This window comes from Butyrivibrio sp. VCD2006, from assembly GCF_000423925.1.
Classification (GTDB): Bacteria; Bacillota; Clostridia; order Lachnospirales; family Lachnospiraceae; genus Butyrivibrio.
Map to the genome: position 1 here is coordinate 106348 of NZ_KE384106.1, position 57671 is coordinate 164018.

The window sequence follows — 57671 nt, forward strand, 5'->3', positions numbered from 1 at the left end:
ACAGTAAGTGAAACAATCAACGCCCTGCCTGCGGCAGCAGATGTAAAGACAAGCGACAAGGCCGCCATCGAAGCGGCGAGAACAGCTTATAATGCCCTGACCAACGATCAGAAGGCGAAGGTGTCTGCTGATACTCTTAAGAAGCTGACGGATGCTGAGACTGCCCTGGCAGAGCTTCAGAAGGATGCGGGTGATATTCAGCAGAATGATGGTGATGTACAGCAGAATCCGGACGGAACAAAGTCTGTTACAAAAGAGGATAATAAAGAAAACACGATCACTGTTACACATTATGACAAGCAGGATAAGCCCATCGAGCAGTTTGTATATCAGAAGGCAAAGGGGACCAGCATTGACCTTAAAATAGTAAACAGCAATAATATTAAGAAAATTGTTGTTCCTGCTACAGTCAAGTCTGGTGGCAAGACCTATAAGGTTACCAGAGTCCGCAAAGGCTTCATGAAGAACTGCAAGAAAGCGAAGGAAGTTGTTTTTGGCAAGAACGTCAATAGAATAGACAACAAGGCCATGCAGGGTGGCAGCAATGTTAAGAATGTCACGATAAAGGGTAAACTGAAGAAGCTTGGTAAAAATGCCTTAAAGGGGATGAACAAAAATGGCACCATCAAGATAAAAACAAATCAAAAGACATTTGAGAAAAACAATAAGCTTCTTCAGAAAACAAATCTTCCAAAGAATGTGAAGATAAAATGGGTAAAGAATAAGAAGTAAATCGAATTGAGCAACCACAAATTAGATAAACAGCTGATTTGTGGTTGCTGCTTTTTATCAGTTACGACTTTAATTTTTGATCTCTTGGGGGACGGGGTTAAAGGATCATTATTCTGTGTTATTTGGCCCTACAACCTCGTCCCCAATGGATAATTGACTTTTTATAATAGTATAGATACACTATAACTAAATATATAGTGTATCTATACTATTTTTTTAGAGGAGATCGGACATGGGAGCAATTTATACAAAGGCTCAGAAAGAAGCTACACGAAGATACGTCAATTCTACTGATCAGATAAGGGTTCGTACTGATAAAGGGAATCTGGATTATATCAAAGGCCATGCTAAGGCCATGGGTGAGACTATGGGAGAATTCGTTAACAGGGCGATCATGGAGGCTATCTACCGTGATAGGGGAGAAATTCTTATTGAGACAGTGCACAGCGATGAGTATGACATTTCTGGAAGACTTCTTTTATCAGAAGATGATCACTACGAAATAGATTTTATTATTGAAGGTGTCCGGAGAATTAAGAAGCTGGATGAGCAGAAAGATGTGCCAAGCAGCTTCATATCTGACTATGCATGGATGTCCCTTGAAAATGAATATGAGAATGAGCTGTTAGGTGGTGAATGAAATGGCAATGTATACTTTGATGCGTAAAAATGAAGAAGTAATGTTACTTCAGATAGGTGAAGACGGAAATATCATCAAGCTGGGTAAAAAAGAGAACATAGTGCTTTTGCCTTTGCAAAACAGGACAAGCCCAAAGGATGTCATAGAATGGTGGCGTGACCGTGCAATCCCAATAAAGCAGGGTAAGATAGAGAAGATGTTAAGGGATAACGGCATTGAAACAACGGGGCTTTTCCTAACGCAAAATCTGGGACTCTACCTAACTGAAAATAACATTGCATAAAATTCCGGTTTAATGCAATTATATTGTCGTTGATTTACCGGCACCATTTTCTCCAATGAAGGCAAACAGCTCACCCTGCTTTACGAAAAAAGAGATATTATTTACGGCAGTCATTTCACCATATTTTTTCTGCAGTTTACTAACTTCTATTGCGTTTTGCATTTTGAACTCCTTTCATCGAAACCTTTCTTACGAGATAGATACTACCTCATTTCCCCCACAAAAAAAGCACAACTCAGGTGAGTTGCACTTTTCGTAAGGTGAAATACATTTTTTAGTTTCAGGACAAATCCAGACGCCCCGAAATATAGTATTTGTAATGCTTTTTCTTGCAATATTCTCTTATTTTATTGCTCAATTTTTTATCCTTGGTGTATTCCAGCAGATAGCATTTTTTATGGGCACGTTTTACAGTCTTTAAGTATTTTTTGAAATATTTCGTTTCATCGGAGTCGTTTTTCCCAAACTTATCCTTATCATAATCAATTATTTTTGAAAAAACCGTCTCCTGATTTACACCATCAAGAATCCCGTTAAGGTTGCCATTTTTCTCGTAATATTCTGTGATGAAGGTATCTCCTCCATTGATTATGACTTTTCCCTTTTTGCTAAGACCTTTGAGAATATTTTCCACACCGGCATATATGTTTTCAGTATGATACAGATAATAAACATCGATATTATCTACAAAAAAACCATCTACTCCGGTTTCATCTATCTCCGTAGAAAGCTCATTCAGGATAAAATTCTGCCATTTCTCCGTTGAGACATCGACCCATTTTTCATCAGGCCAATTATCATACACACCAAGTGTTATATCTTCGAATCTGCTGTAATAATCCCGATAATTCTCTATAGCTCCGACATTGATATAGCTGTAGACTTTATGTCCCTTTTTCTTTAGCTTCTTAATATCTTTTGATGAAAAGCCATTCTGAACATCGAGGACAATTGTCTTATAATCCCCAAACTTTTTCATGGCACTCTTTCCGGCATTTACCGATAGAAAAACGCCGTAATCGTAAGCAAATTTATTCCCGGCACAAACATTCATGCTAAACACTCCCATAAAAAAGCATACGCACAATGTCAGCACCAGAACCCTTCGGCTTAAGTTTCTTTTAGCCACACTTATTAAATTCCCCATGATAAACCTTTTCATTCTCCTCACATATATTATTATTTGCCCGTAATTATTTTACAAAGCATAATCTGAAATGTACATAAGCTATTCATTAAAACTCTGAAATCTTCAGCAAGAAATGCATCTATAAACCTCAAATTCGAGATTGGAAAAAACAGCAACTTTCCTGCGGATCTTTCTGCTCTAAAATACCCAGTAATTGCTGCCATAACTTGAGCTCCGTGCCCTTTCTATTGGTTTTTCGTAACGATACATGACATCACCTCCTTAACATAAATACGTTATTACTATAACATTATCGGCATATCTCGATAGTCAACGAAGGGATGCATCGGCTTTTTACAGCTTTAGCTTTAATAGTTCGGCTTTTTACAAATGTTGCTTTATAGCTTCGGCTTTTTACAATTTTTAGCTTGATTTTTTAAAGCTAAGCGCTTATTTCTGTAAAAAGTACAAAAAAAGAAAGCCCATGTTTCAAGGCTTTCTAGTAATTTCCATTTTACACAGTTAGGTTAATCTGACAACAAGGCCCATCAAATCGGTTATATTTTATCATTTGTAAAATATGGCGCTTCCGCCAAAAGGAGGTATTTTAAAAAAGTCATATTAGAAATGCTGATTATCTAACATTTTAGTTCGGTCAGATTCCATTATCTCATCCATCTTTTCGTTAGTTACATAAGAAATAACTGTTATAATTTCCTCAGCCTGGGATTTGTAATCCAGTGGACATCCGGAAAGATAAACATTTGAATATTCATCTAAAGAATACAGAATATCAAGCATCTTATCAGATTTATCAGTGTCCCATGAAAGGTAGACTTTGTAAAGACCTGACATCGTGCCTTTCCTTTCGTGAGGTTCTACAAAATCTTCAATTATAGTAGTATGCCCCTCTGAATTCGTAAAGTATGCAATCTCCGGTTCAGAATCTTCCTCTTCTGCCTCATCTACTTTTGAAGCCCCCATAAGACTGCCAAGTGGGTTGTCATAAACAGAAAGGCTATTGGGAACTTTTCCCTTAAATTCCAGTGATTCGATCATGTTGTGTTGTAATTGGATTTCCCATATTCCGACATTATTATCAGAAATACTGTCGTTCCAGATGCCCATTTTTTCACCAAAGATCACATCCCCCGTTATCATATTGTCTGAAAGATATAGTGCATCCAGATTTTTTTTATTGAGTATCGGGTCAATGGATGTTATCTTATTTTTTCTGGCGGACAAAATTTTAAGCTCATCACATTTATCAAGGAAATCAATATTATCAATATCATTTCCATCTATCAGCAATACTTCAAGACTGCACATCCCTGTTAATGGTGTCATGTCTTTTATTCCATTATTATTTAGGAACAGGTCCTGCAATGAAATGCTACTTTTAGCAAGAGGCGATATATCCGTAATCTTATTGTCTGAAAAATCCACTCTTTCAAGATAAATACAATCCTTAACAGCCTCTATGGATTCAAGGTTGTTCCCTGATGCCGAAAGAGTTTTCAGGTTAGTCATTTGTTCTAAGCCATTAAGATTTTCCAGATTATTATCATCAGCTGCTATATAAGTGACATTTTTAAGATTTCTTAAAGGATCAAGCGAATCAACTTCACATCCGGAAATATCAATCATTCTAAGGTTTTCAAACTTATATAGTGGCGCAAGGTTATGTACTCCGGTATTTGATAGAAGTATTTTTTGAAGGTCGCTGTTTATTTCTTTCATTATTCCGCTTAGATTTGTGAATTCCTTATTGTTTGACAAATCCAGGCTTATAAGTTTATCAAGTGTGAAAAACCATACATCATTAACATTACTGTCCTTAAATCCGGAATTTTTTATTTCAAGCCATTCAACACTTGAGATGCGGCTTAGCCAGTTATAATTATCAATGCCTTTGCAGTCAATTACGTGAAAACTCTTAATACCATATTTTAATCGAGAAAGCTCATTTTCACTATTATCGCTGAAATCACAATTTTCAAACGAAAGAAGCTGTAGCTTTTTAAATCTAGCGAGTTTTCTTGTATCGGAAGTTGTGAGGGTTGTATCCTTTATAGTAAGATGTTCCTCATCAGTGCTATACCTGACTCCGGCTATGGTAATATGAGTAAGATTTAAGCCAAGAATATAGCATAATATTCCCACTAATAAAATACTGCAGGCAATAGCAGCAAATTTTTTAATATTGAGCTTTTTGGTTTTTACGGTCTTAAAACTACCCAAAGCTTTACTGGAAAAATTTAAGCGTTTCTTTTGCCTATTAGTGCTGTCCGTAGTATTTCTTGATTCCGTTTTCTCATCAGGTAAGTTTTCTTCGGCTTCAATTTGGCAGGGCTTAATCAGTTCTGACTGGTAAAGCTTTGAATAGAATTCTTCATCTTTTAGCAGATATTTATTCAGGAACTGAACACTTGAAAGCTGCATCTCAGTTCCGGGAGACATATTAGTCTCTTCCAGTATCACCGCAATGGTGGATTTTCTCTTGCTAACAGAGAAATCTATCTCACGTTTACAGTTAAATGAATCAAGATAACTATTTGAAACAAAGACAAGAAACAATTCGCATGATAGCAGATGGTTCGCTACTGTCTCCGGCCATTCCGAACCCACCTCGATACCATCGTCATACCACACCCTATACCCGTCTTTTTGGAGTCTTTTTATGACAGGCATAACCTTCTTATTGTCTTTGTGGCTATAGCTTATAAATATATAGCTTTCATTTCCTTCGTAAATACTCATAATGTTTAAGTCTCAATACTGAAACCTATACTATCCCTCTTCTTCAATAAATCATTTGATCTTAATATTTTTCACTTTACTCCATTTAGAGTAAACTTTTTCAGAACCAGATGTTTTAAATGTACGAATTCTGAAATAATACTTTGTCTTGGCTTTTAATTTCTTTATTATTTTAGAATTAGTCTTAGACTTATTAATATTAACTGTTTTTACATCAGATGCAAAGGATTTATCTGTACTATACTGAATTACATAACCATTTATATCCTTTGTCTGCTTTTTCCAGGTAAGTGTAACCTTCTTGTTTGCACTATTAATCTTTGTGAATTTTGTTGTTTTAAGACTTGAGTCTATTTTCTCTGAGTTATCAGCTGCCACTTCAGCAGAAGCTGTTGCTTCAGGTGTCTGCACAGTTGCTGACTGCTGTGCTCCAGATTCATTGCCTGCAGGTGTTGAAGGCTGCTGAGCAGGCGTTTCATTCTCTGTAGGTGTTGAAGGATCACTAGGATTCTCAGGCTCAGAAGGCTCCTCGGTTCCTGGATCATCTGACTCGTTCTCACCTGCGTCCTCATCAGGAATATTAACAAGTACAGGTTCTGAATTAGCTACCGTATTCAAATCAGTTGTAATGGTCCTTACACTTACCTCTGTCTGATCAAGCGGGAATCTGACATTATTTGTTCCCTTCATTAGTGTTTGCATCTGGTTTATTGATGATTTGTTCTTTGATTCGGTAATATGAGCAAAACCATCATTTTTCCAGCTGATTGTCCAATATGAATAACCATTTTCATGAACTATTGAAGCCTTAACTTCCTCCGGCTTAGGCATTCTTCTTGTCAAAGTTGTTGTATATTCAGTAACTGAATAGTCAGGATCGTTTTTATACTTATCTATGTCTGCATGATAGTTCTGCATATCTTTTATACCAGCAATGACATAAACATGAACTTCTCCAAGAAAATCATATCCAATAAAAGCGAACTGATTATAGTCATCAATTACTTCATTTGCATTAATTTTCCCTAATTTGTTACTTGGAAGCTGATGCTTTACACCATGTTTATCAACAACATCTCTGATAACAAAATAGTATCCTTCAGAGACGGTTTTGAAATGAAGATTTTCACCATCCAGTTTAAGCTCTGTAACCTTATGAATTTTCTCAGCAGCTCTGGAGTTTATGGATGAGCATCCAAATAAGACTATCACACACATGATTGATGTGATAAACAACAGTAGTTTCCCAAAAACTTTTTTCATTTTTTTCTTTCCCCGTATGTATGATATGCCTTTCGGCTATCCCCTCTCGAAGTGATATTATATCAGAAAAGATATTTTATAAACAAATAGAAAAACTCCCTACAAATTTGTGTAATTTGTAGGGAGTTTGACACCTAAATCATATCAAAAATAGTTGCAGACCACATCTGGTCTGTATTTTTTTGTCAAATTTTATTTTTAATATATAGTGATATATAGTGATTTGTGGTATAATATTACTATATATCAAGAATCACAAAAATAACGCCAAGAGCCTGATGTATTAAGGCTTTTGGCGTCTTTAGTTGGTATTAAAACTGTCAAAGACAGGATTTTATCAGTGAAATTACTATTAAATCACGATTAATTTTGCATTTCTTATCGTATGGTAAATCTGTTTAGCAGCTCATTGATGGATATAGCTGAATCAGATACAGAATTTGCAACATTCTCAACACCCTTTGATTCATCAGCAATCTCCTGAGCACTTACTGCCAAATTGGCTACAGTAGCTGTTATTTCTTCAGAACTAGCTGACTGTTGCTCAGATATAGCAGCAACACTTGATGCTATGTCATTTACATTTGCCATCATTCCAATCATGTTGCGCATTGTGTCTGCTGTACTATTGAGCTCCTGATTGATCTTGCTAAAGCTATCTCCAGCTTTTGAAACTGCTCCGCTACTATTGGTAATAGCCTCCATATTTGCCTGAGATTTCTCGGCAAGATCTTTAATAAGATTTGTGATCTCTGCGATAATATCGCTGATTTCTTTAGCAGCTTCCTGGCTGTTTTGAGCAAGTTTACCGATTTCATCAGCAACAACAGCAAAGCCTTTTCCGGCTTCTCCGGCTCTTGCAGCTTCAATACTTGCATTAAGTGACAGAAGGTTTGTCTGTTCAGAAATAGAATCAATCATCCCTACTATTTCAGTAATCTTATCCGCAGAATCTCCTACTGTAGAAACCACATCATTCATATCACTCATGGAAGATGTTATTACTTCCATATTCTTCTGAACATTGCTCATATCATTCTGTCCAACTTCAGCCTGATCTACAAGACTTAGCATTATCTCATTTGTCTTATTTCCATTATCGGTTAATTCTGCAACTGACTGTGCAAGCATAGTTGCATTATTAGCAAGTTCTCCTACTGCATTTGAAATATCATCCATTGTTGTCTGGATTTGTTCCATCGATTTAGACTGCTCATTAGCTCCTTCAGTCATCTTACTTGAAGCATCCTTTGAAGAGTTTGAGTCAAATTGTAGTTGTTCCGCTCTCCCCTGTATATTAGAAATTGTATCATTCATTACTTGAACATAATTTTCCATTTCTTTGCTGATAAGACCAATTTCATCACCTTTATCTTGAGGCATCTGCGTAGTAAAATCCCCTGATGAAATCTTAAGTATACTATTAGAAAGACTATTAACAGGCTTAGAAATAACTCTGCTTATTGTGATCAAAATAATAACTGTGATTATGAAAATCAATGCAATCATTGCAATCATTGCAATAATCATAAATCTGTTGGATGATGCCAAAACATCATTTACAGGAACAGAAGAAACCATATTCCAACTTGTACCCTGAATATTATAGTAGCAAACATAATATTCAATTCCGCTTAACGGATTTTTTATTTTTGTAACCGCAGTACTACCGGAATCAATATATGCTTTAACGCTAGATAGAAAAGCATTTCCTGATTCAGATATTTTTTTACCATTTAAATCCTGATTAACATAGCTGATAATGTAATCCCCGGCAAGTATCATAGAATTACCTGTTTTCATGGGAGTATATTTTGATGCTTCATTCTGAATATCACCAAGGAAAACGTCAACAGCACAAACTCCTTCCATTCCATTATAAAAACTGTTCTGTCTTACAAAAGAGACACAAAGCTGCCCGGTAGATGCATCAACATAAGGGTCAGATTCAATAAATGTCTCATGTCCTTGTGCAAGTTTATACCAATCTCTTTGTGTAGGCTTCCAGTCAGGAGCCTGTATGGTATGATTGGCAAAAACATAAGTATCATCCTCAAAACCAATGTAAATTCCTGTATTGTTAATGATTGTGTAATTTGTAGAGGGCTCAATATATTTTAGAATTGCTTCCTCATCTTCAAAAGGAACCTGTTCCATGGTATCACAATATTGACCAAATTTTGCCAACAGCATTCTGAATCCGGTTCCCATATTGTAAGCATTAGCCTGTGTTTCAGCCTGAAGATCCATAAGAGATACATCTTCAATTGTAGCTTTAGCATTGAATGATAGAATAAGAATAATTGCAACTACTCCAATGATAATCACAGGCAGTAAACACATCAATAATGTTTTTCCAATACTTTTTTTTACACTCGAATTGTTTTTTCCATTATTTCCAATAGTTGAAGCTGTTCCCATTTTTACCCTCCATTTATAAATGTATTTAGGCGTTTGCAAAACGCCGAAAGCCGCATAAATACGGCGTTTTTGCTTCATAAAAAATGAATAACCCCTCACTAGATATGGTACAATAGAATTGACGAGAAACCACTGACCAACACTAAGAAAGGAGTTATTCTGATATATATGATACCATATAAACAGCTTTCTTTGGCTGATATCTATGCAGACTGTCAGGATAAATTTGAAAATGACAAGCCCGCGTTTCTGTCTCTATTAGAAACCAATATCGACCTTGATGAAATTATTCCGCTCTCTTTTACAAAGCATTTCTATGCATCAACGGGAAGATCCCGTAAATACCCATTAAAAGCCATGCTCTAGCCTTTAATCATCCAACGCGTTTTTAGCATCCCCACAGATCAGCTTCTACTGGTGTTTCTTTCATACTCCAAGCCACTTCGTGAATTCTGTGGTTTTACCAAAGTTCCTGATGCCTCTAAAATAACCCGCTTTAAGCAAAAATGGCATTCCATGTTGTCCTAAAGATGATTCACTCCCAATGAAATCCGATGGCAAATCTTCAAGGAACAATGGTTTAGTAAGATATAAATTTGTCTGTCCCAAAATCAAACGTGTTTACAATAAATCTACTGGCAAATCTCTTCGTGAGTGTCAATGTAAAAATCCCTGCACTAATTCTCCTTGCGGCCGTATGATATATATCTATCCCGAAAAGAATCTACGTGCATATCCAGGGATACTGCGCGGTACTGAAGAATGGGATAACACCTATAAAATCAGAACCGTCGTTGAAAGAGATATCAATCACATGAAAGAGAATCTCTGTCTTGCAGGGCGTCGCACACAAAATGAAAAAACATTGCATGCTGATCTAATTCTTGCAGGTATCACTCAGCTCATCACCGTCGTTCTAGCTGACAAAATCAAACATCATGAGTATATCCGCAGTGTAAAACCGCTAATCGCGTAGGACTTACCAACTTCATTAAGCCATATGCTTATTAAAGTGCGCCAAAATTGCTAGTTCACATTTTTGCATCAAAGAATTCATGCTCTGCATGAATTCTTCTTTGTTTAAATTCAAGATTGCGAACGAGCAAAGCGAGTTTCGCAATTACCTATAAATGTATTAATAAACATTATTGTACGTAGATTCATATACAAATATATTTTACATGTATATATATAAATAATAAATTTATTAATAATTAAACTTTTGTTAAACTTGCATAAATAAACGCTTTTTTGAATCTAAATTCGTCTGTTTTTTATTGCACGGGAGTTTGACACCTAAATCATATATATCAGCGGAAATATCGATCAGCTACTCATAATCACCTATTCGCCCAAATATGCAGCTTATCAAAAGGCAATCAGGGAAGCTCAGGTACAACGTGCCGAGGCTATGATCAACAAAGGAAAGCTAAAAAAGAATCGTAAAAACCCTAATGATCCAGCCCGTTTTATATGGAAGGATGCATGTACTGAAGATGGCGAAGTTGCCGATATCCATTACTATCTTGACGAGACAAAGGTTGCCGAAGAAGCTGGATATGACGGTCTTTACGCTGTCTGTACAGATCTTATAGACGATGATGTTAAGGATATTTTGAAAGTAAGCGAGGGACGATGGCAGATCGAGGAATGCTTCAGAATCATGAAAACAGATTTCGCTGCAAGACCTGTCTATATCAGAAGAGATGACAGAATAGAAGCCCACTTCCTGATATGTTTCCTGTCATTACTTGTTTATCGTTTATTGGAAAAGCAACTTGAAAACAAATACACCTGTGAAGAAATCTTGGATAAATTGAAATCAATGAAATTTGCAGACATTAAAGGACAGGGATACATGCCAACTTACATTCGTGATAAACTTACTGATGCCCTTCATAAAGTATGCGGTTTTAGAACCGATTACGAATTCATTACTAAAGCTGATATGAGAACTATAGAAAAACAAAGCAAGCAAAGGTAATATTACTATATATCAAGAATCACAAAAATAACGCCAAGAGCCTGATGTATTAAGGCTTTTGGCGTCTTTAGTTGGTATTAAAACTGTCAAAGACAGGATTATATCAGAAAAGATATTTTATAAACAAATAGAAAAACTCCCTACAAATTTGTGTAATTTGTAGGGAGTCACTTATTAAAATCAATTGTAACGACTTACTGTCTTGCTACCTTTTTCTCTGACAATTTTATAGCTGCAACCGAGCTTTAATGTGTCTTTGATATAGGAATTGATAACATCCTTATAAGCGCTCTTTCCGTCTTTCTCGAAATGTGAGACGAATGAAATGAAATCATCATCCTCATATTCGATATAAAGAACATCATCGTCATCCATCTTTAGCAAAAGTAATACATGATTGTCAGCAATGGTGATCTCTGTATATTCAAAATCTTCTGCCTTGAGGAAGTAAGTCATATCCTGAACAGCGCCAAGCATAACTTCCGTAGCCTGATCAAAACTGTCTTCGATAGTTATATCATTTGTTTCACCACTATCTTCTGCATCCGAATCAGGCATATCTTCCATTAGAGAAATCACATCTTCTTGTGCCTCTTCAGTCTCCTCATCAGCAGATGTCTCTTCCAGAACTTCATCAATTGAAATATCAGAAGTATCAGTATCTTCTCTCTTCTCTAGCATTTCAGATTCCGGAATGATGAGATCAGGTATATCAAGATCAAGCTCAGGAAGCGTTATCTCCGCTTCACCGGAAATATCCTCTACAGGGATCTCTTCAACAGGTGCTGCCTCTACGGGTATCTCTACAGCAGGTGCTTCCTCTACAGGTACTTCTGCAACCGGAATCTCTTCAACGGGAACTTCTTCTGCAGGAGCTGCCTCTGTAGGTATATCATCAACTGGTATTTCCTCAATAGGTGCTTCTTCTACAGGAATCTCGACAGCAGGAATCTCTGTAACTGGTATCTCCTCAACGGTAGCTGCCTCTACAGGAATCTCTTCAACTGGTATTTCTTCAACAGGCGCTGCATCTACAGGCACTTCTGCAACTGGTATTTCCTCAGCAGGCGCTTCTTCGACAGTAGCCTCAGCAACAGGTGCCTCCTCGACGGGAGCTGCTTCGATCGATACTTCCGGGATTGGTGCTTCCTCAACAGGAAGTGCTTCTGATGGAATTTCTGCAACTGGAACTTCTTCAACAGGCGCTGCATCTACAGGCACTTCTGCAACTGGTATTTCCTCAACAGGAGCTGCCTCTACAGGCACTTCTGCAACCGGAACTTCTTCAACGGGAGCTGCCTCTGCAGGTATCTCTACGGCAGGAATTTCCTCAGCAGGCGCTTCTTCGAGAGGAGCCTCAGCAATGGGAACTTCCTCAACTAGCGCTGCTTCTACAGGTACTTCCGGAACTGGTGCTTCCTCAACAGGAATTGCTTCTGCTGGAATTTCTGCAACCGGAACTTCTTCTGCAGGTGCTGCTTCCACAGGTACCTCAGCAACTGGAATATCCCCAATAGGCGCAGGCTCGACAGGAACCTCTGCAACCGGAACTTCTTCAACTGGAGTTGCTTCTACAGCTACTTCCGGAACTGGTATCTCTTCAACAGGCGCTTCTTCTGCAAGTATCTCTACGGCAGGAATTTCCTCAGCAGTTGCTTCTTCGACAGGAGCCTCAGCAACAGGAGCCTCCTCAACGGGAGCTGCTTCTACAGGTACTTCCGGAATTGGTGCCTCCTCAACAGAAGGTGCTTCTACGGGAATTTCTGCAACCGGAACTTCTTCAACGGGAGCTGCCTCTGCAGGTATCTCTACGGCAGGAATTTCCTCAGCAGTTGCTTCTTCGACAGGAGCCTCAGCAACAGGAGCCTCCTCAACGGGAGCTGCTTCTACAGGTACTTCCGGAACTGGTGTCTCTTCAACAGGCGCTGCCTCTACAGGCACTTCTGCAACTGGTATCTCTTCAACAGGCGCTGCCTCTACTGGCACTTCTGCAACTGGTATCTCTTCAACAGGCGCTACCTCTGCAGGTATCTCTACGGCAGGAATTTCCTCAGCAAGCGCTTCTTCGGCAGGAGCCTCAGCAATGGGAACTTCCTCAACTGGCGCTTCTTCGACAGGAGCCTCAGCAATGGGAACTTCCTCAACTGGCGCTGCTTCTACAGGCGCCTCAGCAACAGGAGCCTCTTCAACGGGAGCTGCTTCTACCGGCACTTCAGGAACTGGTATCTCTTCAACAGGTGCTGCTTCTACCGGCACTTCAGCAACCGGAACTTCTTCAACTGGTGGTGTCTCTACAGCTACTTCCACAACCGGAGCTTCTTCAACTGGTGCTGCAATCTCTTCTACAGGAACCTCTGGCACAGGAATTTCTTCAATAGGAATCTCTGCAGCCGGAGCTTCGGCCGTTAATTCAGGTACGGGAATATCAGCCGCCGGAGCTTCCTCAGCAGGTGCATCTGCAGGAACCTGTTGCAAGCTCATATCAACATCGCTCGCTTTCTCAGCATTGGCCATAGCAGCAAGAAGCTTCTCAACAGAAGGATCCATTGCTTCTTCATTGCCAGCTACTTCTGTTACATTTTCATTTGCCTGAATATTCTCTGTATCCATAATTATCTCCCTCTTGAAGAACAATATAGTTACACATATATTATCTTGTATTATTCATCAAAAGAGAAATTAACTTCTTATAAAAAAAGCTAAATATTTTGTAATCTTGAAAAAAACAGCCATATTATTTAACAGTAGCCTTAGTCTGCTTTTTTATTGCCTTTACAATTTTTTTCTTTGTATTTCCCTTTACACCTTTAACCTTGATGACAGCCTTTTTATGTATTTTTTTAAATGCATTTTTTCCAACCTTAAGGGATTTATTTGCTTTAATTGTAATCTTCTTTAGTTTCTTACATCCCTTAAATGCATTTTTACCGATAGATTTCACATTTTGTCCGATTGAAAGCGTAGTAATTGTCTTATTATTTTCACACGCCCCATCAACAATTGCTACCACCGGATAGGTAACACTATTAATGGTAACCTTATTGATTGAAGCCTTCTTTATATTACCTATTTTTAAAACAATGGCATTGTAGTCGTTGTCAATAGTGTAGGTGATTCCATCAATCGTTACAGTAATGGTACCGAAACTATTAACTACCTCTTCTCCCTGCTTCTGCTCCTGCTCAGGCTCAGACACAGCGGTATCAACTATGGCTGGATTTTCAAGCTTATTGACGAGAAGATATTTATGGCTCGTTGAAGCGATAGGGAGTTTATCATAAAATGTTGAATTATCAGGTATGCCATTGTTGTTATCATCAAGAGCCATCTTTCCGACAGGTTGGCTGGTTATATTGACCGTACCTGAAGAAAAATCGTAAGCGAATGCACGTTTTATTATTTTAGGAGAATAAATTACCTTCAGATTGCTACAACCGCTAAAGAAATTCTCACTGCTTTCATCATATGACAAATTTGAAAGATCAAAAGAGCTTAGATTGAGTATTTCAAGTGAAGAACATCCCTGAAACATAAACTCCATATAGTCTACCTTTGTTGTATCAAAACTACTAATATTCAAACTTTCCAAACTATTACATCTGGAAAACATATAATTCATATACTCTGTTTTTGAAGTATTAAAATTGCTTAAATCCAGCGATTTTAATAATATGCATCCTCTGAATGTTGCACGGAAATCTTTTACATTTGTCGTATTAAAACTACTAATGTTTAAGGATTTCAAATTAATACAATTTCTAAACATATTATTCATATCCTCAACTTTCGAAGTATCAAAGGAGGATAGATTGAGGCATTCAAGTGCAGAACAATCAGCGAATGTCTCTGACATGCTTTTGACATTCCCTGTCTTAAACTGACTTACATCGATAGCCGACAGTTTTTCGCACTTATTAAATAAAATATTCATATTGATAACACTATTAGTATCTATTCTTGTCTGACTAAAGTCAATTGACTCAAGACTTCTAAAGTTATAGAACATAGCGCTACTGTTAGAATTAAAAAGGATCATTGTAGGACAATATATATATGCTGTTCCTGTGCTTGCATTATAATAAGCCTTAACATTAACACCAATATCTTTTTGAGGCAGACTTGAAGTAGGCTGATGCTTAGTAAAAACAATATGTTTTAAAACACGATTTATATCAAAAAATTCTTGAGAATCTCTTGATGATAGTTGTTTCAATATCTGGCAAAATTCCTGGCCTTTTTTCAGCGTGCCAGGTGCATCAGCTGCTTTGGACTTAATTGATGTGCATCCGAATATTACAAGGACGCACAAAAGAGGCATGATAGTAAGTATTATTCTTTTTGAGCATTTCTTCATTTTTTGATTTCCCCTTTAGCTTTTTTCATACTACAACGTAGTTTTGTTCCCTCGAATGACTATTATAGCAAATTGGTAAAATATTTTCTCAATTTTTCAGCGAATAGCATGCTACAGTAGAATTTTTAAAATGAGAGTGATAAGATCACAAATAATTGTTATAAGCATCAGAATATAAAAAAGGTATAAGATATGTACCCTAAAGTACATTCTTATACCTTTTTTCAAACGTTTATACCCTTGTTACATGTATTTCATAGGCATCTGTTACATTTTGCATCTTATGCTCTAAGAAAGAGTTATTTAGTGATTTTCTGTTTCTTACCAGATATGCCTCTTGCTTTCAATACCTTCTTATAGCTCCTAAGTTTGCTCTTAGGAACTTTTACTTTTGCTTTTGAATGTATTCCCTTAAATGCATTCTTACCAACTGTGATCTTTGAAAGCGCAGTTGTCTTAATCTTAATATTCTTCAGATTTTTACATCCGGAAAATGCATTCTTACCAATTACCAGGATATTTTTCCCGATAATTACTGATTTGAGATTAGTATTGTTCTTGAAGGCATTAGCAGCAATTTCTGTAACAACAAATTTAGTGCCATCAACTGTTATGTCAGAAGGAATAATAACGTTGTTTGCATCCATGTTCTTTGATTTAACATAGATAACTGCATTTGATTTTTCTCCTGACTGAAGAACCATATAGTAAGCATCTGATTTTGGATCAACAACAGTATCACCTACTGAATATCCGCTCTTCTGGTTTTCAACCTGATCAGAAGGAGTAACAACTACCGGCTGATTATTGTTTTCTGAGCCATTATTGCCAGGATTGCTGTTGTTTGAATCGCTATTACCTGCATCGCCATTGCCGGGATTGTTATTGCCAGCATCACTGTTACCATTTTCAGTATTTCCGTTATCGGTGTTACCGTTATCAGTGTTGCCATTATCAGTATTACCATTATCAGTATTACCATTATTGGTGTTACCGTTATCAGTATTGCCATTATCAGTGTTGCCTGAATCACCATTATCTTCTGAACCATTATCAGCTGCAGTACTCTTCCATACAGCAAATAGTGTTATGTTAGCATCAGTGGTATAAACATCACCGGGATGATAAGCAACTGTATCAGAACCGGCACTTGTTGCCCATCCTTCAAATGTATATCCTTCTCTTGAAGGTGCGACCTGACTAAGTTCAAGTGCATTTTTATAGAATTTGATATCTGTATCGGGACCGTTTATTCCACCATTTAAATTATAATAAACGAAATGTTCAGCATCATGGAATTTCCATGTCTGGTTTGTCTGATACTGATTTGCGTTAAAAGGAAACTGCTCTACGTTAGTTCCATTCGCGGTACCATAATTTTTGACATCCAGTGCCATTCCGCTACATCTGTTAATAAACGCAAAACCATAACCACCGGTTTCAACAATTGCCCACTGCTGCGATATAGCCCCATTATAGCTGCTTACGTAAACATTGTTATTATATGATGTACGTCCATCACTAACATCAAGTACCTTACCGGATGCAGCATGTATTATCTTATAATAACCATTATTAAGTGCTTCAAAGTCAAAGGAATTAAACTGACTTGAGCAGGAATCATCCCATACGCGGACATTTGTCTTATCGGGAATATCTCCTGAATCACCTGCAACATCCAGTTCAAGTCTATCGTCGATCATACTTGTCAGAACATATCTGCCATTTTCAATAAACTGTGCGGGCTTATAAGGAATAAATACCCAAGATTGAGCATCCGTGTCGTTGTTTTCGCAGGTTCTTACATTTGTATTTGAAGCAATATTGCCATTTTCAATATCTAAAGAATATCCATTGCATCTTGCCTGAAGTCTGTAGCCATTTCTTCCGTTTGGAGAAATAGCCCACTGCTGAGCATCGTTATCTTCATAATTATTGAACACTTGAACATTTGAGCCACTTTCAAGTCCGGCATAATAAACATCCAGTGCCATAATTGAATTATACTGAGTTATGGTGTAAAAACCGCCCTCGTATTTCAGATGCCAAACATCATAATCGTTGAGATCAAGACTTCCCTCATTCCAAAGATGCACATTTTCCTCGTTTTCAGCAGGGGAATTGCTTCCTTCTATATCAAGATAGCAATTTTGATTTGCTGCACTTGCAATAATATAATCCCCATCAGGAAGAGTTCTGTCATAGCCTGACTCCATTCTGCTTCCTGTAGGTACACTTGGTGTAGGCTCAGGCTGCGGTTCGGGCTGTGGTTCGGGCTGTGGTTCAACATATGGACTGCCGGTATAATGGAAGCAGATTACATCGCTTTCCTTATCAAAAGCACACCATTGAGCATCCTTCTGATTAGCATTACGCTGTGTACGATATACTATCTCATTCTCTACCTTTGTTACAAACATTGCATGCTTGTATAGAGGCTTTGCACCTGGCTTAACATGAACAAGCACATCACCTACAGCAACTTTGCCTGCATTAGCTCCATCGGATCTGATTTGTTGACCACTCTTTGCAAGTTTATATTCAGTAAATCCATCCGTTTTTTGCAGCTGTCTGTAAAAATTGCCGCATCCGGGCTGTACCGGAAAGTCTACTCCTCCGGCAATTAAGCACCTTGAAACAAATTCCGCACATTGCCATGAACTATTATTATTCCAGGTTTCGTAAGCAAACTGGACTGCAGCATTGATATTATATCCTGCTGCACGTGAAATAATGCTTGTAGTAAACAAATTAAAGAATACGCTTACTACAAGCATTAAACCAAATAATCGTCTTTTAATTCGAAATTTCATAAATAACCCTCCCAAAAACTTTTTTCTGAATTAAAAACTCCTCCAAAAATATTCTACCATTTTATACGCAAATGTCTATAAATATAGGCATACATTTATATATGTGTTATTTACAAATATAGATGTATGCCTTTATCCTCGCATGGAATTATAAAATTAAATTATTTAGAGCTTCCAAGATAAGCAGCTCGAACATCCTCATTTTCAAGCAGTTCTGCACCTGTGCCTTCAAGAGAGATTTTTCCATTCTCTATAACATAAGCTCTGTCAGCAACATGTAGAGCCATGTTGGCATTCTGCTCAATAAGCAGTACTGTAGTTCCATCATCATGAATCTTCTGAATAATCTCAAATATACCCTGAACGACAATAGGCGCAAGACCAAGAGAAGGCTCATCCATCATGAGGAGCTTAGGTCTTCCCATAAGGGCACGACCTACTGCGAGCATCTGCTGCTCTCCTCCTGAAAGGGTACCGCCCTCCTGCCATGATCTTTCCTTAAGTCTTGGGAAGTATCCAAATACCATCTCAATATCCTTCTCAAGATCATCATTTCTAAGGTAAGCACCGATTTTTAAGTTTTCAAGTACGGTAAGATTAGGAAAAATCCGGCGTCCTTCAGGAACCATCATGATACCCTTTTGAACAATCATTGTAGGATCCTTTCCTGTGATGTCATCACCTTCAAAAAGGACTTTACCACCCTTGGGCTTAACCAGTCCGGATATTGTTCTAAGTGTCGAACTCTTTCCGGCACCGTTAGCTCCGATCAGGGTAACGATCTCACCTTGTTTTACGTCAAAACTGATTCCGCGAACGGCTTCAATTCCTCCGTAACTAACCTGTAAATTTTCTATCTGTAAAACATTTTCACTCATTACTGATCTCCATCCGTCACACCAAGATATGCTTCTATAACACGCTGATTCTTCTGAACCTCTTCCGGTATTCCCTGTGCAATCTCACTACCGAAGTCGATTACATAGATATAATCGGAAATATTCATGACAAGGTCCATATGATGCTCAATAAGAAAAACAGTGAGCTGATATTTATCTCTTATCTGTCTTACGAAATCAGCAAGCTCAATTGTCTCCTGCGGATTCATTCCGGCAGCAGGCTCATCAAGAAGTAAGAGCTTGGGATTTGTAGCAAGTGCTCTCGCAATCTCCAGACGTCTCTGAAGACCATAAGGAAGACTTACTGCCAGTTCGTCCTTGTAAGCATCGAGTCCCTGTTCCACAAGAAGTTCCATAGTCTCCTCGCGCATTCTTTTTTCTTCAGCCATATTCCCTCTGAAAATAGCTGAAAATACATTCTGCTTAGCATGCTGATGCTTTGCGATAAGTACATTATCAAAAACAGTCATACTTTTCCAAAGTCTGATATTCTGGAATGTACGTGCAATACCAAGACCTGTTATCTGATCAGGAGTCGGCGCAAGCACGGGTTCCTTCAAATACTTATCAGCATTTTCACCTTTATAGGTTTTAGCAGCTTTTCCTGTGGGATGGTTTCTGACCATTGGCTGTCCCATGAACTCAATTTGTCCGTTTGTTGGCTGGTAAACACCTGTTATACAGTTAAAAGCAGTGGTTTTTCCGGCACCGTTAGGACCAATGAGTGCGGTAATCTTATGCTCAGGCACTTCCAAAGTCAGATTATTAACTGATACAACGCCACCAAATTGCATTGTAATATTTTCAAGACGTAAAGCATTCCCCATTACTTAGTTTTTCCTTTCCGTTTTCCGGGCAGTCTTTTTCAAAAGTGCACCTAGATTGATCTCATTTTCTCCCATTATTCCCTGTGAGAAAAACAGCACGATTACCATTATGACAATTGAAAATACTACCATACGGAAACCGTTTCTAAGAAGCGGAACCTTAAAGCTTCCGATATACTGTTCACTATCGAGGAATCTGAGCCACCACTCCGAGCATGCAACGTATAAAAATGTCGCAAGTACACTTCCGCTAACGGAACCGATTCCTCCTATTACAACTATGAGGAGAATCTCATAAGTCATAACTGAAGTGAAAGCCTTTGCCTGGGCATTAGCCACATACATTGCGAAAAGCGCTCCGCCAACACCTGCAAAAAAGCTTGAAATAACAAATGACAACATTTTATGTCCAAACAGATTGATACCCATTGCTTCTGCAGCGATTTCATCATCACGAATTGACTTAAATGCTCTTCCGTAAGAGCTGTTAATCAGAAGAACTATAATAGCAATACATATTGAAGAAATCAGGAACGGGATAAACGTAGAAAGACGAACTATCTCATGTCCTGCTGCATCGGTTATATTAAAGCTTGAGAAAGTGGGAAATCCCTTGATCATGTTGGCACCATTCGTGATTTTTCCAAGCTTCTGCCACTGGAAAATAGCACGAAGGATCTCTGCAAAGCCAAGTGTGGCAATTGCAAGATAATCACTTTTAAGTCTAAGTACAGGAAATCCTATAAGATAAGCAAAAAATCCTGCTACACATCCTGCGAGAATAAGAGCTATAAGACATCCAATTATCATACTTATGGCACCGCCAACACCGGTAGTACCAAAAACCGAACCCAGTATATCGATAATAGATGAGTTAAATGCACATCCTCCGAAAAGGTAATACACCTGCTCTTTAGAAGCTGCAGGAACAGTCAGGATGGCATAGGTATATGCACCAAGAAGCATAAAGCCAGCCTGTCCTAATGAGAAAAGTCCTGTAAATCCATTTAACAGGTTCATTGAAACAGCTACAAGTGAATATACAGCTGCTTTCTTAAGCACTGTAAACAGAGGGCTTGTAGGCCAGAAAACCTGCGGTAATCCCGGAATTATGGAACTTAAATTCTCTAATATAATTATGAATAAGAGCAGCACGGCTATGCCGGCAAATGCCCTCGTATTGATTTTTTTCTGTTTCATATTTTTTAAATTCCCAAAATAAAAATTGAGCTGCAGTTTTCACTGCAGCTCTTATTTTTAAAGATTATTTTGATAATGGTCGTTCTTTCAAGCAGACTTCTTGTGATTAACAGGCTGTTTTTCACCGTGCTGTGCTGGTCTCCGTGTGTTGTAGATAAAGAGTGCAAGGAATGCGATTGCAGCTATTATTCCAACAGGATAAGCAATTACTGTTGAAAGATGCAGGCATTCAGGTGCACAGAAGAAATACGTTACTGAAACTGCTGACATGAAGGTTGCCGGTACGGCTGTGAGCCAATACTGACGTCCATTTCTGAACAGATACATCGATGCTGTCCAAAGAGCTATCATAGCAAGCGTCTGGTTTGACCAGCTGAAATATCTCCAAACAACACCGTAGTTAAGCTGGCTGATAAAAGCACCTGCAAGAAGAAGCGGTACACAAAGAACAAGTCTCTTCATATAAGGCTTCTGATCTACCTTAAACCAATCTGCAACAACAAGTCTTGCTGAACGGAATGCTGTATCACCTGAAGTGATAGGACAAGCTATAACACCAAGCATTGCAAGAACGATTCCAAAGCCGCCCATTGTCTTTGTGCAGATATCATATACGCAAGCTGCCTGTCCGTTTGCAAGCATATCTGTAAGTCCGGTTGTAAGTCCACCTGTCTTTGCATAAACTGCGCTTCCTGCAGCAGCCCAAACCAGTGCGATTATTCCTTCACAAACCATTGCTCCGTAGAATACCATGTGACTTTCTTTTTCAGATCTGCAGCATCTTGCCATAAGAGGTGACTGCGTTGCATGGAATCCTGAAATAGCACCGCAGGCAACTGATACGAACATCATGGGCCATATAGGTGTATTACTGGGATGAAGGTTTGAAAGCTGAATCTCGGGAATTGTATATCCATGTGTGAAAATACCGATTCCTACACCAACTGCCATAACGATAAGGCAGATACCGAATACAGGATAAAGCTTTCCGATGATCTTATCGATCGGTACAAAGGTTGCTATGAAATAGTAAATAAGAACAAGTGTAAGCCAGAATGTTGTGTTTGTAAGGAGTCCTGTTCCACCCTGATTTCCAATAAGCAGTGCAATAAGTCCTGCAGGTCCTACTGCGAAAACAGTACCAACCATAACGAGAAGAACTACGCTGAATACACGCATAATTGTCTTCATAATGTTTCCAAGATACATTCCGGTAAGCTCTGATACGCTTGCACCGTCATGACGCATACTCATAAAACCAACTGAGAAATCATGAACACCACCGGCAAGTATTGTACCAAGTGTGATCCAAAGGAATACTGATGTGCCCCATTGAGCACCTGCAAGAGCTCCGTAGATCGGACCAAGACCCGCAATATTAAGGAGCTGTATCAAAAAAAGCTTCCATCTTGGCATTACTACAAAGTCTACACCATCATTGATTCTGACGGCAGGAGTCTCCCTGTCATCAGGGCCATATACTTTATCAACTATTGACCCATAAATGAAATAACCCGCTACCAAAACTGCTAAACATACCAAAAAGCTAATCATAAGTACACCCTCCTATTATTTAGTGAAAGTAATCCCTTCCCTAGTTTTTAGTATATTCTTGCTATTAATTCACAACAATAATCAGGTACTGAAATGCAAAAAATCGGGTCTGAATTGTAATTGATTAATAAATCTAATTACATACAGAAATGTTGTCTTATTTCGTGAATCATGTTTCTGCTTATAGGAATGGCGATGTCGTCACATTCCTTAAGCTTACAGGCATATCCATTGTTATAATCCGGAACAAGTGCTTCGCAGGCATTTAGATTAACAATAAAGCTCTTATGTATTCTCGCAAACTGGTCTCCTGCAGGACTAAGTTTCTTTTCCCAGGTAGTCAAAGGCTCATTACTAATATAAATATTTTTATGGCAATGTACCTTTGCACCTTTATGGATTGCCTCAATATAGCTGATGCTGTCTGCACCTACAACCTCCATATGATCACCTGCGGGAAGCGCAAAGGGACCCGGCATAAATTTTGTTTCGGTTTTTCTTTGCATCAGCTTTTTTATAGCCTTTCTTATTCTGTTTTCATCAAAAGGCTTCATTACATAATCAACTGCATCAAGATCAAAGGCATTAAGTGCATAGTTTTCATAAGCTGTCACAAAAATGATAGGTGTATTGATATTCTTCTGCCTCATTTCTTCAGCAAGCTCAGTTCCTCTTTTATCTCCCAGTTCTATATCAAGGAAGCATGCATCAAATGTATATTTATCAAGCACCTCCAAAACAGCGGAGCCGCTTCCGGCTTCAATAAGTTCTACTCCGGATTTATTTAAATCCTTAAATATTTTTTCCAGTAAAAATTTAAGCTCGCTCCTTGCCGGCCTCTCATCATCTGCAATCAAAACTCTGGTCATACTTTAACCCTCCAATAAAGCTTTAGGCGGTATACGCATTGTTACCGTAGTTCCATTTTCCGAAGAATCGATATGAAGACCGTGCTTCTCCCCATAAATACTCCTAAGTCTTCCATCGACATTAAGAAGTCCATATTTACCTTTTGTTGTTTTGTCATTGAAAGCTCTAAGAACAGGATCCGGGATTCCGCAGCCGTTATCAGCGATTTTTACCACCAGTTCGTCCCCGTCCATACCTGCATCTATTTCAACTTCCCCGACTTCTCTTTTCATGGCGCCATGCTTTATTGCATTTTCAACTATTGGCTGCAATATCAAAGTCGGAACCTGTCTGTGAATGTCCTCTTCTATGTTCTTTGTTATCTTTAATCTGTCTTCGAACCTGGCCTTTTCCAGCATAAGATATGCATCAACCTGTTCAAATTCAGCATCAATATCTATCATATAATCATTACTTGAGTTGAGGTTATGCCTGAAATATACAGAAAGAGCCAGGAGCAGCTCCCTTGCGTAGTCAGGTTTTTCTCTGCAAAAGCAGGATATTGTATTTAAACTGTTAAATAGAAAATGAGGATTTATCTGCGACTGAAGCACTCTGAATTCAGCTCTTTCTCTCATCTTCTTTTGATACTCTACCTGATAAGCCTCGTAATTTGTTGAGAAAAATTTGGCAAGTGCCGTTACAAGACATTCAGCTTCTTCAAGTGATGAATAGCGCTGTTCAAATACAAGTACGAGATACCCCCAGGTATCACTTCCCATGGTTACCTTTGAGCCTGAAGCAACGAGGGTCTGCTTAATCCCAAAGGGTCCCTTCTCCTTCTTGTCAATTAGATCCGTAACGCATCTTCTTTCCATGTAATTAACAAAGTTCTGCGTAAACACATAATCACATTCAAATAGCTCGTCTCTCCTGTTAAGGGGTAAAAAGAAGACATCCCTGCATCTTGAAAAACCACTTATGGTCTTTTCCATCTCTTTGAAGTCATTATCGGTTATTGGATTTTTCCTTATGTTATGTATACATGCATCTGCTATGTTTAGCGCAAGACGCATCTTATCTGCTGCAATGAGATTCTGCCTTGTATAAATATCCTCAAAAACCGAGAAAAACATGACCATTCCGATTGAGTTAAAAACTATCATCGGAAGACCGATTACCTGAACGATAGAAACGGCAATGCTTTTGGGGTGCACAAAAATAAGAAGATTTATCATGTGCAGGCACTCTGCAGCAGCTGTGATGATTACAAGGTAATACCACTGAAAATTCACATTTCGTTTTCTGAAAATATGGTAGATTACAGCACCAAGAAAGCCTTCAAGAAGTGTTGAAAGTGCACACGCGAAGGTTGTCACACCATTAACATCAAATAGATAGCGATGAACAGCACCAATAAGCCCTGCAAGGATTCCAACAAAAGGACCACATAAAAGCCCCCCTGCCAGTGCACCGAGAACACGGGTGTTAGGAATAGCACCCTGAACCTGCGCACCTGTACAGGTCGAGAAAATACAAAATCCCCCAAAGATTGCTCCCAGCATCAGCTTTGCCTGAAACTGATGCTTGTTTTCCTCACAAATAATCTGTGTCACCACAGGAATTCTTACAAGCACATTCGCAATCAGAATCAGAAGTCCAATGTTAACAAGCATGCTATAGTAGAGTTCCATCGCTACCCCCTATATATTCTCAAACTTTTCATACTCCCCTTGAAGCTTTAATAGCTGATCCACAATCGGATTATCGTTGTCAAAAAAGTTCACGTAACCGTGAAGTGATTTAGCCTTCTGCTTAAGAGTCTTAGAATGACTCCAAATATAAATGAAAGATTTACCCTTGCCGTTTTTAGCTTCCTGTATAAGGTTAGCTGCGGCACTGTTTCCATCAAAAGCGATCACCATGGAAGGCCTTCTTTCGAATATCTCATAGTTAAAACTCTTATATATTCCCATTCCTTCGGCTTCAGGTGATACTCTGATAATTACCCCTGCCTCTTTTAACTTGTCACGTTCATGCCTTGTTATAAGTGCCGGAACTACAGCGTATACCCTAAAGTTTTTCTCGTTATGAGACAAGAGATACTTTTCATATCCCGAGAGCTTATGTCCTATAACAAAGCAAACTTCCTCAGGATCAAGAATATCCAAAAGTGAATCCAGTTGTTTTCTACCCTCGGCCGTCACATTAGTAGCCCTTTTCTCAGTGTTAAAGCTTCCACCCAAAAGTACAATCGGAAATCTATCCCAGGTGATCTCATCAATGATATCCTTTAGCTCTTTATTTGAATCTAGCTTTTTGACATTTCTTGCACCTGTCTTGGATATCCTTACAGTCTTCATCTTTTGAAGAAGAACCTCTTCCATATCACGATTCTTTATAAGCTGCCTGAAGGCTTCTTTCTTGTCGGAATAGGATTGCTGACCATTCTCTATAATGCTGCTTTCTGCTTCTCTCATGAGCCTCAGTTCATCATCTGAAAGCTCTAGCATCTTCTTAAGAGAAAGCTGTTCATCTATTGAACTTGTACCATATAATGCAGCGCCATCAGTTCCCTGAACACATTTTATTCCTTGATGCAAATAGTACTTAAGTGGATGATCCTTAAGTGAATTCAGGTTGTTCAGACGCACATTGCTGGTGAGCTGGAATTCAAGGACAATATCATTTTCTTTGAGCTGCTTTATAACCTCTCTTCCCTTTTTTGATCTGGGAGAATAAGTATAAAGTCCATGACCAAGCCTCATTTTGGGCATAGGTTGTCCCGGAAGGAGGCAATCCTTTACGCAATTAATGCTGTGCGAAATATTGTCCTTAAGGCTGTCATTTTCCCCCGCATGAACTCTTATCACGAAGTCAGGGTCAATAGCCGCAAACTTCACAAGTTCCTTGAAAACCGGCTTAAGTGTGATAATATCGTTTATCTCTTCTCCGACAAAATCGCAGCCTGCAACATACGGATCAAGGAAGGTAGCTCTTAATACCTCCAGGTTCTGCTCAAGATAGTCTGCAGGAGTTACAGCATCCTTTACAATCGTCAGAGGTATTCTTCTCATGGCTGCAAGGAATCTTATCATCACTCCTGTCTCCTGATAAATCCTTGGCATTACCTCATGAACCTGCTTTAGCATCTCGATGGATTCGTACTTCTTTACAAGAGTTGTATCGCTTATCTCCGCGTAGCAAACACCCTGTTTTTTATAATTCCTCGCTATCCATAGGAGTTTATCCTGGAAAATCGTGTTATTGCAGTAATCAGGATTTTCCTTATCCTTGAACATCTGCTTTAATACGTTCTTTACATCTTCATCCGGTATCTGATCAACATTATTAAAATCGATCTTATCTTCGCTCTCCTTTGCTTTACAAAAAACATACCTATATAAGTAAACCTTCTCAAGATTAGTAAAGACAGCCTGACCATCCTTTATGACCGCCAGGGAACCTCTGATCTTAACAATATTCATCTCTGCATTATCAAGATTATTAAGTATGAGATCAGCAAAATTTATAAATGTATTATCATTGATTCTTCTATCAAGATATTTACCTTCAAGTCCTGAGGATGTGAACTGCCTTGCTACCTTTATACGCTGCGCATTAATCTTTTTCCACTGACTTTCGGTAAGCTTTAAATCAAGCTTTTTCACATAGTAAAGAGGATATCTGATCTGATGGTAGATACCCAGAGCAATTAGCACATCTCCTGGAAGATTGCCATTCATATGTGTGTGAAGATCAGCTCTGAATTTGAGCTCTTTTTTGACAAAGGTACGGAAAATGGTCTTATCAAGATCAAGCTGATAATCCTTGGTCTGACTCATAAGAGTTTTTGCTATGGCAGGTATCGTCGCTTTTCTTTCTACCGTGCCATCAGGAAAAATATCAGCAACATCAATGTCGCCAAGGCAAAACTTGTAAATCTCATTATTTTGAGAATCTACAAAGCACTGAATTTCTCCCTTAATCACAAAAAAGCCATCTTCTTTCCTGGTAAGCGGAAGCTTGCAAATACCTGCAAGGTTTCTTATCAGGTTTCCGGTATGGTGATTAGGCGTTGATAAGACATAATAGAGCTTATCAAGTTCCTTATAGAGATCAACTATGATATCTTTTTCAGCATCAATAAAAAAGCTTGTAAAATATGTCATCCAAAACTCCTCTTATAATGCGAAATTGACGTTATCATATAATGTAATAAATTTAACTAGTAGATTCAGCTATAACAATTGAAAAGAAAACTATATCAAGATAGTTCATCGAGAGTTTTTCCATAAGGCTCAAGGAAATCATCCATAAAATCCATAACCTCAGGAAGCTCTCTTTTTAACTTATTAAGTGAACTAAGCGTGCTTTTCTCTGCCGTTCTGAATTCACAGTTTCCGGCATTTTTCTCTTCGATGCATTTAATAAAAGCTGAAAGCTTATCAGCTGCCTTAACAAGTCTTCTCATGTAGGCTTCATCTTCGCCTTCCTGTGTCTTAAATATCTCACGATATACAGGCTGAAGATCATCGGGAAGCTTATGAAGAAGCTGAACATCTGCAATAGCCTCCACCTGTTTATAAGCATTCTTAAGGTCTTCATTATAATATTTTATAGGTGTTGGCATATCTCCGGTAATAATTTCAGAAGCATCATGATAAAGGCCAATAAGCGCTGCTTTTTCGGCATTCAGATTTTTACCGTAGCGTACATTCCCTATAACACAAAGTGCGTGTGCGATCATCGCAACCTCAAGAGAATGCTCACAGAGATTCTCAGGTCTTGAATTGCGCATGAGTGCCCAACGCTCTATATATTTCATTCTTGAGATCATTGCAAAAAAATTGTATGCCATATTTTTATATAGAAAAAGGAGCAAACTTTAAAGGCCTGCTCCTTCAATCCTTTCTGTAAAATACAATAAAAGAATTCAGGTTATTCGCGGCTCTCAAAATCACCTACGAACTGACATATTAGATCAACCGTACCATCAATTCCAAGAACACTACTGTTGATCGTCAGATCATAAGTATCAGATCTGCCCCATTTTTTTGAAGAATAATAGTTATAATAGCTCTGTCTCTGCTTATCCTTTTTAAGCATCATCTCAAGAGCCTTATCCTTATTTGTTACATCTGGATATCTTTCAATAATGCGATTTATCTTATCTTCCTCATCGCCATGAATAAAGATATTGATTACATTTTTATAGTCAGCCAGTGCATAATCGGCACATCTACCAACGATTACGCAGGGGCCTTCATCAGCAATCTTTTTGATTGTATCAAACTGAGCCAGGAAAATCTTATGGCTTATAGGCATATCAACGAAACTGGAGGAATTATAGCCAAATGAATACGTATCCATAACCAGGTTGTAAAGGAACGATGTAGTAGGTCTCTCATCATGATCCTGAATCATTTCCTGAGCAAATCCGCTCTCAGAAGCAGCTCTGGTCAATAATTCTTTGTCATAAAACTTAATACCGAAACGCTCTGCAACCTTACATCCAATTTCACGACCACCTGAACCAAATTGTCTGCCTATTGTAATGATTGTATTCATAATAAAACCTCCGCAAGAAAAGATTTCATAGATTTAGATACATTATATCATAATTGTTGATGAAAAATGTTACAAAATAGACAGATTCAGCATAATATAACAAGCAAATGACTAAAATATTCAGGAAGAGGCGCATCGGTCTCAATATACTCACCTGTAACAGGATGATTAAACCCAAGGATTTTAGCGTGGAGGCATTGTCCCTGAAGTTTAAATCTGCTCTTCATAGAAGGTCCATAAACTGTATCACCTAAAAGAGGATGTCCGATTTTCGACATATGAACTCTTATCTGATGAGTCCGTCCGGTTTCAAGACGGCATTCCACATAGGTCAGTTTTTCCTTCTCAAATCTTTTCAAAACCTTGTAATGTGTTATTGCAGGCTTACCCTGACCTTCGGGAACAACAGCCATTTTCTTGCGGTCATTTGCACTCCTACCAATATTACCTTCGATTGTACCTTCATCGTCTTTAATAATTCCATGGCAAATTGCATGGTAAACACGGTTAATGCTGTGCTCCTTTAACTGCTCTGCTATTCCTCTATGTGCTATGTCATTTTTACATATAATAACGGACCCGGTTGTATCCTTATCGATTCTGTGCACGATACCGGGTCTCATAACGCCATTTATCCCGGACAGATCATCACCAAGGTAATACATAAGTGCATTTACAAGAGTCCCTGAATAGTGACCGGCAGCAGGATGCACAACCATATCCTTGGGCTTATTTATAACCAGGACATCCTTATCCTCATAAATTACATCAAGAGGGATATTCTCCGGCTCAATATCAGGTATGATTGAAGCAGGAATTTCCATTTCCAGAATATCCCCTTCACTCACATTGAAGCTTGCCTTAACAGGTTTGCCGTTAACCAGAACCTTTTTATCCTTAATAAGCTTTTGAATATAACTTCTGGACATAGAATCAGAGAGAGAGCTCATAACCTTATCAACTCTCTCTCCGTCATTATCCTCGCCTGCGAAATATTTAACTATATTATCGTTACCTAAAGAATCTGTCATTTAAACTCCCTGTACTTTTTCTGCTGTTTAAAGCTGAGGAAATCAAAGTCTTTTTCTTTATAATAAAACAAAAACAAAATAATAAACAGAATTGTTGAGACCGTAACATAGATATCCGCAACATTGAAAATCGGGAAATTAATGATTACAAAGGAAATAAAATCAACAACATAATCATTTCTTACTCTGTCTATCATGTTTCCTGCAGCGCCACCGGCGATCATCACAAGGATAATCTGAAGTATTGTATACTTCTTTTCAAGCGGCAACTGAAACAATATATAGGCGATTACAACTATTATCATTATAGCTATCATTACAAAGAATATCTTTTGGTTCTGTAATATACCAAATGCTGCACCATAATTCTTCAAAAAGGTTAATTCCAAAACTCCTTTTATCAGAACAACAGAATCCTGATCCTGCAGCTTTTCTACAGCAAGCAGCTTGGTAAACTGATCAATTGCAATAAGTACCAGTATTGAAATAAGATCTATAATAAGATGGATCTTCTTTTTGGTATTAAAATTATTCATATAAAACTCCAATAATTATTCAAAATCTTCTGTCCAGGTAATTTCCTTAATAGCCTCTCTGACTTCATCATCCGTTACTGTGGAATCAAGCACAGCTTTACCAAGCCTCTTAAGAAGGACAAATTTAATACTATTTCCATCAGATTTCTTATCTGAATGCATAAGTCTTACAACTTCATCTGTATCAATATCAGTAACTGAGATAGGAAGACCAAAAGGTACAAACATATCTCTTATCTCGTAGTATTCCTCCATGGAAAGCATCTGTCTCTTCCATGAAATAAACGCAGCAGCAACTGCTCCAAGCGCAACACACTCTCCGTGAGCAAGAGAAAAATCTTTATGTTTCTCAATAGCATGTCCTATTGTATGTCCAAAATTAAGAAGCGCTCTGTTTCCCTTCTCAGTAGGATCCTTCTCAACAACAAGCCTTTTGATATTGCAGCTTGTCTTTACCATATAAAGTAAAGTATCAGGATCCTTTTCTTCTATCTCATACATGTTATCGATAAGCCACATATAAAAATCCGCGTCCTTTATAAGACCATGCTTCATAACTTCAGCAAATCCCGAAGCAAACTGATCACCTGGAAGTGTATTAAGAACATTAATGTTCATATAGACGAGCTTTGGCATATAAAAAGCTCCGACCATGTTCTTATATCCTTTAAAATCTACGCCCGTCTTTCCGCCGATACTGCTATCCGTCTGAGCAAGAAGAGTTGTAGGTATCTGAATAAAATCAATTCCTCTAAGATATGTAGCAGCACAAAAACCTGCCATATCACCAACAACGCCTCCACCAAGCGCTACAATAAGATCATGTCTGTCAAAATGGTTCTCAATAAGAACTTCATAAATCTTCTCTATTTCTGTAAGATTCTTATTTTCCTCGCCTGCAGGAATCGCATAAACTAGCGATTTTGAAGCAACTGTGTCAATGATGCTTAAAAGCTGATCAGCATATAAGCCTTTAACATTGGTGTCAGTAATTATTGCAATTTTTCTTCCTGCATATCCAAGCTCAGAGATGCGGTCTGTGAGCTCATCGAAGCTATAATCAAATACAATGTCGTAGCAGGGCTGATTGTTATACTTTACATTTAAAACTTCTGACATATTCATCCTCACAAAAAGGCAGAAGCAAAAAGCTTCTGCCTCAAATAATCTGATATTAAATTACATTGACTGCGGTCCGGTGCTACCAAGTGAACTCTCAAAAGCACCACCTAAAATGTCCTGAAAATCACCGGATATATCAACACTTGCAGGAGTTACAATAAAGATGTATCTGGAAATTTTCTGGAGGTTACCGCTTATTGCAAAGCATGAACCTGAAGTGAAATCTATAATTCTCTGTGCAAGTTCAACATCTATTCCTTCAAGATTAAGTACTACAGTACGATTATTGAGAAGTGTCTCTGTTATCTCTCTCGCATCTTCAATTGATGTAGGCTTAACAACACAAACTTCCATTCCACCATTACTTCTGTTTCTTGCAGGAACAGGTCTCGGTGCTGGAGTAGGTTTCTTAGTAAGTCTATCCTGATCAATCTCGATTGAAGGATCATCTTTTCCTAAAGAGCTAGCCTTGTGAATAGGCTCTACAGGACTATCATAGTATGCATCGTCATCCTGATCGTAGTAACCACTTTCATCATCCCCATTCAGCTTCATAGCTGACAAAAACTTATCCATTACACTCATGTGTTATACTCCTAATTCCCCAAATAATTAATGTATCTAAAGCAATCCCCTTACTTATACAAGATACATATCATACAACTATTACATTATGCTAGTTTTCACTCGAAGTGTCAAGGTTCTTAACGTCTCCCTTAACTGTTGACGCGTCGAGAACGATATAATCATATACGCTTAATCCATAATTTGTATTTGATTTAACGATAGCATATTCATCATTCTGATACAAGATACTAATCTGTCTGAAATCTGCATACCCCTTATTTATGTTATAAACTCCAATAAGGGTATCCTTCGTATTAACGGTAAATTTTTCCTGTGAATCGGCTTTTATCAGTTGGTCACCGTTTCTCAAGACATCATCATCTACATAATATGAGCTTTCGTTTTCGTTATACAGCTCAACTTCTATAAATTCCGAAGTCTCATTGCCGTTTTCATCGTATCTGTCCCTTAAAACACCACTGTTATTGTTATTTCCTTTTGTAATATATTCCTTAGGAATAACAAAGAAGCTCTTTTCAGCAATAGCTGAATTGGGTATTTTCAGTCCGCTCTCATCCTCAGTGATCAGCTCTACATTAAGGAATCTGTCCTTTGAGAAGGTTATCATGGAATTAGTAAAGGAGAAGCCTACAAATGTTTCTCCGGAATCATTTGTCACATAAGAAACCTTGCCCCAAACCTCATCTTGGTTCTTCAAAAACCTGACCTTGACGTATTCTTTATCAGCTAGAGCTTTTACTTTATCAAGATCATTTTCATTAATAACGATCATCCATTCTTCACTGGTTGAAAGCTTAAATGCAGGATCACCTACGCCAACAAGTGAATTGCTGATAAGCTGCTTCCTCTCATATTTACTACTATCCATGAGATCAGCATTCAGGTCATTAAGCCCTAAATTCTCATATCCATCAATATAGTATTGAACTATTCCTGTATCTGATGAATAACAGTAATTGATGCTTTTTAGAGCTGATGCACCACTTAGTGAATCAATGCTCTGAAGTACACTTGAGCTTGCAAGCTTCTGAACAGTTCCGTCCAGACTTGACTTGAAATCATAAACAGAACCAAATGATCTTGGATCAAAGTCTTCGCTATAGCTTACTATCTGTGACCTGAGTTCACTTAAGTCATCATCCGAAAGCTCTGCGGTCTCAGTTCCCTGAGTCTTCAAATACTCCAGAAGATCTCCGGATTCGTCAACAGTATAAACAAGGTTGCCTACTGCAACTCTCTGACCTTCAGTTGCAAAATAATTAACGTATCCTGCATGATCAGCATCTACTATTGTCTCCTGTCTTAGAGCCAGAGCTTCATAGATATTATTCGAAGAAAGTGAACCCTCTCTTACCTCATATCCAACTATATGCTTTTTACTGAAATAACTAAAAACACAGATAACTACGTATAACATCAGTAATGCAAAGAATATAATTCCAACATTCAGATGCAAAAAACCGGGAAACTTAGTTACCTTGTTCTTCCTTTTTTTTGCCATATTTCCAAACTAAAGATAAGCCGCGTTTTTCTCGCGGCTTATCAATATCCTATTATTATTTATAATCAGAGCGCTGTAGCAACCTTAGATTTAGCACTTTCAGGAAGCTCAGATTCATCCATTGATACACTGAGTACGAAGTCAACATTGAACTTCTCACTCAAACGCTCGAGCTTTTCAATTGTAGGGGTGATATCCTGTCCCTCAAGACATGCAATGTTGAGGAAACCATCGAAATACATTTGCTGAAGATCGTGATCCTGTGAAATCACGCCACTGACGAAACCGATAAATTCGTCTGAATTCTCAATCATAAACTCCGGAACTACAATAAGGCGAACTTTATTGTTAAGTTCAAACATGTGCTTTGTATTTCTATCAAGAAATACTACGTTGCCTAAGATGTTCTTAACCTCGGTATTGACCTTGTTCAACAGGCATTTTGTCTTGCCCTTTCCCTTTTTCCCAACGATTAATTGAACCATATCCATACCCTCCAGTGTGTAATATTTTATTTGAAGCAAGGCTCGAAATTCTACGAATTTCTTGCTTTTCGATTCCGCCGCTTCAGTTGTTAATAATATTATAGTTTACCCATTCGTTATCTGCAATAACAAATCAGACATTTCATGATAAAGTGTCTCGGTATCCTCAGCCCGCATGATTACTGCAATGTAGTTATTGCCGGAAGTGTCTGATGCCAACTGTATCAAGCAATGGCCGGCAGCATTTGTTGTTCCTGTTTTACCCCCAAGAACAGTAATACCGGCAGGCATCGTATAATTGCCATTTATATAGCCGTTTGTATTTCTGATTTCTATATCTCTGAGTTCACCGCTTGAAGTATTAACCTGCGTTGAATATGCAGACATCCTTATTATTTCGTTGAATTTATCATACTTCAAAGCTTCATTAAACATAAGATACATGTCATATACACATGTATAGTGATCATCTGCAGTTAAGCCGTTAGGATTCATAAAATGAGTATGTGTTGCACCAAGTGAAAGTGCTTCATTATTCATTGCATCAACAAAAGCATCTACGCTTCCAGAAATACTTTTAGCAATAAGAAGCGCAACATCATTAGCTGAATATATCAAAAGTAGGTGAAGTGCCTGCTCAAGAGTCATGGAATCACCGGCCTTAAGATTGATTTTCTGAGCTCCATCTTCAGTTACATAAACATCGGAATCAGCAACAAGTATCTGGTCAAGTGAGCCATTTTTAAGCGCAACAATAGCCGTCATCACCTTAGTAAGTGATGCCGGGTCTATCTGGAGCTGTGCGTTTTTGCAGTAAAGAGTTTTTTTATTGCTAAGATCAAAGAGACCGCAACATGTGTTATCAGATAGCGTAAGTGAATCACCAATATCACTGTTCGTCACACATAAATCTCCCGCAAAACTTTTCATGACAACAACTCCGGTTTCGCTATATTCCGTAGATGAAATTTTGTAAGGAAAAGCATAATCAGAATCTGCGCAACCACATAAAATATTTGAAGAAATCAGCGCAAGACAAATTAAGGCAAGCCGCCTTCTAATTTTACTTATACATCTCACGCCACTCAAGATCTCCTCTATCCAATGATTTAATTAAAAGTTCAGCAGTAGCAAGATTTGTAGCAATCGGAATGTTATGCATATCACATAGACGAGTGACATTATTAACATCCGGCTCATGAACCTTCTGTGTTAATGGATCGCGAAGAAAAATGACAAGATCGATTTCATTGGCCTCAATAGCAGCACCGATCTGCTGTGAGCCTCCGAGATGTCCTGCAAGATACTTGTGGATACTAAGGTTAGTAACCTCTTCTATAAGTCTTCCTGTAGTTCCTGTTGCATAAAGATCATGCTTGGTTAATATACCTCTGTATGCTATACAGAAGTTCTGCATTAATTTCTTTTTTGCATCATGAGCTATAAAAGCAATGTTCATTGGTATCCCCTTCCCCAACTAAAAGTATTTTTTGCTCTGCAATCGCACGTTAAGTACAAAACCCATACCCGCAAAGCAACTGACTAAAGATGTAAGTCCTGCGCTGACAAACGGCAGCGGAATTCCAGTATTAGGAAGCGCTCCTGTGGCAACTCCGATATTCAGGAATCCCTGAAAACCGATCCAGGCCCCCATACCTGTTGCGATCAGTTGTCCTGTGAGATCCTTTGCCCTGCCTGCTATTACCATGCATTCCAGAGCAATAAGGAGAATCAGCACTATAACAGCGCATCCACCTATAAATCCAAATTCTTCACCTACAACAGTGAAAATGAAATCTGTTTGAGACTCTGATACGAAACCACCGTTCAAAACCGAGCTTATCTCATTAGTATTATATCCTTTACCCAAAAGCTGTCCTGAACCTATAGCCATAATAGAATTCAGAGTCTGATAAGCATCTGATGATGCGAAATCTTCAGGGTGAAGCCATGCTAAAACACGCCTCTGCTGATAGTCTCTCAGAATAATACTCTTGTCAGCAAGCGCATCAAATATTACAAGCAAGGCTGTAGGAATTGAAATACCAAGAACTGTTATCACAAATTTCATGCTTATTCCTGCCGAAAACATAATGCATGCAATAATAACTGTCAGCATTATTGTTGTAGAAAGGTCAGGCTGCATAACAATCATGATAAGAGGCGGTATCAAAAGCCCGAGACAAATGAAGATAAAGTAGATTTTTTTTACTTTATCCTTATATTTCATTATGAACGCTGAAAAAAATAAAATCAATAAAATTTTGGATGCTTCAGATGGCTGAAACTGCACGCCAAGAATCGTAATCCAGCGCGTAGCACCCTTAACCGAATGGCTAAGTGGTGTAAAAACCAGTGCCAAAACAGCAAGGTTAAGAATATAGTAAATTATATAAAATTTACATATAAACACATAGTCGAGAATTGATATGAAAATCATCATAAAAATTCCAAGCATAATACCAACTATCTGCTTCTTTTTATATGACGGATCAGCACTTCCAACGGCCATAACGCCAATACATGAAAGTGCTATAAGCATAAGTACAAGCTTAAAATCATAATCAAATATATTGTAACTTTTCAGTTTTTCCAAAAATGTCTCAGTCCGCATTAGCTTCTCCACCCTGCAGCTCTTGAGCTGTTCCGTTCTGCATTTCATCGGCTTCTGCAAGTCCGAAGTAGTATGCAAGTGCTTTCTTGGTTATCTGTGCTGCATAGCTTGATGAATAGCCATAGGCTATACGTGTTGCTATTGAAATTTCAGGATTCTCATAAGGTGCATAGCAAACAAAAAGTGCGTGGTTCGCTCTTTTCTTAGACTCCTCGGCTGTTCCTGTCTTACCTGCAACATTTACGGCAAGATCATTGAAATAATCCTTATCTTCTACAACCTGACGCATACCAAGATGTATAGCATTCCAGTAAGATGAATCCATATCTATATGATTACGAATAGTAGCCCCATGCTCTTCAAGCAGGTTTCCGTCAGGATCCGATGTCTTTTTTACAAGTGTAAGATTATAGCATGTACCGCTATTAGCTACAGCAGTGATATATCTTGCAAGACCGACTGTAGTGAATGAGTTTGTACCCTGACCAATTGCAGAACGTGTTGAGTCAAGGTCAGATACTATCGGATCGTACTCAGTTATCTCTATTCCGGTTGTTTCACTAAGTCCGTACATATCAGCATATTTAGCAAGCTTTTCAAGACCCACATCTGATTTATAGTTATCACCTACAAGGCTCAATCTGTAACCAACTTCAAAGAAGAAGGCGTTACATGAATTCCTTATACCTCCGGTTACATCAAGAGAGCCGTGGGATCTGGGATAAATCCAGCAGTGAGCGGGATTAGTATTATCAAGCTTATCAAAAACACCGGTACAGGTAATAGTTGAACCTGTATCAATAACACCCTCCAAAAGTCCTGCAGTTGCAGAAACCATCTTGAAGGTGGAACCGGGAGCTGTTCTCTGCATGGTCGCATAGTTAAGAAGCGGTGAAGACTGATCGCTTCGAAGCTTAGCGTAGTACTCAGAATCAACTCCGTTAGCCATTTTGTTATTGTCATAGCCCGGATATGAAACAAGCGCAAGCACGTCTCCGTTATTTACATCCGTAACAACCATTGACCCTGTACAAGGATCAAGTGCAAGCTGTGCAGGCGTAATATCGAGATTTGAAATTCTGTTGATTATAAATGTATAGGGTGATTCACTTCCTGCAAGCCACTGTGATAGCTCTTCCTCCGGAAGCTCAACTATGCCCTGCTCAAGAAGTATGTTACAAACGGCATTTCCACTTATAAGATCATCCTGAAGCAGATATTTATAAAACTTTTTATTGAACTCATCATCGTCTTCAATTTCTTCGAAAATGAATTCAACAATTTTATCAAATATCTCCTGCGAGTCAACATACTGACTCTCCAGGTCAAGCATTGTAACGTCAATCCAGTTAGCAGATATACAATATCTTATATAATCCGATAAAGAAATAGTTTCATCAGTAGTCCATGCGATGTAGTTCTTATCTTCCTTATCAACCTTTGATGAATCAATTACACCGGTATTATAGAGCTTATTAGCCAGATAACTCATATAAACCTGATACTCTTTTGTGAGCTGATTATAGGGTGTATTGAGTTCTGTAAGCTCACTTCTTAAGCTTGCATGCACCTGTTGCTGCTTTGCAAGAAAGCTTTCATGAACAAGCATCTCCGCAGAACCTGCATCGGAGCTCTCCATATGCTTAAGGTTTATAACGTGGTTATCAAAAAGCGCAAAAAACACATCATATACAGGTATCTTAATATCACTGGCCTTTGAATTCTCACCCATTGTATAGAACTTGATATTTTCTATTTTTGAAATAAGAATACCTGCCAGGGACTGCTCAATTATGTTATAGCAGGCTTCCTGAAGATCCTTATCAATGGTCAGATATACATTGCTTCCTGCCGTCGAATCGATATAGCTGCTTGTTTCGATAACTTTACCGGTATTATCAACGTAAACAGTTTCACTACCCTTTGTTCCCTGAAGAACTGATTCCATTGACTGCTCAATTCCGGATTTACCTACAGTGTCATTTGAAGTATAGCTCGGATTTATCGCCTGTAATTCAGCAAGCTCTGTATCAGAGACCTTACCTGTATATCCGAGTATCTGTGAAAAGTACTCAGAATCAACATAAACTCTTGCAGTATCTTCTTCTATTGATACGCCTTCAAGGATATTGGAGTTCTCCATTATATCAGCCACAGTTTTATCGCAAACATTCGTGGCAATTGTAGTGTTGATGTACTTCTGGTAGCTGTTTGAGAACATCTTATATCTGATAACGATCAGTTTAAGCTGTCTTTCTTTTGTATATCCCATCCCGGGTACAAAGCTCTTTTTGTTGTTGGGATCAGTATAGTCACCTATACCGAATTTCTCACAAAGATCCTCAACAACCTCCTGTGCTGTCTTTGATCTTTCCTCATATTTGAGATCATTTGTGTTGGATTTCCCATAAACATCTGCCAAAAATCTGAGCAAAGCCTTATCTTCAATAGTAAACTCAAATTCATTGGCACTGTTTAACTGAATATTAAAATCAGTATCAACTACATCACCGTCTTTTTCAATGATATCAATTGTCTTATTGATTGTTTCATTGAGTGCAGCATTTTTACCTGATCCGGACTCATAGACATCCTCGATCATTACGGAATTCGACAGCTGATTATAAGCCAGAAGGTTACCGTTTCTGTCATATATATTGCCTCTTGCTGCAGCAATTGATTTTTCCTTTTGGATTTTTAACTGAAAAGAGTCCTGATATGTTTCTCCCTTTACGATCTGTAAAAAGAAAAGTCTGTAAATAAGCCCTGCACAGGCTAATATAAGCAGGGCTGAAATCATAACAAGACGAGACGTTATGAAATTTACAACAACTTCTTTTATCTTACTAAACAAACTTCTTTGCACTCCTTTGTTCAATATCTTCAAGATAAGTATTGATCTTGATTAGAACAGGATAGATAAATACAGCTGCCAGAGCCGTATAAACCGCTTCCGGTAAAATTACATTTATTGTGTAATAGGCTATGTTGAATTTGTTTCTGAACATAAACAGAAGCACATAACAGACAAATCCGAACAGGAAGTCCGAAGAAACTATCAGTGCTAGTGGAAGCAGGATATTCTCAGGGAAAAAGATTTTGTTGAATTTCCCGATTATAAAACCTATATACATATAGATAAGGGCATAAAACCCAAGATATGTCCCAAAGAAAATATCCACTAAAAGCCCGCAGACCATACCGATGATCATTCCGCTTTTATCTCCTCTCATAAATGCATAAGAAGATGTCAGGATTATCATCAGATTAGGCACGATACCACTAAAATCCAGAACCCTGAAAACGGTAGTCTGCAATATGAAGCTTATTAAAATGGATAAAACTGTAAATAATATTCTTCGCATAAAAGCATTATTCCCCGGTATTTTTGAGCTTCATTATTACCAAAACTTCATTCATATACTCAAATTGTACCACAGGAGTGATTCTTCCGGATTTTGTCAGATTGTTTGAATCCTCTTCTATCGTGGATATATATCCAACCAAAACTCCGGGCAGGTACTTATCACTAATATTGGAAGTAACGACCTTATCTCCTACTGAGACCTTGTCCGCCTCATCAACAAGCTTTGAAAAAGAAATCTGTCCTTCGTTATAAAGTTCAAGATCTCCAGTCGCGATGAGATTCTCGGAAGCAGAAAGTACAGTACAGCTTACTGAAGAATTATCAGCAATAATGGTCTGCACCTTAGCCCAGTCAGGTCCAACATCAGTAATCCTGCCTACAAGTCCTCCACCTGCGATAACATTCATATCAACCTCTACGCCAACATCAGAACCCTTGTCGATAACAAAGGAATGATACCAGTTACCTGCATCCTTGGCGATTATTCTGGCGCCAATCTTCTTATAATCAGAATATTGGGCATCAAGTTCATAGAGCTCCCTCAGCTTGGTCAGCTCATACTTATCCTGTTCAAGGTTGGTATTCTCAATAGTCAGCTGTTCAACCTGTTTTTTAAGATTCTGATTCTCTGTCTGCAGGGCACGTATACTTTCAAGATTATCTGAGGTACTCTTCATCCAGACGCCAACAGTAGTAATGCCCTTCTGAAAAGGCACAACAACAGCGCCGGCAAAGGAATTAACTGAGCTGTTAAACACATTAGTGTTAAACGTAATTGCGATAAGCCCCACACATAAAATTGTTAAAATAAAGAGGAGATATTTACTTGGAAGTGTAAATTTATCTCCCCCTCTTTTAATGATAGGACTCATTTATACATCCTCTTCAACTGAGTAAGCAAGAGCCTTATACTGATCATCCTTTATTATCTTACCAAGACCTAAAGCAACAGAGCTGAGCGGGTTCTCAGCAAGATTAACATTAAGGCCTACGCCATTTGAAAGTCTCTGAGCAAGATGGCAAACCTGAGAAGCGCCACCTGTGAGATAAAGACCATGCTTGAAAATATCGGCAGCAAGTTCCGGAGGTGTACGCTCAAGAGTAGCCTTTATATTATCAAGGATCTGATCAAAGCTCTCGATAAGTGACTGATCAATGAGGTCAGTAGGAATAGATCTCTCTACAGGAAGACCTGTTACAATATCTCTTCCATATACGATGGCATCCTGACCTGCCTTCTCGAGGTCCTTAAGAGACATCTTTATATTCTCTGAAGTCTTCTCTCCGATGATAAGTGAAAATTCCTTACGGATAACGTTTCTGATAGCATCATCAAACTTCTTGCCACCAACCTTGATAAGCTTACTGATTACAATACCTTTAAGTGAAAGAATTGAAATCTCAGTAGTATCGAATCCTACGTTAACTACGAGTACACCCTGTGAATTCATGACATCAACGCCCATTCCGAGACCATCAGCCACAGGCTTTTTAACCATCATGATTTTCTTAGCCTTAACACCTGATTCTCTGATAAGATCATGGAAAGCTCGTCTCTCTACCTCTGTTACATCCTTCGGTACGGCAATATAAACATCAACAGGTTTAAGAGCACCCTTCATCTGATCTGTGATGAAAAGCTTTACAAGAGTCTTCATGTGTTCAATGTCAGCGATAACACCATTACTTAAAGGATAAGAAATCTTGATATTGCTAGGTGCCTTCTCATACATATCGTAGGCAGAATCTCCATAAGCAAGAATTGATTTCTTATTCTCAACTGCTATAAGATTCTTCTCTACAGTTACAGCATCAGTAGCCTTGTTGTAGATTTTGATGTTGCTTGTTCCAAGATCGATACCGAAAGTATTGTTGCCCAAAATAAGCCTCCTAAATTACATAACTTTATTTTCTGTAAAACTATAATATTTATGATCACCGATTATTATATGATCCAAAAGCTTAATATCCAGAAGGATACCCGCTTTTTTTAATTCCTCGGTAAGCAGTAAATCCGACGATGACGGTGTCGGATCTCCACCCGGATGATTATGCAAAAGAACAATCTTAACTGCGTTGTTCTTAATAGCATATAAATATACTTCTCTGGGTGAAAGAGGCGCGGAATTCACCGTGCCAACCGAAAGTTCAAATTCATTAATCAGCCTGTCCTGATTATTTAAGCACGCTACAATAGTGTGCTCTCGCCTGTAGTTACACATTTTTTCCATGTAATAACCGGCTATAGTCCTGGGATCGTTGAAGTTCAGGCTGTTCTTAGCCTTGCTCCTTGAAATCCGGTTTGAAATCTCCGCTATGCACATAAGCTTAACTGCTTTAACCTGTCCTATACCGGGAATTGACAGAAGATCATCCATAGTCAGATATCTGATTCCTGATATTCCCTTGCCATATTTTTCACACAGGCTAAGCACATAGCTGCCGATTTCCATTGGTGTGCGTCCTGAAGTTCCGGTTCTTATTATAATGGCAAGAAGCTCAGAATCAGTAAGAGCCTCTGGTCCCTTCTCTATGAATCTCTCATAGGGAAGCATATCCTTAAAACCATCTTCATTGCACATTTTAATTATTGATTTGTTTGTCTCCATTAATTCACCAATGCTTCTTCGGGCCGGATGATATGGAAATAAACATACCTCAAAAGATTATACCACAATTTGAATACCTAGCAACAAAGATGCAGGTATAAATATGGTAATCCATCAGATTTTCACAAGTCCCTTTTCATACATAACAGCTAAAGTCTTCATAATGCCGTATTTTACATGCTGCCATGTCAGTCCGCCCTGAAAATACACTGAATAAGGCTCTCTTAAAGGACCGTCTGCCGACAATTCTATAGAACTTCCTGAGACAAATGCGCCGGCAGCCATGATTACCTGTGAATCATATCCAGGCATATCCCAGGGTTCAGGTGTTACATATGAATCAACAGGCGCTGCAGCCTGGATCCCTTCACAAAATGAAGTAAGAAGCTCAGGCTTTCCGAAAGTAATAGCCTGAATTATGTCATATCGCTCCTCTTTGCCATCAGGAAGAACTGAAAAACCAAGCTTTTCATATATATTAGCAGCAAAAATGGCTCCCATTAATGCATTGGCAGTTACATTAGGCGCAAGGAAAAGTCCCTGATAAAACTGAGGAAGTATTCCAAGTGATGCTCCTACTTCCTTACCAAGTCCGGGTGATGTAAGCCTGTATGCGGCATTTTCAACACATTCCTTCTTACCTGCAATATATCCGCCGATAGGAGCAAGTCCGCCGCCTGGATTTTTAATAAGTGAACCAACTACCATATCAGCACCGACGTCAGTAGGTTCAATAGTCTCTACAAATTCTCCATAGCAGTTATCAACCATGCAGATAATGTCGGGCTTAATTCCCTTTATGAAACTGATAAGTTCTCCGATTCTCTCTACAGAAAGTGTAGGTCTTGTCTGATAGCCTTTACTTCTTTGAATGGTAACGAGCTTGGTTCTTTCGTTTATTGCATTCTTTATACCTTCATAATCAAATGCTCCATCAGGCAAAAGATCAACCTGGCTGTAAGTCACTCCATATTCTGCAAGTGATCCCTTTGAAGGTCTTATTCCAATTACTTCTTCCAAAGTATCATAGGGCTTACCCACAGGACTCATTAATTCATCACCGGGGCGAAGGTTACTCATAAGCGCAAGAGCCAGTGCATGTGTGCCACATGTTATCTGAGGTCTTACCAGTGCATCTTCAGTATGAAAAATCGATGCATAAACTGCCTCAAGCTTATCTCTACCCATATCATTGTAGCCATAGCCCGTTGTTCCAAGAAGGCAGGCCTCAGATACCTTGTTATCCTGCATGGCCTTTAAAACCTTTGCCTGATTGAAATCAGAAATCTCTCTTATTTTTTCAAATCTCGGCTTTAAGTCTTCCCAGATTTTGTCACAAAAATCATAGACATCCGAAGGGATGCCCATGCTCTCGTACATACTCTTTAAATTTATATGTTCCATCTGTCTTTAATCCTTTTAACTAAATCATTTGCAATTTTCATATCATCGCGCGATAGCTCAGATTTGTCAACCCATGTCACATCCTTTTCCCTGCGAAACCATGTGAGCTGACGCTTGGCAAAATGTCTGGTATTGCGCTTTAACAGTTCAACTGCGCGCTCCTTCGAAACTTCACCATCAAGATATGAGAGAATTTCTCTATATCCCAGAGCCTGCATAGAAGTTGCGTCTCTACTGATATTTCTGTCCTTAAGAGCCTGCACTTCTTCAACAAGCCCCTCTTCCATCATTTTATCTATTCGCTTTTCAATCCTCTCATAAAGAATTTCTCTATCGTCAGTAAGGACAAAATAGAAAAAATCATATGGCGAAGTCTTCGCTCTCTGATCTTCGTTATGTTCGGAAATTTTTGTTCCGGTTTCCTTATAAAAGCAAAGCGCTCTAATAACTCGTTTTACATTATTCTCATGCAGGTCAGCAGCATATTCAGGATCGATCTTTGTCAGCATTTCATGTAGCTCATGTATGCCTTCAGGTGTTTTCGACATTTCTTCAAGCTCTGCCTTATATTTTTCCAGTTCCTCATTGTCATGATTATCTGAAAAATCTATGTCATAGAGTACTGATTGAATATAGAAGCCTGTGCCGCCTACAATTATAGGAAGCTTTCCTCTTGAAGTGATATCTTCTATTGCTTCCTTGGCAAGTCTTTGAAACTCAAAAACATTAAAATCCTCGGAAGGATCAAGAAAATCGATTAAATGGTGCGGAACTCCCTGCATAGCAGAAGCTGTAATCTTGTCGGTTCCGATATTCATGTCTTTATAGACCTGCATTGAATCGGCTGATATGATCTCGCCATCTAGCTGTTTTGCCAGTTCTATTGAGATTTTTGTCTTGCCGACCGCAGTCGGACCGGTTAAAATTACTAATTTTTTCATTTCTTTTTCCACCCCTCATCCGGCACTTCGTGCCACCTTCCCCCCAAAGGGGGGAAGGCTTTTGGAAAATTAATGCCTTCCCCCAAAGGGGAAGTCTTTAGAAAATTAATGCCTTCCCCCAAAGGGGAAATCTTTAAAAAATTAATGCCTTCCCCCAAAGGGGAAGTCTTTAGAAAATTAATGCCTTCCCCCTCTGGGGGAAGGTGTCTGCGAAGCAGACGGATGAGGGCTTTAATCTACCACTCTCTTAAACTTCTTCTCTATTTCATACTTACTCATAGAAATTATCGTAGGTCTTCCATGCGGGCAATTATATGGATTATCAAGCGTCAAAAGCTCATCAAGCAGCTTTTCCATCTCCATCCTTGACAATTTCATATTGCCCTTAACAGAAGCCTTGCAGGCCATGCTTGCAATCTTGTAGTTGATCACATCCGGAGTTCTGTCCAGATTCGTATCCAATGCCAGCTCATCAAGTATTTCCGTGAACATTTCCTTCTCGTTCTCGCATCCGTACAAATCAACAGGCACTTCTCTTATGGCATAATCATGACCACCAAAGGGTTCAATGTTAAAGCCAAGCTTTTCAAAGGAAGTGTGATATTTCTCAAAAACATCAATTTCCTGTGTAGTAAGAGAAACGATTATCGGAGGCTGAATCAGCTGGGAAGCTGTCTGCTTTTCCTCATATCTCTTAATCATTCTCTCATAGTTGACCTTTTCATGAGCTGCATGCTGATCTACTATAAACATCTTATCCTTGAACGCTATGATCCAATATGTATCAAAAAGCTGGCCAAGTATCTCGTACTCGTTTCTGTTATCTTTTGTCAGTATTTTCTCATCAAAAAGATCAAGCTGTATACCCTTCTCAATGATTATAGCATCCGAGCCCTTTATGATAGGACCTGCAGCTTTGCCGTCCTCCTCGGATTTAGGAGGGGTATGATCTCCGAAAACTCTGGTCCATACAGCGGACTTCATATTATCCTCTATAACAACAGGTTCAGGAGAAATTCCTTCAGCAAAAACAGGCTCATCCTCTTTAAGCTTCTTATCCTCTGTAAGTCTGCTGTTTTCAAAGGGTTCAGGTATTTTAACAGCTATATCCTGTTTGCTTTTAACAGCATCATTTGCTATAGACGTATTTTTTATTGCACTGGCAACAAATTCATTTACACTTACAGGCTTATTAGTTTTAGCCTTTTCTTCCTTCTCGTTTCTTAGAACTTCAGGAATCATCTCGTGCTCATGAAGTGTCTTTGCGACATTTTTTCTTATAAACTCGTAAACAGCAGGCTGATTGCTAAATCTGACTTCCATCTTGGATGGATGAACATTAACATCCACAAGCTCAGAGCGCATTCTTATATGCACAACACAGAATGGAAATTTGTGCTGCATAAGATATTCCTTATAGCCCTCTTCAAGAGCCTTGGAAATAATCTTATCCTTGATATATCTGCCATTAACGAAAAAGTTCTCAAAATTTCTGTTTGATCTGTTAAGCGCAGGCTCTCCAAGATAGCCTTCTATCGTATAGTCACCCTCAGTAACCGATATCGGAACAAGACACATAGCAACATCTCTTCCGAATATCCTGTAAATTAGCTCCTTAAGATCACCATTTCCGGAGGTTGTAAACTTATCATCTCTGTTATTTATAAAATGAAATGATACCGATGGATTATCCATCGCCATATGTTCCATAAGATCTCCAACATATGAACCTTCCGTCTGCGGAGTCTTTAAGAACTTTTTCCTGGCGGGCGTATTGAAAAACAGATCTCTTACAATAATCGTTGTACCTGTAGGAGCTCCTATTTCTTCAAGAGATTCCTCTGTACCGCCGCTCACAACATATCTGGTTCCAATGAGTTCATCAGCTGTCTTTGTAATAAGCTCAGTCTGTGAAACCGCAGCAATACTTGAAAGAGCTTCTCCTCTAAAGCCCAGTGATTTTAATCTGTATATATCATCAATACTCATAAGCTTACTTGTTGCATGTCTCTTAAAAGCATTTCTGATCTCACTTTTATCTATTCCGCTTCCGTTGTCGGTAACCCTTATCATGGTCGTTCCACCGTCATGGATTTCTACGGTTATCGATGTTGCTCCGGAATCTATTGCATTTTCAACCAGTTCCTTTACAACACTTGAAGGTCTCTCAACAACTTCACCTGCGGCAATCTGGTCTATGGTATTTTGATCTAGCACGAAAATTTTAGCCATTATTTATCCCTTCCATCTGTTTTTAAGCTCATTTTGAAGCTTATATAACGTATTTAAGGCATCCATAGGCGTAAGATTTGATATATCGATCTCCTGTAATTCTTTTAAAACATCTTCATCCTTAACAGTATCAAAGAGAGACATCTGTGACAGATCAACGGTGTCATAATGCTTTACGGTATTTTTTCTGTCATTTCTCTGATTTATCTCTATTCCCTGTACCTTCTCGGTAATGTCATTCTCTGATAACTCTTCGGCAATAGCCTTTGCCCTGTCTATTACCATATCAGGAATTCCTGCAAGACGAGCAACCTGAATACCATAGCTCTTGTCTGCACCGCCTTTTATTATCTTATGAAGGAAAACTATATCATCACCCTTTTCCTTAACAGCTATACAATAGTTGTTAACGTTACCGATTTTTCCTTCAAGCTCAGTGAGCTCATGATAATGTGTGGCAAAAAGAGTTCTGGCACCAAGAACCTTTCTGTTACTGATATGCTCAATAACAGCCCATGCTATTGAAAGTCCGTCATAGGTCGAAGTTCCACGTCCGATTTCATCAAGAATCAAAAGTGACTTGGATGTTGCGTTTCTAAGGATATTAGCAACCTCATTCATCTCTACCATAAAGGTACTCTGTCCGCTTCCAAGATCATCGGAAGCACCGACTCTTGTGAAAATTCGGTCAACAACACCGATTTGTGCCGAATCTGCAGGAACAAAGCTTCCGATCTGTGCCATTAAAACGATCAGAGCCGTCTGTCTCATGAACGTGGACTTACCTGCCATATTAGGACCTGTAATTATGGCAATCGCATGCTTTTTATCATCAAGGAACGTATCATTTGAGATAAAAAGATCTGTTCGGTCGAGCATCTGCTCAATTACAGGATGTCTTCCGCCTGTAATTTTAAGAGTTCCCTTATCATTCAGATCAGGCTTTACATAGTGATTCCTCTCAGCGACAAATGCAAGCGAGCAATATACATCAAGGAGTGCAATTCCCTTTGCAGTCTTCTGAATTCTCTCAATCTCAAGTGAAATTGAATCCCTTATTTTGCAAAACATCTCATATTCGAGATTGTTGAGTTTATCCTGTGCATTTAAAATCGTATCTTCAAGCTCTTTTAATTCAGGAGTTGTGTATCTCTCACAATTTGTCAGAGTCTGCTTTCTGATAAAATACTCAGGAACTTTGTCCTTAAAGGAATTAGTCACTTCGAAGGAATATCCGAATACATTACTGTACTTTATTCTCAGATTCTTTATCTCAAGCTTATCTCTTTCTTTAGATTCCAAATCTGAGAGCCACTGTTTTCCTTCTGTGCTGGCCTTCCTGAAATGATCAATATCCGAATCGAAGCCGTCCTTAATTATTCCGCCTTCCTTGATAGCAAGCGGCGGTTCTTCAATAATAGCTTTATCTATCAGCTCATAAATATCCTGGAGCGCATCGATCTGCTCATTTACTTCGTTTAAAGAAGCTGTTCCATTAAGATCCTGCAGAACTATCTTAATCGCAGGTAGCATCTTAAGTGAATTTCTAAAAGCAAGTAAATCCCTTGGATTAGCGGTATGGTAATTGATTTTTGCCATAAGACGCTCCATATCATAAATGGGTCCAAGGTATTCTCTAAGTTCATCTCTTGCGATTGAATTTTTAAGAAGAGCTTCAACAGCATTTTGTCTGCTGACAATATCGCTTACTTCAATGAGAGGCTGTTCAACAAAGCTGCGTAGCATTCTTGCACCCATCGCAGTCTTTGTCTTATCGAGAACCCACAGAAGAGTTCCTCTTTTCTGCTTATCCCTCATTGTTTCAATAAGCTCAAGATTCCTTCTTGTAGAGGAATCAAGCAGCATATATTTGTTAGTAAGATATGGATAAACATGAATGATATTTGAAAGATCATCCTTTTGAAGCTCGGTAAGATACTTAAGAACAGCACCCGCAGCAAGAACTCCGTTAGGAAAATCAGTTATACCAAGGCCTGAAAGCGATCCAACCTTAAAGTGCTTCATTAAGGTGTTTTTGCTTCCATCTTCATCAAAATATCTGGGATCAAGAGAATTTACTACAAGGTTATTCCTGTCCTTCAGATTCTCAATATCTACTCCACTTACTAAAAATGCGTCATTGCATATAAGCTCTGAAGGCTGATACTTCTGGATCTCATCAAGAATATCCTTTAGCTGATCAACCTCTGTAAGATAAAAATCACCTGTTGTCACATCGGCAAAGGCAATTCCGCTTTTATCATCTGCATAAAAGACACACATGAGATAGTTGTTTCTTGTCTCATCCAGTGCCTGCATATTTAGATTTGTTCCGGGAGTTACTACTCTTGTAACATCTCTTTTTACGATTCCCTTTGCTTCCTTGGGATCCTCAAGCTGCTCGCAGATTGCAACCTTATAGCCTCTGTTTACAAGCTTACTGAGATAGCTGTCAACAGCGTGATGAGGGACGCCGCACATAGGAGCACGCTCCTCAAGACCGCAGGCCTTTCCGGTAAGGGTAAGCTCAAGCTCCTTAGATGCAACCTTTGCATCATCGAAGAACATTTCATAGAAATCCCCAAGTCTGTAAAACAAAATACAATCTTTATATTCTTCCTTAGTCTTCATGTAGTTTTGCATCATGGGACTAAGCTTATCAAAAACTATTTCCAAAACTCTCTCCTCTCCTCAAAGCCTCCCTCTGGGGAAGGTGTCAGCGAAGCTGACGGATGAGGGAATTATATCTTTTCGCCAGTATAGTAAAATCCATGGCATTCTGATAGTTTAACATCTACGAATTCGCCAATAAGTGATTCGTCACCCGGGAAATGAACCAGGGTGTTATTGGACATACGGCCGGTAACCAGAGATGAATCCTGCTCATTTATCTCCTCTACGAGCACACGGTGCGTCTGTCCTGTAAAGCGCGCAGCGCGCTCCTTTGCTGTCTCCTGAACAACCTTAAGAAGCCTGTCAAAATTAGGCTTACTTACAGACTCCGGTACCTGTTCCCATCCGGCAGCAGGTGTTCCGGTTCTCTTTGAATAGATGAAGGTAAATGCATTATCAAAGCCGGCTTTTTTCACAACATCAATAGTCTCATCAACATCGCTGTCGCCTTCACCCGGGAAACCAACAATGATATCCGTTGTAATAGAAACATCAGGAATTGCAGCTTTGATTTTATCAACGAGTGTAAGGAAGCTTTCCTTGGTATAATGTCTGTTCATCTTCTTTAGAATTTCATCTGAACCGGACTGAAGAGGCAGATGAATATGTCTTGCTACCTTTTCATTCTCAGCTATAACCTTAATAAGATCATCAGATAAATCCTTAGGATGAGAAGTCATAAAGCGAACTCTCTCAATTCCATCAACCTTACATACCTCAGCCAAAAGCTCAGCAAAGCTCATCTGCTCACTCTCGGGAAGGCCTCTTCCGTATGAGTTGACATTCTGTCCAAGCAGCATGATTTCCTTTACTCCGTCAGAAGCAAGGTACTCGATCTCGCGAATGATATCTTTGGGGTTCCTTGATCTTTCTCTTCCTCTTACATATGGAACTATGCAGTAGGTACAGAAATTATTGCAGCCAAACATAATATTGATGCCTGACTTGAATTTATATTTTCTTACAATAGGCAGATCCTCAACTATCTGGTCTGTATCCTTCCAGATATCAATGATCATTCTATCGGATTCGAACATCGTATAAAGGAGCTCAGCAAATTTAAAGATATTGTGAGTTCCGAATATCAGATCAACATGTCTGTAGCTCTTTTGAATTTTCTCAATAGCGCCCTGCTCCTGCATCATACAGCCGCATAAGGCAATTTTCATCCAAGGCTTTTTCTTCTTGATTCCGCCAACATATCCGAGTCTCCCGAATACTCTCTGATCGGCATTATCACGAACTGTACAGGTATTATAAATTACAAAATCCGCATCCTCAGATTCAACCTGCTCATAGCCAACCTTAGTAAGAACGCCAATAAGCTTCTCGGAATCTCTTGCATTCATTTGGCAGCCAAAGGTCACAACACAAGCAGTAGGCTTTCTTCCAAGCTCTTTTGAAAGCTCATCAACCTTCTGCTTAACCTTTTCCATATATTCAAACTGTCTTTTTGTTTCCTCTCCGGCATTTGATGCTGCGTCGGAGTGAAGTAGGGAATTTTCGTTACTCAAATCTTTTTCTCCATATCTTTTAATAAAACCCTCATCCGTCAGCTTCGCTGACACCTTCCCCCTTAAAAGGGGGAAGGCTTTTATTTAAGGCCATAATCCACATTTATTCAAAATCACTGTAAATCTTACAGATTTCAAGCAAAATCTCAACTGTCTTTCTCATTTCGCTAATTACTGCGAACTCATAGCGCCCATGATAATTGTAGCCGCCTGTGCAAAGGTTCGGGCAGGGAAGTCCCTTATAGGAAAGCATTGCCCCATCGGTGCCGCCTCTTATCGGAACATCAATAGGTGTGATATCAAGACTCTCCATGGCCTTTTTTGCATTGTCTACAAGATGCATGTGAGGTCTTATCTTCTCTATCATGTTGTAGTAAGAATCTTCCATTGTTAGCTCAACAGTACCCTCACCGTATTTCTTATTGAGGAAATCAACGATACTCTTTACGAGTTCTTTTTTCTTTGTGAATTTATCCATATCATGATCACGGACAATGTAGTAAACTACGGCCTTTTCACAGGTTCCCTTCATCATTGTCAGATGGAAAAAGCCTTCGCGTCCCTCAGTATACATAGGATTCTGAAAGGCCGGCAGCATTGACTGAAATTCATAAGCAATTAATGTAGCGTTAATCATTCTGTTCTTGGCATCACCGGGATGAACGCTTCTACCATTAATGATCAGTTCAACTTCAGCGGCGTTAAAGTTCTCATATTCAAGTTCGCCAAGAGCTCCACCGTCAACTGTGAAGGCATACTGAGCTCCGAATCTCTCAATGTCGAAATTATCGGTACCCTCACCAATTTCTTCATCGGGAGTAAATGCAATCTTTATCTCTCCGTGAGGAATTTCAGGATTTTTAAGGAAGGTCTCTGCCAGTGTCATAATTTCGGCTACACCTGCCTTATCATCTGCTCCTAAAAGAGTATTACCATCTGTCACAATAAGATCTTCACCCTTTTTCTCAGTGAGAACAGGAAAATCTTTTGGGGAAAGGACATACTTTCCATCATCAGAAAGTTTGATATCCTCTCCGTCATAATTTGAGACAATTCGTGCTTTTACATCTTTTCCGCTCACAGCATCAGAGGTATCCATATGTGAGATGAATCCAATTACCGGAGCCTTCTTGTCACCGTTAGTTGCCGGAATTGTGGCGTAAACATAGCAATACTTCTGATCGTAATAAACGTCAGAAGCACCTAATTCAGTAAGTTCTTTATATAAAAGCTTCGCAAGATCATGTTGTCCGGGCGTTGAAGGATGCGCATTTGTATGCTCATCGGACTGTGTATCGATTTTCGTATATCTGATAAACCTCTCTATGAGGTCTTCAGGTTTGTTTTTGATAAGTTCTTTAATACTGCTCAATTCAAACTCTCCTCTAGTTCTCTTTCCCATCGACCTTTATCTTTGCCTTTTAGGAAAATTTCTCTTATATATTTAAATGTAGCGGCTTCTCCCTGCTCACCGATCATTTTCAGGAAAAACTCAAGCTTATTCAGTGTATCTTTGTGAACCAGATACTTGGAAACCACCTTTTCTTTCTGATAATAATTCCAGGAATCCCAGGAATCATATTCAGAGCCTCTATAATTTATGCAGGCAGCAACTCTGTCCGCAATCATTTCAGCAACATATTTATCGGGCATCCTGCAGGGAACAATACCATGATTTTCCCCATCGCCCATTTTATAAAAATCAATCCAATACTCAAAATGATGCTTGTTTCTCCCCTTATGATGGAGCCATGTTCTGGAATACCCGAAAAGCTCTCGTTCCCGGGTATTAGGAGATCTGGTACCCTGATAGTATCTGGCACCATTCCAAAATTCAGAGGGTGAGTATTTCGAAAGGTCATGAGTGAGCCCCTGAAAATACAAACCCATTTTAAAACAATTTTTCATAACGAGGTGTCTGTGCCTTGTTATAGTCTTAAAATGCATTATGACACCTTTAAGAGTAATTCTATCAGTGTTCTTCATGTTTATTTCGCTTTATTAGATTTTTTTGCAGTCTTTTTAACAGGTTTTCCTACACCGATAAGAATTTTGACAGATCTCTCGGCGCATTCAATCTTAGTCTGATCCTTAATAGAGCGCATCCTGAGAGAGTCAGTCGCTTCCTCTGTATCACCAAGCACATGCCAGGTCATGCCTTCCGGGAGCTTTGGAAGCGCAAATGTAACAGGATTCCAATGCATGTTATAAGCTACGTAGAAGAAATCCTGCTCCTTATCAGCCTTCTCATACAAGCCGCAATAAAGCATACCTATGCTGTGGCTGTAGTTGGAAAGATCAGGTCTCCAGGCTTCAATTCCATGATATGAAAGATCAGGATATCCGCAGGCTTTATAATCCATAAGTTTAAAGGCTTTGGATTCGTGAAGTATTTTATACTTGAATCTAAGGCGCACCAGGAACTTAAGGTAATCGGCAATACTTGAATTATTGCCCTTATCAGCCTGACTCCAGTCTATCCAGCCTGTAGCATTATCCTGACAATAAGGATTATTGTTGCCATCCTGTGAATTGCCAAATTCATCACCACCGAATATCATCGGTGTTCCCTGTGAGAACATAAGCATTGTCAAAGCATTCCTTATCTGCTTTGCACGAAGATTAAGTATAGCCGTTTTTCTTGTCTTGCCTTCAACACCACAGTTCCAGCTCAGGTTATTATCAGTTCCATCGCTGTTATTCTCACCATTCGTCTCATTTCTCTTATGCTCATAAGAAACAAGATCAGCAAGCCTCAGACCCTCATAATCACAAATATAATTGATACATCCCGCATCGGGACTGTTATTTAGCATTACTCTTATAAAATCGCCTATTGCATTGTCATCGCCCTTTAAGAAGCGCCTTGATGCGTACATGAAATCGGGTCTGAATTCACCAAGTGTGCGAACAAGAGGATTCCTGCCTTCATAGAGGCGGCCATAATCAAAGCCATAATGCCAAATCTTTATATCTGAAAGTGCCGGATCTTTGGAAATCATATCCGGTGCAGCAAAGCTTCCCTTTAAATGAACTCCGTCAATATGGTAATTGAACACCCAGTGTCTTACCGCTCCGCATACCAGATTCTCAGTGGCATTATCCGCAAAATAAAACTGCATGATGACCTCTATGCCATTTTTATGCATAGCCTTTACCATATCCTTGAACTCAAGGTCAGCATTTTGTGAATCCATGGCATATGCAGTTCTGGGTGCAAAGTAATAACCTTCCTTATATCCCCAAAAGTTTATCTTACGCCGAATTGAATTGCTGTTCTTGATCGATCCATTCTCAGAAACCACGATATTACCGCTGGTTCTGTTGTCGTTTAAAAATGAACCCTCCGGCATATTGCCTGAGCTTACTACATTGCTTGTTTTCGGAATATCCAGAACATTCATTTCATATGTAGGCATAAGCTCAACAGCTGTCACACCAAGACTTTTAATATAAGGAATTTTATCAATAAGTCCTTTATAGGTACCTCTTTTTTTGAGTTCAAGTCCGCTTGTGGGGCTTTTAGTATAACCTCTGACATGAAGAGTGTACACAAAGGAATCTTCATATTTTGTATGAGGAGCTTTATCCTGGCCCCAGTCATATTCTATCTCATCAAGTCTGCATCTAAGTTCCTCAGACTTTACATTTTTGCCCCATTTATCCATTCCCTCGATAAATCTCGCATAAGGGTCAGCAAAAACAAGGCCATTCTCATAGAGCAAATAGCCTGTAAATTCATTAGTCTCACCAACGATTTCAGCACTAAAGACCTTTCCGTAGCGGTTATTTTCCGAAAAGATGATCTTTGTTCCCTTCTTATCACCCTTTTTGTATAAAATAATGCCGCAGTCCTTTTTGCCTTTATATGCTTCACATACGCGGATACCCTTTGAAGTTCTTGTCACTCCCATTGGATAAGGCTGAGAGATAGCCAGTTTCAGATTGTTTTTCATCATTCTTCCTTTTCACTATACGACTCTATATTGTACCACAATTTATGTTTTTAATGTAAGGTAATGATTTTAACGCACTATAGTTAACATAAACATAAAAAGGCAGCATGGAAAAATTCCATACTGCCTCGTATTTTAAAACAATCTCGTTATGATCTTTTCAATCCTCGGGATCAGCATCAATAAGCTCATCAAATTCCACATCATCGAGATACTCGTCAAATGCGTCTGCTACAGCTTCATATTCGTCATCATCCTCGATAAATTCAAGATCCGGCTCTGCATCCTTGGACTTTTGAATAAATCTGTAGAACCAAACATTGCCGTCGTTATTCTGTCCATGTTCATCAAGCGGAAGAAGAACAATGTAATCCTTTTCATTTACGGTAAGTACGATAAGAACTGCACATGTGACGGTTTTTCCGTCATCAAGTTCAAGATCAACTGTAATCTGCTCGTCATTCTGAATCTTTGTGTTAAACTCTGTTGCGATCTCTGAAAAGATCATATACACCTCCGTTTAGACCGTGAAATCAATCTTGTGACCAAATCCCTTTACAGGTGTGGCTTCAATCTGACTCCAGTCCACATTTTTAATTTTGTCTAATAGCTCATCTACGGAATCAGCATAAACAGTAGTAACCTTCTCATAGGGAGGTTCCTTTTTGCCGTAAGGATTGGTTCCCGGTCCCTCACGAAGCTTCTCCATAGCTTCCTCCCGCTCCTTACGCTTCTCTGCTTTTGCTTCCTCAGCCTTAGCAGCTTCCTTCTCATCAGCAACCTGCTTCTGATATTTTTCGTTCTGCTCCTTGATCTTTGCGAAGAACTTCACAGTTCCTTCAGCATCGATCTTCATACCGAGAGATTCTACCTTCTGTCCGGACTCTTCTAACTGTTCCTTGATCTCATCGAGCTTTCCTGTTGATTCATCGATGATGTTCATATACTTGTTCTTAACATCTTCGTCAGCAGCCATCTGCTCTAAGATCTCAGGCTCAATAAGTACGCTGTACTCTTTTGTGCCACGGGCCATAATGCTCTCCGCTTCTTCATCTGAAGAATAGTTTGACACAAAAAAGTCCATATTGCCATACTTTTCTTTAAGTTCGTCCAAAAGTTTTTTAGCGCCATCAGATAATTCAACGCCTTCCTGAATATGAGTTTCAGAAGCAGCCTTGTTTTTCTGCACACCAATAGGAGAATCCGGCTTTTTTGCTTTGTCCGTTTTCTCGACATCATGTTTTGCTGGCTTATAAGCACTTAACTGGTTCGCTATATTCGAACCAATGCCACCTACCATACTCATATGAAACCCTCCTTTGCCTGTTAAATCAGTGACTTCCGTGTCACTTTGATGGATATACTACTCCAATATTTTTATCGGACGATTCCACTTAATACTTAACAGTACTTTGAAAAAAAATTATTTCATTCTAAAGAAATTATCAATCTTCGCATGTAATGATACTTTATCTATTGTCTTTAAAATGTAATCAGCAGGTTTTAGTGCAAGGACCCTCACTATACTCGCTTTATCTCCCTTTGCAGTAAGGAACATAACGGGTATTTCTTTTATACTCATATCACTCTTAAACATTTCAAGAACCTTAGGCCCCGGAGTTACAGGCATCTCATAATCAAGAAGTATCAAATCAGCCTTGTTCTTGGCAAGCCAGGTAATTGCCTGAATACCGGAATTAGCCATTGATACTCTATAAGAATCCTTAAGCCAGTCCCTTATGGTTCTCATGTAGGTTACATCATCATCTACAATCAAAATACTTTTCTTATGAGATTCCATCATTTCATCCATGAAGAA

At 38.8% G+C, this 57671-nt stretch carries 45 protein-coding genes and 3 pseudogenes (1 of these 48 running past the window's edge); 5 read left to right on the forward strand and 43 right to left on the reverse strand.

Annotated features, from left to right (window positions below):
• From G586_RS0118400 to G586_RS0118410, 3 genes are all read left to right on the forward strand, one after another.
• On the forward strand, positions 1 to 732 hold a 732-nt coding region (locus G586_RS0118400; protein WP_026528888.1), incomplete at its 5' end, for a leucine-rich repeat protein.
• A 232-nt stretch (positions 733 to 964) separates the two neighbouring features.
• A complete protein-coding gene (locus G586_RS26700; RefSeq protein WP_196811640.1) occupies positions 965 to 1372 on the forward strand; it encodes a hypothetical protein in 408 nt (135 codons plus the stop codon).
• 1 nt (position 1373) lies between these two features.
• On the forward strand, positions 1374 to 1655 hold the full coding sequence (locus G586_RS0118410; protein ID WP_026528889.1) for a hypothetical protein: 282 nt from the start codon (positions 1374 to 1376) through the stop codon (positions 1653 to 1655).
• A 21-nt stretch (positions 1656 to 1676) separates the two neighbouring features.
• On the opposite strand, the pseudogene G586_RS25820 reads toward G586_RS0118410, so the two are convergent.
• The 6 genes and pseudogenes from G586_RS25820 to G586_RS0118440 form a co-directional block, all read right to left on the reverse strand.
• Positions 1677 to 1817 (reverse strand): annotated as a pseudogene (locus G586_RS25820) (ATP-binding cassette domain-containing protein); the annotation flags it as partial.
• 118 nt (positions 1818 to 1935) lie between these two features.
• Positions 1936 to 2784, reverse strand: coding sequence for an endo alpha-1,4 polygalactosaminidase (locus G586_RS0118420; RefSeq protein WP_196811641.1), 849 nt, complete (start codon positions 2782 to 2784; stop codon positions 1936 to 1938).
• A gap of 50 nt (positions 2785 to 2834) precedes the next feature.
• Complete coding sequence (locus G586_RS26390) at positions 2835 to 3008, reverse strand: hypothetical protein (protein ID WP_155834280.1); 174 nt, start codon at positions 3006 to 3008, stop codon at positions 2835 to 2837.
• A 397-nt stretch (positions 3009 to 3405) separates the two neighbouring features.
• Positions 3406 to 5544, reverse strand: coding sequence for a leucine-rich repeat domain-containing protein (locus G586_RS0118430; RefSeq protein WP_026528891.1), 2139 nt, complete (start codon positions 5542 to 5544; stop codon positions 3406 to 3408).
• Positions 5545 to 5595: 51 nt separating this feature from the next.
• On the reverse strand, positions 5596 to 6807 hold the full coding sequence (locus tag G586_RS0118435) for a fibronectin type III domain-containing protein (protein ID WP_026528892.1): 1212 nt from the start codon (positions 6805 to 6807) through the stop codon (positions 5596 to 5598).
• 378 nt (positions 6808 to 7185) lie between these two features.
• The gene (locus tag G586_RS0118440; RefSeq protein ID WP_026528893.1) at positions 7186 to 9228 is read right to left on the reverse strand and encodes a methyl-accepting chemotaxis protein; all 2043 of its coding nucleotides are present in this window, start codon (positions 9226 to 9228) and stop codon (positions 7186 to 7188) included.
• A 168-nt stretch (positions 9229 to 9396) separates the two neighbouring features.
• Here G586_RS0118440 and G586_RS25825 point away from each other — a divergent pair.
• Positions 9397 to 10109, forward strand: a pseudogene (locus G586_RS25825) (transposase).
• 446 nt (positions 10110 to 10555) lie between these two features.
• Positions 10556 to 11212 (forward strand): annotated as a pseudogene (locus tag G586_RS0118455) (IS1634 family transposase); the annotation flags it as partial.
• Between the two features lie 180 nt (positions 11213 to 11392).
• Here the strand turns inward: G586_RS0118455 and G586_RS25280 are convergent.
• The 37 genes from G586_RS25280 to G586_RS0118645 form a co-directional block, all read right to left on the reverse strand.
• A complete protein-coding gene (locus G586_RS25280) occupies positions 11393 to 13822 on the reverse strand; it encodes a hypothetical protein (protein ID WP_051204910.1) in 2430 nt (809 codons plus the stop codon).
• 124 nt (positions 13823 to 13946) lie between these two features.
• The gene (locus tag G586_RS25285; RefSeq protein WP_051204911.1) at positions 13947 to 15566 is read right to left on the reverse strand and encodes a BspA family leucine-rich repeat surface protein; all 1620 of its coding nucleotides are present in this window, start codon (positions 15564 to 15566) and stop codon (positions 13947 to 13949) included.
• Between the two features lie 299 nt (positions 15567 to 15865).
• Positions 15866 to 18379: an RICIN domain-containing protein gene (locus G586_RS0118470; RefSeq protein WP_026528896.1), complete on the reverse strand. Its 2514-nt coding sequence runs from the start codon at positions 18377 to 18379 to the stop codon at positions 15866 to 15868.
• A 161-nt stretch (positions 18380 to 18540) separates the two neighbouring features.
• Positions 18541 to 19257 (reverse strand): ABC transporter ATP-binding protein, encoded by a 717-nt coding sequence (locus G586_RS0118475; RefSeq protein WP_026528897.1) that lies wholly within the window; start codon positions 19255 to 19257, stop codon positions 18541 to 18543.
• The gene (locus G586_RS26395) at positions 19257 to 20105 is read right to left on the reverse strand and encodes an ABC transporter ATP-binding protein (RefSeq protein WP_026528898.1); all 849 of its coding nucleotides are present in this window, start codon (positions 20103 to 20105) and stop codon (positions 19257 to 19259) included. Before G586_RS26395 ends, G586_RS0118475 begins: the two co-directional genes overlap by 1 nt.
• A gap of 3 nt (positions 20106 to 20108) precedes the next feature.
• Positions 20109 to 21305, reverse strand: a complete 1197-nt coding sequence (locus G586_RS26400) for a branched-chain amino acid ABC transporter permease (protein ID WP_026528899.1) — start codon at positions 21303 to 21305, stop codon at positions 20109 to 20111.
• 87 nt (positions 21306 to 21392) lie between these two features.
• A complete protein-coding gene (locus G586_RS0118490; protein ID WP_026528900.1) occupies positions 21393 to 22859 on the reverse strand; it encodes a carbon starvation CstA family protein in 1467 nt (488 codons plus the stop codon).
• Positions 22860 to 22996: 137 nt separating this feature from the next.
• Positions 22997 to 23728 carry a LytR/AlgR family response regulator transcription factor gene (locus tag G586_RS23840; protein ID WP_051204912.1) on the reverse strand — a complete coding sequence of 244 codons (732 nt, stop codon included), beginning with the start codon at positions 23726 to 23728 and terminating at the stop codon, positions 22997 to 22999.
• Between the two features lie 3 nt (positions 23729 to 23731).
• Positions 23732 to 25402: a LytS/YhcK type 5TM receptor domain-containing protein gene (locus G586_RS0118500; RefSeq protein WP_026528901.1), complete on the reverse strand. Its 1671-nt coding sequence runs from the start codon at positions 25400 to 25402 to the stop codon at positions 23732 to 23734.
• A 9-nt stretch (positions 25403 to 25411) separates the two neighbouring features.
• Positions 25412 to 27880: a hypothetical protein gene (locus G586_RS0118505; RefSeq protein WP_026528902.1), complete on the reverse strand. Its 2469-nt coding sequence runs from the start codon at positions 27878 to 27880 to the stop codon at positions 25412 to 25414.
• A 95-nt stretch (positions 27881 to 27975) separates the two neighbouring features.
• Positions 27976 to 28569 carry a 5'-deoxynucleotidase gene (yfbR, locus tag G586_RS0118510; protein ID WP_026528903.1) on the reverse strand — a complete coding sequence of 198 codons (594 nt, stop codon included), beginning with the start codon at positions 28567 to 28569 and terminating at the stop codon, positions 27976 to 27978.
• Positions 28570 to 28649: 80 nt separating this feature from the next.
• Positions 28650 to 29279: an AAA family ATPase gene (locus G586_RS0118515; protein WP_026528904.1), complete on the reverse strand. Its 630-nt coding sequence runs from the start codon at positions 29277 to 29279 to the stop codon at positions 28650 to 28652.
• Between the two features lie 86 nt (positions 29280 to 29365).
• Entirely contained in the window at positions 29366 to 30310 is a 945-nt protein-coding gene (locus tag G586_RS0118520; RefSeq protein WP_035773569.1) for an RluA family pseudouridine synthase, read from the reverse strand.
• A complete protein-coding gene (gene lspA / locus G586_RS0118525) occupies positions 30307 to 30846 on the reverse strand; it encodes a signal peptidase II (RefSeq protein WP_026528906.1) in 540 nt (179 codons plus the stop codon). The genes G586_RS0118520 and lspA overlap by 4 nt, the downstream gene beginning before the upstream one ends.
• A 15-nt stretch (positions 30847 to 30861) precedes the next feature.
• Positions 30862 to 31965, reverse strand: a complete 1104-nt coding sequence (gene aroB, locus G586_RS0118530) for a 3-dehydroquinate synthase (RefSeq protein ID WP_026528907.1) — start codon at positions 31963 to 31965, stop codon at positions 30862 to 30864.
• Between the two features lie 60 nt (positions 31966 to 32025).
• Complete coding sequence (locus tag G586_RS0118535; protein ID WP_026528908.1) at positions 32026 to 32553, reverse strand: cell division protein SepF; 528 nt, start codon at positions 32551 to 32553, stop codon at positions 32026 to 32028.
• 91 nt (positions 32554 to 32644) lie between these two features.
• Positions 32645 to 34057 carry an HlyD family efflux transporter periplasmic adaptor subunit gene (locus tag G586_RS0118540; RefSeq protein WP_026528909.1) on the reverse strand — a complete coding sequence of 471 codons (1413 nt, stop codon included), beginning with the start codon at positions 34055 to 34057 and terminating at the stop codon, positions 32645 to 32647.
• Positions 34058 to 34122: 65 nt separating this feature from the next.
• On the reverse strand, positions 34123 to 34542 hold the full coding sequence (locus tag G586_RS0118545) for a hypothetical protein (RefSeq protein WP_026528910.1): 420 nt from the start codon (positions 34540 to 34542) through the stop codon (positions 34123 to 34125).
• A 105-nt stretch (positions 34543 to 34647) separates the two neighbouring features.
• A complete protein-coding gene (locus tag G586_RS0118550; RefSeq protein WP_242832056.1) occupies positions 34648 to 35472 on the reverse strand; it encodes a D-alanyl-D-alanine carboxypeptidase family protein in 825 nt (274 codons plus the stop codon).
• A gap of 133 nt (positions 35473 to 35605) precedes the next feature.
• Positions 35606 to 36001, reverse strand: coding sequence for a methylglyoxal synthase (gene mgsA / locus G586_RS0118555; protein ID WP_026528912.1), 396 nt, complete (start codon positions 35999 to 36001; stop codon positions 35606 to 35608).
• Positions 36002 to 36019: 18 nt separating this feature from the next.
• Positions 36020 to 37204, reverse strand: a complete 1185-nt coding sequence (locus tag G586_RS0118560; protein WP_330363297.1) for an FtsW/RodA/SpoVE family cell cycle protein — start codon at positions 37202 to 37204, stop codon at positions 36020 to 36022.
• Positions 37146 to 40010, reverse strand: coding sequence for a penicillin-binding transpeptidase domain-containing protein (locus tag G586_RS0118565; RefSeq protein WP_026528914.1), 2865 nt, complete (start codon positions 40008 to 40010; stop codon positions 37146 to 37148). Before G586_RS0118565 ends, G586_RS0118560 begins: the two co-directional genes overlap by 59 nt.
• Complete coding sequence (gene mreD, locus G586_RS0118570; protein ID WP_026528915.1) at positions 40003 to 40521, reverse strand: rod shape-determining protein MreD; 519 nt, start codon at positions 40519 to 40521, stop codon at positions 40003 to 40005. Before mreD ends, G586_RS0118565 begins: the two co-directional genes overlap by 8 nt.
• Positions 40522 to 40528: 7 nt before the next feature.
• Entirely contained in the window at positions 40529 to 41395 is an 867-nt protein-coding gene (gene mreC / locus G586_RS0118575) for a rod shape-determining protein MreC (RefSeq protein ID WP_196811642.1), read from the reverse strand.
• Complete coding sequence (locus tag G586_RS0118580) at positions 41396 to 42403, reverse strand: rod shape-determining protein (protein WP_026528917.1); 1008 nt, start codon at positions 42401 to 42403, stop codon at positions 41396 to 41398. It abuts the gene before it with no gap.
• Positions 42404 to 42418: 15 nt separating this feature from the next.
• Positions 42419 to 43132: a RadC family protein gene (gene radC, locus G586_RS0118585; RefSeq protein WP_026528918.1), complete on the reverse strand. Its 714-nt coding sequence runs from the start codon at positions 43130 to 43132 to the stop codon at positions 42419 to 42421.
• Positions 43133 to 43246: 114 nt separating this feature from the next.
• Positions 43247 to 44512, reverse strand: coding sequence for a methionine gamma-lyase family protein (locus tag G586_RS0118590; protein WP_242832057.1), 1266 nt, complete (start codon positions 44510 to 44512; stop codon positions 43247 to 43249).
• 11 nt (positions 44513 to 44523) lie between these two features.
• On the reverse strand, positions 44524 to 45477 hold the full coding sequence (miaA, locus tag G586_RS0118595) for a tRNA (adenosine(37)-N6)-dimethylallyltransferase MiaA (protein ID WP_026528920.1): 954 nt from the start codon (positions 45475 to 45477) through the stop codon (positions 44524 to 44526).
• A gap of 231 nt (positions 45478 to 45708) precedes the next feature.
• Positions 45709 to 47709, reverse strand: a complete 2001-nt coding sequence (gene mutL / locus G586_RS0118605; RefSeq protein WP_026528921.1) for a DNA mismatch repair endonuclease MutL — start codon at positions 47707 to 47709, stop codon at positions 45709 to 45711.
• Positions 47710 to 47712: 3 nt separating this feature from the next.
• Entirely contained in the window at positions 47713 to 50355 is a 2643-nt protein-coding gene (gene mutS, locus G586_RS0118610; RefSeq protein WP_035773611.1) for a DNA mismatch repair protein MutS, read from the reverse strand.
• Positions 50356 to 50450: 95 nt separating this feature from the next.
• Positions 50451 to 51896, reverse strand: coding sequence for a tRNA (N6-isopentenyl adenosine(37)-C2)-methylthiotransferase MiaB (gene miaB / locus G586_RS0118615; protein WP_026528923.1), 1446 nt, complete (start codon positions 51894 to 51896; stop codon positions 50451 to 50453).
• Positions 51897 to 51999: 103 nt separating this feature from the next.
• The gene (pepT, locus tag G586_RS0118620; RefSeq protein ID WP_242832058.1) at positions 52000 to 53268 is read right to left on the reverse strand and encodes a peptidase T; all 1269 of its coding nucleotides are present in this window, start codon (positions 53266 to 53268) and stop codon (positions 52000 to 52002) included.
• Positions 53265 to 53882: a DUF5662 family protein gene (locus G586_RS23845; RefSeq protein WP_242832059.1), complete on the reverse strand. Its 618-nt coding sequence runs from the start codon at positions 53880 to 53882 to the stop codon at positions 53265 to 53267. The genes pepT and G586_RS23845 overlap by 4 nt, the downstream gene beginning before the upstream one ends.
• 2 nt (positions 53883 to 53884) lie before the next feature.
• Positions 53885 to 55852 (reverse strand): hypothetical protein, encoded by a 1968-nt coding sequence (locus G586_RS25290; RefSeq protein ID WP_051204914.1) that lies wholly within the window; start codon positions 55850 to 55852, stop codon positions 53885 to 53887.
• 160 nt (positions 55853 to 56012) lie between these two features.
• Positions 56013 to 56360 (reverse strand): DUF1292 domain-containing protein, encoded by a 348-nt coding sequence (locus G586_RS0118635; protein ID WP_051204915.1) that lies wholly within the window; start codon positions 56358 to 56360, stop codon positions 56013 to 56015.
• Between the two features lie 12 nt (positions 56361 to 56372).
• Positions 56373 to 57158, reverse strand: a complete 786-nt coding sequence (locus G586_RS23855) for a DUF6033 family protein (protein WP_051204916.1) — start codon at positions 57156 to 57158, stop codon at positions 56373 to 56375.
• A gap of 117 nt (positions 57159 to 57275) precedes the next feature.
• Positions 57276 to 57671: the 3' portion of a response regulator gene (locus G586_RS0118645; protein WP_026528926.1), read on the reverse strand. The gene runs 348 nt beyond the window's last position; the window shows 396 of its 744 coding nt (coding positions 349-744); its start codon lies off the right edge, out of view; the stop codon is at positions 57276 to 57278.

Bases quoted from the DNA above. Each gene is read 5' to 3' on its own strand.
- G586_RS26700 (WP_196811640.1), top strand. From the start codon at position 965: ATGGGAGCAATTTATACAAAGGCTCAGAAAGAAGCTACACGAAGATAC.
- G586_RS0118410 (WP_026528889.1), top strand. From the start codon at position 1,374: ATGGCAATGTATACTTTGATGCGTAAAAATGAAGAAGTAATGTTACTT.
- G586_RS26390 (WP_155834280.1), bottom strand. From the start codon at position 3,008: ATGGCAGCAATTACTGGGTATTTTAGAGCAGAAAGATCCGCAGGAAAG.
- G586_RS0118430 (WP_026528891.1), bottom strand. From the start codon at position 5,544: ATGAGTATTTACGAAGGAAATGAAAGCTATATATTTATAAGCTATAGC.
- G586_RS0118435 (WP_026528892.1), bottom strand. From the start codon at position 6,807: ATGAAAAAAGTTTTTGGGAAACTACTGTTGTTTATCACATCAATCATG.
- G586_RS0118440 (WP_026528893.1), bottom strand. From the start codon at position 9,228: ATGGGAACAGCTTCAACTATTGGAAATAATGGAAAAAACAATTCGAGT.
- G586_RS25280 (WP_051204910.1), bottom strand. From the start codon at position 13,822: ATGGATACAGAGAATATTCAGGCAAATGAAAATGTAACAGAAGTAGCT.
- G586_RS25285 (WP_051204911.1), bottom strand. From the start codon at position 15,566: ATGAAGAAATGCTCAAAAAGAATAATACTTACTATCATGCCTCTTTTG.
- G586_RS0118470 (WP_026528896.1), bottom strand. From the start codon at position 18,379: ATGAAATTTCGAATTAAAAGACGATTATTTGGTTTAATGCTTGTAGTA.
- G586_RS0118475 (WP_026528897.1), bottom strand. From the start codon at position 19,257: ATGAGTGAAAATGTTTTACAGATAGAAAATTTACAGGTTAGTTACGGA.
- G586_RS26395 (WP_026528898.1), bottom strand. From the start codon at position 20,105: ATGGGGAATGCTTTACGTCTTGAAAATATTACAATGCAATTTGGTGGC.
- G586_RS26400 (WP_026528899.1), bottom strand. From the start codon at position 21,305: ATGAAACAGAAAAAAATCAATACGAGGGCATTTGCCGGCATAGCCGTG.
- G586_RS0118490 (WP_026528900.1), bottom strand. From the start codon at position 22,859: ATGATTAGCTTTTTGGTATGTTTAGCAGTTTTGGTAGCGGGTTATTTC.
- G586_RS23840 (WP_051204912.1), bottom strand. From the start codon at position 23,728: ATGACCAGAGTTTTGATTGCAGATGATGAGAGGCCGGCAAGGAGCGAG.
- G586_RS0118500 (WP_026528901.1), bottom strand. From the start codon at position 25,402: ATGGAACTCTACTATAGCATGCTTGTTAACATTGGACTTCTGATTCTG.
- G586_RS0118505 (WP_026528902.1), bottom strand. From the start codon at position 27,880: ATGACATATTTTACAAGCTTTTTTATTGATGCTGAAAAAGATATCATA.
- yfbR (WP_026528903.1), bottom strand. From the start codon at position 28,569: ATGGCATACAATTTTTTTGCAATGATCTCAAGAATGAAATATATAGAG.
- G586_RS0118515 (WP_026528904.1), bottom strand. From the start codon at position 29,279: ATGAATACAATCATTACAATAGGCAGACAATTTGGTTCAGGTGGTCGT.
- G586_RS0118520 (WP_035773569.1), bottom strand. From the start codon at position 30,310: ATGACAGATTCTTTAGGTAACGATAATATAGTTAAATATTTCGCAGGC.
- lspA (WP_026528906.1), bottom strand. From the start codon at position 30,846: ATGAATAATTTTAATACCAAAAAGAAGATCCATCTTATTATAGATCTT.
- aroB (WP_026528907.1), bottom strand. From the start codon at position 31,965: ATGTCAGAAGTTTTAAATGTAAAGTATAACAATCAGCCCTGCTACGAC.
- G586_RS0118535 (WP_026528908.1), bottom strand. From the start codon at position 32,553: ATGAGTGTAATGGATAAGTTTTTGTCAGCTATGAAGCTGAATGGGGAT.
- G586_RS0118540 (WP_026528909.1), bottom strand. From the start codon at position 34,057: ATGGCAAAAAAAAGGAAGAACAAGGTAACTAAGTTTCCCGGTTTTTTG.
- G586_RS0118545 (WP_026528910.1), bottom strand. From the start codon at position 34,542: ATGGTTCAATTAATCGTTGGGAAAAAGGGAAAGGGCAAGACAAAATGC.
- G586_RS0118550 (WP_242832056.1), bottom strand. From the start codon at position 35,472: ATGAAAAGTTTTGCGGGAGATTTATGTGTGACGAACAGTGATATTGGT.
- mgsA (WP_026528912.1), bottom strand. From the start codon at position 36,001: ATGAACATTGCTTTTATAGCTCATGATGCAAAAAAGAAATTAATGCAG.
- G586_RS0118560 (WP_330363297.1), bottom strand. From the start codon at position 37,204: ATGAAATGCAGAACGGAACAGCTCAAGAGCTGCAGGGTGGAGAAGCTA.
- mreD (WP_026528915.1), bottom strand. From the start codon at position 40,521: ATGCGAAGAATATTATTTACAGTTTTATCCATTTTAATAAGCTTCATA.
- mreC (WP_196811642.1), bottom strand. From the start codon at position 41,395: ATGAGTCCTATCATTAAAAGAGGGGGAGATAAATTTACACTTCCAAGT.
- radC (WP_026528918.1), bottom strand. From the start codon at position 43,132: ATGGAGACAAACAAATCAATAATTAAAATGTGCAATGAAGATGGTTTT.
- G586_RS0118590 (WP_242832057.1), bottom strand. From the start codon at position 44,512: ATGTACGAGAGCATGGGCATCCCTTCGGATGTCTATGATTTTTGTGAC.
- miaA (WP_026528920.1), bottom strand. From the start codon at position 45,477: ATGAAAAAATTAGTAATTTTAACCGGTCCGACTGCGGTCGGCAAGACA.
- mutL (WP_026528921.1), bottom strand. From the start codon at position 47,709: ATGGCTAAAATTTTCGTGCTAGATCAAAATACCATAGACCAGATTGCC.
- mutS (WP_035773611.1), bottom strand. From the start codon at position 50,355: ATGATGCAAAACTACATGAAGACTAAGGAAGAATATAAAGATTGTATT.
- G586_RS23845 (WP_242832059.1), bottom strand. From the start codon at position 53,882: ATGAAGAACACTGATAGAATTACTCTTAAAGGTGTCATAATGCATTTT.
- G586_RS25290 (WP_051204914.1), bottom strand. From the start codon at position 55,852: ATGAAAAACAATCTGAAACTGGCTATCTCTCAGCCTTATCCAATGGGA.
- G586_RS0118635 (WP_051204915.1), bottom strand. From the start codon at position 56,360: ATGATCTTTTCAGAGATCGCAACAGAGTTTAACACAAAGATTCAGAAT.
- G586_RS23855 (WP_051204916.1), bottom strand. From the start codon at position 57,158: ATGAGTATGGTAGGTGGCATTGGTTCGAATATAGCGAACCAGTTAAGT.